Raw genomic sequence first — 56,789 nt, forward strand, 5'->3', positions numbered from 1 at the left:
GGCGGTCGTATCCGGTATTAGACCCAGTTTCCCGGGCTTATCCCAGAGTCAGGGGCAGGTTGCTCACGTGTTACTCACCCGTTCGCCGCTCGAGTACCCCGAAGGGCCTTTCCGCTCGACTTGCATGTGTTAAGCACGCCGCCAGCGTTCGTCCTGAGCCAGGATCAAACTCTCCAAAAAATGCCTGGAAAAAATGTCCCAGCCAGCACCCATCCCAAAGATGAATGCCAACCAAAGGAATCCGTCAATCAATATGACGGGGTTGTGCATCATGCACTGGCTTTTAACACACTGTTGAGTTCTCAAGAAACGGACGCGTACTTCCTTCACCAGAACCACTCTCGTGATCCCCGCTCGGAGGCGTTCACTTTCCGTTCGTTATGCCTTAATTCTTTCAGCCGTTCAAGTCCCTGTCAAATTGACCCGACTTGCTCGACCTGCGGTAATTAAGTGCTGTCCCTTTCGGCGACAACCCCTCTAACTTACCAGCCGATTCGAGTGGACGCGCACGTCCCACCGAAGTGGAGGTGTCAGGAGGTGGTCTCCGAGTGAGGCCGGCGATCAAGCCGTCCTCGCGGGACTGGTGAACTCTATGTACGGTCCTGGGAACCGTCAAATCGATGATTCGCCCGTGTGCCAGGGGTAGGTACGGGGCGTGCGAGATCAACCCGTACCCAGGACACTCGTCATCCTGGTGGGCGTCGCCGCGGCGGTGATCGCCCTCTTCGGCATCCGTGAGGTCGCCTCGATCGCCGGCCCCGTGGTGCTGGCCCTCGTGCTCGTCATCGCCGTATCCCCGGTGCGCGGCTGGCTCGCTGTCAAGAACGCCCCGGTCTGGCTGCAGGTCGCGGTGCCGTTCCTCATCGTCGTCCTCGTCCTGCTGGGAATGGTCGGCATCCTCACCATTTCGGCCACCCAGCTCGCGTCGCTGCTACCCGCGTACACAACGGAGTTCCAGCAGCTCCTCGTCGACGCGCAGCAGTGGGCGGCGGCGCACGGCGTCAGTGACGAGATGCTCGGCAAGGGGATGCAGGCGTTCGACCCGGGCAAGATCCTGGGTTTGGTGCAGAGCCTGCTGGGGAGTTTGATCGGCGTTCTGTCCGCGCTGTTCCTCATTGTCGTGCTGTTGCTCGCCATGTGTCTTGACGCGCCGGTGACCGCGAAGATTCTCACCAGCGGCGAGCACAGCCGGCCGCAACTGGTGAAAGCGCTGGCCACATTCGCGCACAAGACGCGGCGTTATTTGATCGTCTCGACCGTTTTCGGGTTGATCAACGCGGTACTCGACATGGTCGCGCTTTCTTTGCTGGACGTGCCGCTGCCGCTGTTGTGGGGTGTGCTGGCGCTCATCGCCAATTACATTCCCAACATCGGCTTCGTCATCGCGCTGTCGCCGCCTGCCATGCTCGCCCTGCTGGACGGGGGTGTGCAGACCATGGTGCTCGTCATCGCCGCGTACATCGTCATCAATGTCGTCACCCAGTCGTTCATTCTGCCGAAGTTCCTGGGGGACGCCGTCGGGCTGTCCACGACGATGACGTTCATTTCATTGATCGTGTGGACTTTTGTGCTGGGGCCGCTGGGGGCGATTCTCGCCATTCCGCTGAGCCTGCTGACGCGGGCCTTGCTGATCGACAGTGATCCGAACGCGAAGTGGGTGCAGGCGCTCGTGTCGGGGAAACGGCCGCGCGGGGAGCGTCAGATCAGCTGACTCATGGGTACGCCGCTCAGGCGCTTGACGTCGTTGGCCAGATGCGCCTGGTCGGTGTAGCCGGCCGTGACGGCCACCTCCGCCAGCGGAACGCCCTCGCGGGCCAGCCGCAGCGCCCGCTGGAACCTGACGATGCGCTGCAGGGTCTTGGGCGCGTAGCCGAACGAGGTCAGGCTGCGGCGCTGGAGCTGGCGTTCGCTGAAGCCGAGGGTCCAGGCGACCTGCGCCACCGTCTGGCCCTTGCGCAGGGCGGAGGCGATGGCGGGGGCGGCCGGGTCGGTGGGGGTGGCGCCGGTCAGACCGGCCTTGACGGCGGCCCGCATGGCCGCGAGCGCCCCTTCGGCGTCAACCGCGGGGTCCGCCAGCACGCCGTCGACATCGGCGCTCAGGTGCGTGAGCGCGCCCTGGGCATCGGCCGCCGGCCCCGCCAACGCGCCCCGGACATCGCCTGCCCGGCCCTTGAGCGCGCTCCGGACATCGGCCATCTCGCCCATGAGCGCTCCCTCGGCATCGGCCCCCGAACCCGCCGGCACGCCCTGGGCATCGGCCGCCCGGCCCGTGAACGCGCGGTCGGCCGCTGTGTTCAGGGCCTTTGCCAGGACGGCGGGGCCGCCGGGGAGGTCGGACAGGGAGATGCGGGCGTCGCGGATGTCCGCCAGAGGGACGCCGAAGAAGTCGCCCACCGCGCCCGGCCTGAAGCGGATGCCCACCAGCGCGGTGCCCGCCCGCATGGTGACGGGCATGGGCCCCGTGTCGGGGCCGGCCACGAACAGGCCGCCGGGGCCCCAGATGAGGTCGACGCAGGCGTCGGGCACCACGAGCTCCGTGCGGTCGTGCTCGCTGGTCCGGTGCCACTCACAGGCGACCCGGCCGGCGAGCTCCGCTGAGGGAGGTCGTTCGACGTACATGACTCCAACGTACGCGACGCCTCCGACAGAAGGACTTCAGCCGGGCAGCCGCCCGTACGCGCGCAGCGTCCTGAGCCGGTGCATCACGATGTAGCCGCCCCACTCGTGCGTGATCACCGGCGTCCAGGCCTGCCAGTTGATGCCCCATCCGCTCTCCTCCTCGAACCGCGTCTCCAGGTACGCGTCGAGGTGCGGGTCCAGGACCTCCTGGGAGAACAGCGGCAGCCGCAGCGGCGCGGGCGCGAAGTCCAGGGGGTAGTGGACGTGGCCGGGCGCGTGCGGTTCAAGGGTTACCGTGGCCAGGATGGCCTCCCGCAGCCGGTCGAACTCCGCCTCCGCCCGCTCCCGGTCGGGCGCCAGGTTCAGGAACGTCGTCACCGCCAGCGCCTCGTACGCCTCCGGCTCCTTCAGCGCGGCGATCCGCGACCAGCAGAACTCCGTGGCAGGAGCCAGCCACGGATGGGTGACACCGTGCTTGTGCAGCAGCCCGGCGATCGACGCGGTCGGGATGAGGTGCCCGGGAGGGTCGTCGTCCGTCTGCCACCAGGGGGCCGCCGGCTGGTCTCTGACGGAGGGCAGCACGAACGGCACGCCACCGTCGGGAGCGGTAATGGAGGCCAGGTAGTCGCAGGCGGCGGCCACCATCGGCGAGTCGAAGGCGTCGAGCTCGTCCAGGATCCAGAACGCCACCTCGACCGGCTCGGGCTGGCTGCCCGCGCCGCGCAGGTCGGGTTCGAGCGCGTTGCCGAACCCGCCGTCGGCGTTCTGGTAGCAGCGCAGCACGTCGAGCACCCGGTCGCGGGAGCCGCCCCGGAACAGCGCCTCGAAACGCAGCCTGTCGATGAGCCTGCCGTGGAGCTGCAGGTAGGTCTCCGCTCGGGTGAGCACGTCCATGTCGGTGGATCCTCCAGGGGAGAGCGGGTTCTGGCGCGACACTATCGCCGGCGGGGCGCGGGGCTCTTGTAAGAATCGGACACGGGTCACGGTGTGGCCAGGGCCTCCGTGGGCGACATCCGCGCCGCGCGTACGGCCGGATAGAAGCCGGCGATGCCGCCGATCACGAGCGTGGCGACGACGCCGCCGAGCATGGCCCAGACGGGCACGATGGCGGGCCAGCCCTGGAGCCCCGCGTACGCGGCCGTGACGCCGATCCCGAGCAGCACTCCCCCGACGCCGCCGATGGCCGACAGCAGCAGCGACTCGGCCAGGAACTGCACGCGGATCTGCCCGCGCGTGGCGCCCAGAGAGCGGCGCAGGCCGATCTCGGCGCGCCGTTCCAGGACCGAGATGACCATCGTGTTGGCCACGCCCACCCCGCCGACCAGCAGCGCGACCCCGCCGAGGCCGAGCAGGAGCGCGTTCAGCGTGGCGTCGGTGGCCTGCTTGGCGGCCAGGACGTCGGACGGCCTGGACACCTCGACCTCGTTGGGCTTGGCCGGGTTCGCGGTGGCGGCGAGCACGTCACGTACCTGGACGACGTACGCCTCCTGGGCCCTGGCGTAGATCGTCGTCGCGTAGCCGTCGAAGCCCAGCCGGGCCTCCGCGACCGGCCAGCCGACGAGCGCGGCCGTGTCCAGCTCGGGGGCGAGCGGCGCGGGTGCGAGCACGCCGACGACGGTGAACCACTGCCCGCCGAGCCAGACGCGCTGGTCGGGGCCGGCCTGGACGACGCCGAGCCGGTCGGCGGCCTTCGCGCCGAGGACGGTGGCGGGGTGGCCGTGGGTGGCCGCGTTCAGCCAGGTGCCGCTGACGACGGTGGCGCCGACGTCCTTGAGCAGGTCGAGGCGGGCGGCGGTGACGGAGATGCTGCCCGTCTCGGCCGCCGGGACGTGGTCGTTGCGGTAGACCTTGGCGGGCGTGCCGGCGGTCGCGGTGACCGCGGTGACGGGGGCGATCTGGCCGATCATGCCCTCCGACTCGGCGGGGAGGTGGGACGCCTCGCCGAACAGGCTCTGGCCGGGTGAGACGGTGAGCAGGTTCGTACCGAGTGCTTCGAGTTGACGGTTGAGGTCCTCCTGGCTGGAGGCGGAGATGCCGACGACGCCGAGCATGGCGGCGATGCCGATGGCGATCCCGAGCGCCGACAGGAACACGCGCAGCGGCCTGGCCCGCAGGCCGGCCCCGCCGACCCGGACGACGTCGCGTGGCCGCATGCGAGCAGGTGCGAGAACGGTCACGTGAGCACCGCTCCCTTCACGATCTGGCCGTCGAGCATTTCGACCTGCCGGGGTAGCGAGGCGGCGATGTCGCGGTCGTGGGTGATGACGACCACGGTGGTGCCGGCCGCGTTGAGCTCGCGCAGCAGCCCCATCACGCCGGCCCCCGAACGGGAGTCCAGGTTGCCGGTCGGCTCGTCGGCCAGCAGCAGCCGCGGGTCGCCGACGACGGCGCGGGCGATGGCCACGCGCTGCCGTTCGCCGCCGGACAGCTCGTGCGGGCGGTGGCCGAGCCGGTGCCCGAGCCCGACGCGTTCGAGGGCGTCGTACGCCCGCAGCCGCCGCTCCCGCAGGGCCAGGCCCGCGTACAGCAGCCCGTCGGCCACGTCGTCCAGCGCCGGCACCCCGGCGGCCAGGTGGAACTGCTGGAAGACGAAGCCGATGACGTTCGCGCGCAGGGCGGACAACTGCCGGTCGGTGAGGGAGAGCACGTCGTGCCCGGCGATGCGGACGGTCCCGCCGGAGGGCCGGTCGAGGGTGCCGATCATGTTGAGCATGGTCGATTTGCCCGAGCCGGAAGGCCCGACGATGCCGACGAGCTCGCCCTGCCCGATGTCCAAGGTGACGCCGCGGAGCGCCGCGACGTCACCGTACACCTTGCTGACGCCGTGCAGTTCGGCGATCACTTGGGCACCACCACGGTCACGCCCTCCTCGACGCCGGTGACCTCGACCTTGCCGTCGGCGAACATGCCGGTCTCGACGGCGGCGTAACGAGTGGCCGCGCCCTCCACGACCTGGACGCCGTAGCCGCCCTCGGCCAGCGCGACCAGCGCTCCGACAGGTACGGCCAGGACGTTCTCGCGGCGGCCCGCGACGATCGTCACGTCCACGGGCGCGGCGTCGAACGACTTCTTCAGCCCGCTCACCGACACCACGACCTCGACCGTGGTGGCGGTGTCGGCGCCGCTGCCGCTCTCGGTGGCGACCTTGCCCACCCTGGCCACCTCGCCGTTGACGGTGCTGCCGTCCGGCAGCTCGACGGTGGCCTTCATGCCCTTCCTGACCAGGTGCTCGTCGGCCACGTCGAGGTTGACGAGAACCTCGCGGGTGGTGCCGGTCGCGGTGAGCACGGGGCCGCTCGCGCTGTCGCCGAGGGTCTTCTTGAGGTCGGCGACGCGGATGCGCCCGTCGGCCACCACGACGTCGCCGGGCTGGACCTTGCCGGTGACGTCGAGCCCGAGGTCCTCCTGCCAGTCCTCGACCGCCTCCCTGGTGACCCAGGTGAACTCATCGTCCACGTCGAAGCCGGTGTAGCCGAGTTTGTCCAGGTTGCGTTCGAGCAGTTCGACGTCCTTGCCCTCGACGCCGTCTTCGAGGGTGCGGTAGAGGGGCATGGTGCCGTACAGGAGGGGGCGGCGGTCGGCGTCCGCGCTGTAGACGCCGTGGCCCCTGGTGATGGTGGTGCCCTCGCCGGGCAGCCAGGTGATCGTGCCCTGGGACTTGCCGGTGATGGTGAGGGGTTCGCCGTAGCCGAGGGTGCCGTCCACGGCCTTGGTCTCGGTGAGGGTGGTGCGGGTGACCTTGGCGGTGGCGGGGGGTGTGCGGCCGGCGACGGCCGTACCGGTGCCGTCACCGCCGAAGCCGATCGCGGCGGCCGCGACGGCGGCGGCGAGTAACGCGGCGCCACCCGTCCAGGCCAGGGTTCGCAGTGGGCGGCGCCGTCGCGGTGGCAGGGCCCGCGTGACCGGGCCGGTCTCCTTGAGCTGCGTCACTTGGCCGCCCCCATCCGGGGGAACTTCTTGCCGCAGACCTCGAACGCCTTCTTGAACTGGGGGTCGTCGCGCTTGAAGTTGCGTCCGGCGCCGGCGGAGAAGCCGCCGTCGGGGTCGGGATCGGGCATGTCGACGCCGTTGTCCCGCATGCACTGGGCGAACTCGCGCAGCCTGTCGACGTCCTCGGGCTTGAGCGTGGCGCGGTCCTTGAAGGGCGCCACGGCGCGGCAGGCGTCGAGGGCCGCGTCGACCTTCTTCTTGTCGATGTCCTGGCCCATCGCCTGGAAGCCGCCGCCTCCGTCGGGGTCGGGGTCCTCCATGGGGATGCCGTGCTCGCGCATGCACTGGGCGAACTTCCTGCCCTGTTCCTGCGGGTCGGCCGTCCCGGTGGGGCTGGCGCTCGGCGAGGGCTTGGCGCTGACGGCGGTCACGGAGGCCACTCCGGTGGCGGCCTGCTGGGAGCCGCAGCCGGTGGCCAGGGCGGCGAGGAGAGCCGTGAGAGCAAGTGTTCTTCTCATGCCCCGAATGTGCCGAGCGCGCTTCAACGCGGGCTGGGAACCGCCTCGGAGCCAGGTAGGAGCACGCGGAAGGTGGTGCCGCGGCCGGGCGCGGTGTCCAGCTCGACGCGGCCGCCGTGGGCGCGGACGATGGCGGAGACGATGGCCAGGCCGAGCCCGGCGCCGCCGTCGGCCCTGGATCTGCCCTGGCCGACGCGGTAGAGACGGTCGAACAGGCGCGGTACGTGCTCGGCCGGCACTCCAGGCCCGGTGTCGGCGACCTCCAGCACGGCCGAGCCGCCCCACCTGCCGACCCTGACGGTGACGGAGGCGTCGGGGGGCGTGTGGCAGAGCGCGTTGGCGACCAGGTTGGCGGCCACCTGACGCAGCCGGGCCTCGTCGCCGACGACCGAGACCGGGGCGAGCCGGTCGCTCAGCCCGGCCAGCTTGACCTGCCGGTCGGGCAGGCGGACCCGGGCGTCGCGAATCGTGTCGGCCGCGACTTCGAGCAGGTCGACGGGACCCCGGTCGAGCGGGCGCTCCTCGTCCAGCTGGGCCAGCGTGAGCAGGTCGTTGACCAGCACGCCCATTCTGGCGGCCTCGTCCTCGATCCGGCGCATCGCCTCGTCGGTGTCGCCGCCGCCCCTGCGGTGCAGTTCGGCGAAGCCGCGCACGGAGGTGAGCGGGGTGCGCAGCTCGTGGGAGGCGTCGGCGAGGAAGCGTCGCATGCGGGTCTCGGAGTCGGTCCTGGCGGCGATCTCGGACTGGAGGCGGTCGAGCATGACGTTCATGGCCGCGCCCAGGCGGCCCGGCTCGGTGTGCGGGTCGGGGGCGTGGACGCGGCGGGCGAAGTCGCCGCGGGCGATGTGCCCGGCCGTGCTCTCCATCCTGGTCAGGGGGCGCAGGCCGAGGCGTACGAGGGCGTCGGCGGCCAGGCCGAGCAGGAGCAGCACGAACGCGCTGACGGCGATGGCGATGGCGACGACCGAGGTCTGGGTCTCCTCCAGCTCGGCCAGGGACTGGGCGAACACCCAGGTGGCGCCGCCCGGCATCTCGATGGCGCGGACCCGCCAGGCGGCGCCCGTGGTGCCCGGCACGGTGGTGGCGACGCCGGGCTCCAGCTCCTCGATGACGGGGGCCGGCTGGTCGCCGGAGGTGGCGCTCCTGAACTGGAGCGTGCCGTCGGGGCTGTAGACCATGACCTGCTGGATGGCGGCGATCCGCTTGGTGAGCACGTCGTAGAAGTCGTTGGCCATGGGCGGCTTGGGGGTGAACGTCTGGAGGCCCTTCCCGTTGGCGATCTTGGAGATCGTCTCCAGTTGCGCGTCCACGCGGCCCATCAGGTTGTCGCGCAGCAGCATGACGCCGACGACGTTGGACAGGACGAGCCCGAGTGTGGCCAGGGCGAGCACGGCCATGACGAGGCGGGTGCGCAGGGTCCAGGTGGCGGGCCTCATCGGGGGGTCCTCAACGTATAACCGACGCCGCGTACGGTGTGGATGAGCTGCGGTTCGACCTTGTCGATCTTCTTGCGTAAGTAGTAGACGTACGACTCGACGATGCTGGAGTCGCCGTCGAAGTCGTAGCGCCACACGCTGTCGAGGATCTGCGCCTTGCTCACCACCCGCCCGGCGTTGGTCAGCAGGTATTCGAGCAGGTTGAACTCGGTCGGCGACAGGTCCACCGGCACTCCGGCCCGGCGTACCTCGTGGGCCTGCGGGTCCAGCTCCAGGTCGGCGTAGCGCAGGACGTGGTCCGCGGGCACGGTGCGGCTGCGGCGCAGGATGGCGCGGATGCGCAGGACGACCTCCTCCAGGCTGAACGGCTTCGCCACGTAGTCGTCGGCGCCCAGCGTCAGCCCCTGTACGCGGTCCTCGACGCGATCACGGGCGGTCAGGAACAGCACGGGAATGCGCTCACCGAGCCGCCGGGCCACCTCGAACCCGTCGAAGTCCTCCAGCATCACGTCGAGCACCACGATGTCGGGCTGGAACTCCCTGGCGGCCGTCACCGCCTCGGCGCCCGTCTCGGCCGTCCTGACCTCGAACGAGACGAGTCGCAGGGTCTGGGAGAGCAGGGCGCGGATGTTCGGCTCGTCGTCGACGACGAGCACCCTGGCCGGTCGGTCCATGTCTCATGGTCTACCCGAGCCACCTCAATGCCGGCTCAAAGCGTTTATTGCGTTGCCCGCCCGGAAGATCACCGCCTACAGTGACCGCCATGTCATGCATGTTCACCTGCCAGGTTTTCATTCGGATCCGCGCCGGCCGGGCTCTGGCCCGCTAGCGGACGCGATCACCTGAGGTAGAGCGTCCGCGGGCGCGGCCCAGGGCCCTTCGAGACCTTGTTCACTCTCGAAGACCCTGAGGGGCAGTGCTGTGGCGCAGAATTTCGCACACGGAAACTATTCACACACCCAGAAGAAGGCCAGGAACGGCGGTGGCGGTCGCACGCCCGTGGATCGGGCGCGGCGCGAGCTGTCGCAGAACTTCCTGGTCGACCGGCACGCCATCGACCTGATGGTCAAGGCCGCCTCTCCCGAGGGGCTCGTGCTGGAGCCCGGTCCCGGCGAGGGCGCGCTGACGCTGGCGCTGGCCGCGGCGGGCGCGCGGGTCGTCGGTTATGAGGTCGATCCGCGGCTGGCCGGTCGGCTGTCCTCGCGGACGCGCGACGACTCCCGGATCGAGATTGTCAGGGCCGACTTCACCACCGTACGGGCGCCGCGCGAGCCGTTCGCGGTCGTGGGGAACATCCCGTACTCGATCACGTCGAAGATCGTGGACTGGTGCCTGCGGGCGCCCGCTCTGACCTCGGCGACGCTGCTCACGCAGCGGGAGTACGCCCGCAAGCGGGCCGGCGACTTCGGCCGCTGGACCCTGGTCACGGTGGAGTCGTGGCCGTGGTTCGACTGGCGGCTCGGTGACACGATCGGCAGGAACGGCTTCCGTCCGGTCCCGTCGGTGGACTCGGCGATCCTGCGCGTCGAGCGCAGGCCAGAGCCGCTCGTGGACGACCGCCGGTCCTACCAGCGGCTGGTCGAGATCGGCTTCGGCGGGCTCGGCGGCTCGGTGCGGGCCTCGCTGAAGCCCCACTATCCGGGCGTCGACGAGGCGCTGGCCGCGGCGGGCGTCGCCCGCGACACGGTCGTGGGCTACGTCCACCCCGGTCAGTGGATCGTCCTGTGGGAGTGCCTATGCCGGTGAGGTGACCTTGACGTGGTCGGCGGACTTGAGTGAGGCCACGGCCGGGGCCGTCGCGAGGCGGCGGCCCCACGGCATGGCCAGCGCCAGGATCGGCAGCAGCACGATCGAGGCCCGCGACCAGTACGAGTGCAGCATCCACCACGTGTTGGTGTCGAACTGCGTCATGTAGAGGTAGCCGTAGCCCGCCCAGATCGACACGCCCAGGATGGCCGGCCAGGCGAACTTCGTGGGCCGGGCGATCAGGAACGGCATGAACCAGAGCAGGTACTGGGCGCCGAGCCGGGGCGTCACGACCATGAAGACGAGCAGGATGGCCAGGGTCATGTCGATCGGGTCGGCGCGGCGCCAGTAGAGGACGCACCCGATGACGCAGAGGTAGATGAGGTTGGTGCCGAACGAGGCCAGTTCGGGACGCAGATCCCAGTCGCCATCGGTGAACCACGGCGTCCAGCCGTATTCGCCTACGATCGGCCGGATGTCCTGGATCGTGCGGATGACGTCGGGGATCTGGTCGAGCCTGGTGCCCGCGAAGATCGGCAGCGTCACCAGGAAGAAGATCGGCACCATGCCGGTCATGAACGTGGCGACGACGCGGGAGCGCAGGTTGGGCAGGAGCAGCAGCATGCCGGGGATCAGCCAGATCGGCCAGCTCTTCGCGCACAGCGCCAGGCCCATGAGCAGCCCAGCCAGCGCGCCGCGCCTGAGGTCGGCCCGGTCGTTGTCGCCGGGCAGCAGGGCGCGGTGCAGCATGCCGCCGCGGCCGATCACGCGCGGGATCGAGGCGCGCACGCCGTAGGCCGCGACGCCGTTGCGCACCTTGCCGACCACGTCGGTGACCATGCCGGCCCGGTGGGGGTCGCCGGGGCCGCGCGCGACCACGAACGCGGCCACGCCGAACACCAGGGCGACCGGCTCCACCTGGCCGTGGACGGAGGCGATGAGGATGGCGAGCGGGCTGAGCGCGTACTGGAGGGCGCGCAGCGTCGCCTTGGGACCGCCGGCCAGCTTGGCGACCAGCGGGATGAGCACGATGTCGGCGACCACGGTGACCAGCCGGCCGGCGTATTCCCACGGGATGCCGAGCCACAGCAGGATGCCGTAGACGTAGGGGATGGTCGGCAGGAAGTGCCAGCCACCCTCGCTCGCCAGCACGGGGTCCTTGCCTTCGAGCACGGCCACGCCCGCGGGCTTGAAGCTCTTCACGAAGTCGACGGGCTGCCATGAATCGATGGCCGAGGTGTACATGATGAGCACCCGGACGAAGATGCCCACGGCAATGGCGACGACGAGCGGGGGCCGCCAGTCGCGCCATTGGGCGATGAGAGCGAGTGCGACACCGGAGACGAGGACGATCCCCGTGAGAAGTGCGTAATCCATGGCGTCATCTAGCCTGCCGCAACATGAGCACTGCTGCCACCAGGGCTTCCAATTCTTATCCCCGACATGCCGAGACGTATCCCCATACGACATCCCGGTCTGTGTTGAACTTTTTCCATGGGGGGATCGCAGGTCAACCAGGCACTGGTCAGGCGCTATTTCGAGGTGAGGGAGGGGTTGCGCGACCCGGTCGCGGCCTGGGCGAAACTCACAGGGAACTCACAGCAATATCGTCCCGCCCGAGGCGAGCGCCGGGTGCCGCTGGACGACGGCACGGCGGCGGAGCTCGCGGCGGCCGCGATCGTGCACACCGTCGCGCTGCACGGGGCCGAGCAGGTGGCGGCGCTGGCCACCTCGCCGCTGGCGCGGCTCGTCGGCGGGCTCGGGGGCGCGGTGCTGACCGAGCACCCCTGCGCGCCCGAGCAGGTGCTGGGAGCGCGGTTCGCCGGCCCCAGGGCCGATGACTGGGCGCGCGGGGCCTACGTCCTGCTGTGGGGGGAGAACAACCGGCTCGTACGCACCGCGGACACGCCCTGGGTGATCGCCGGGCGCTACAAGGGCCAGAAGGTGGTCGCGATCGGCACCCACCCGACCCGGCTGTCCGACGAGACGCTGGTGGTCCGCCCCGGCACCGACGGCGCGCTGGCCATGGCCATGGGGCACGTGCTGCTCAAGGAGTTCTTCCTGGACCGGACGCCGTTCGACGGGCACGCCATGGAGTGGACGGACCTGCCGTTCCTGGTGCGGCTGCGCGAGCGCGAGGAGGCGTACGTGCCGGGCGGGCTGACGGGCGGGGCCTTCGGGCGGCTCAGCGTGTACGGCGGTGAGGCGGTGGAGGTGCTCCTGCCGCGCTTCGACGACGGCCCCGGGGTGCTGCGGCGCGGCGTGCCGGTGCTGCGGGACGGCGACGACCTGGTGACGACCGTGTTCGACCTGCTGCTGGCCGCCTACGGGGTGGCGCGGCCGGGGCTGCCGGGCCTGTGGCCGAGCGGCTACGACGACCGGCACGAGCCGTACACGCCGGCCTGGCAGGAGACCTACACCGGCGTGGCCGGTTCGCGGGCGCTGAAGACGGCCAGGGAGCTGGGGGTGACGGCCGAGAAGACCGGCGGGCGGTGCGTGATCGTGCCGGGGCGGCTGGAGACGCCGCACGCCGACACCGCCTACCGGGCGATGCTGGCCCTGCTGGTGCTGACGGGATGCGGCGGCGGGTGGGCGCAGGTGGGCGGGGCGGGGATTCCGCTGGTGCCGTACCTGTGCCTGCACGCCTGCGGCGAGGACCGCTCCGACGTGGGCGCGCTGAGCTGGGCCCTGGCGGAGGGCCTGTTCGCGCGGCGGACGGCGCGCTCGGTGCTGCTGGAGGCGGTCCGCGACGGCTGGCCGATGGCGCCGCCGCCGCGCGTGCTGGCCCTGCCGCGGCCGATCTACCCGCTGCCGCCCGAGGTGGACCTGCTCATCGGGCCCGACGACCACTGCGACCTGTCCCCGCCCGACCCCGACCTGCTGACCGCGGCCGTGGCCAGGCTGGCCGGGGGGACGGTCCCGGCCGAGCCGGGCGGGGTGCGGGAGGCCGGGCGGATGCGGCTGCTGGTGGACCACGCCTGGATGCACGAGTACGGCGAGGCGCTGCCCACCTACCGTCCGCCGGGCCTGGGCCTGCCGGTCAAGCCCACTCAGCTCGTCCGGTTCATGTGAGGGCGTCGAGGTAGGCCCGGTGGCTCCGGGAGAACTCGTACCCGTTGAACGTGTCCCAGTTGATCGACCACGCCATCAGGCCGCGCAGCCCCGGATAGACGCCCCGCGGCCGGTACGTCCCGCAGTTGCTCCCCTTGGCCAGGCAGTCGAACGCCTTCTGCACCTCCGAGGCGGTCGTGAAGCCGTTGCCCGCGTTCACCGAGGCGGGCAGCCCGATGGCCACCTGGTCCTGGCGCAGCGGCGGGAACACGTTCGCCGGATTGCCCATGATCGGGAAACCGGCCAGCAGCATGTCGGTCATGGCGACGTGGAAGTCGTGCCCGCCCATCGTGTGGTACTGGTCGTCGAGGCGAGCAGGACCGCCGGGCCTCGAAGGTTCATGGGGGGTCCCTCAAAAGGAGGGCCCGCCTCTTTGTGGGAGGCGGGCCGCTCAGTGGGTCAGAAACCGGCGGTGATGCGGGTGAACTCCCAGTCGGCCTGGGCGATGCCGCTGCAGTTCGCGACCACGCCGCCGCCCGGGCAGGGGCGGTCCCGGTTGACGGCCCAGTAGGCGAACCTGGTCAGGCCCTTGGACCTGGCCCAGTCGCGGATCTGGGTCCAGGTGCCGGGCGAGGTCATCTCCTGCTGGTCGGACAGGCCGTTCATGCCGGAGATGCCCATGCGGGCGTACGCCTGCGCGTCGGTCCAGCCGAAGGCGCTCTTGAGCGCGTTCTTCAGTCCCTCGGAGGCGTTGACGGTGTCCTGGTAGATGTTGGAGCTGCCGAAGTCGAACGGCATGATCGTGTAGTTGTCGATCGGCACGCCGAGCGCCCTGGACTGGTTGATGAGCCGGATGCCGTGGCTGTTCGGGCCCGAGGTCGTGGTGCCGAAGGTGACGACGACCTTGACGTTCGGGTTGTTCTGCTTGACGATCTTGAGGCCGTTCAGGATGCGGTCCTGGACGGTGTAGTTCTCGAACTCGTCGGTGTTCTCGATGTCGAAGTCCACGACGGCCGGGCCGACGGCGTTGATGACCTGCTGCACCGCGCCCGCGAACGCCTGCGGGGTGGAGCAGTTGGGGCCGAGCTTGTTGCCCTGCCAGCCGCCGAAGGAGATCTGGACGTTGCCGCCCTTGGACTTGATCGTGTTGATCGCCTGCTGGTCGGCGCCGCCGGTCAGCGGGCGGTTGCCGTCCCAGGCCGGGTTGCAGCCGCCGCTGGACAGGATGAACGCCATCGTGAACGACCTGACGCCGGTCGCGTCCATGACCGTGCCCGGGTTGGGCGGGTTGCCCCAGCCCATGTAGAGGTACGGCGCGCCGGCCATCTTGCCGGGGTTGCTGCAACCGGAGGTGGTCGCGGTGGCGTCCCGGCCGGCCGACTCGCCCGCCGAGTTGTAGGCCCGCACCGTGTACGTGTGCGTCGTGCACGCGCCGAGCCCCGAGATCGTGGCGCTCGTGCCGGTGACCTGGGCGCGCTGGGCCGAGCCCTCGTACACGCGGTAGCCCGTCACCGTGCCGCTGGAGGCGCCCCAGCTCAGCGCGATGCTGGAGTTCGTGACCGAGGTGGTCACCGTGCCGGGCTGTCCTGGCGCGCCGGTGCCGCCCGAGGTGGTGGCCGTGACGGAGTTGCTGACGCCCGACAGGTTGCCGGCCGCGTCGCGGGCGCGGACGGTGTAGGTGTAGGCGGTGTTCGCCGCGCGGCCGGTGTCGTTGTAGCCGGTGCCCGTCACCGTCGTGACGAGGGTGCCGCCACGGTAGACGTTGTAGCCGGTGACGCCCACGTTGTCGGTGGAGGCGTTCCAGGCCAGGGCGACGCTGCTGGCGGTGACGCCGGTCGAGCGGAGGTTGCCGGGCACGGACGGGGCCATGGTGTCGGTGCCGCCGCCGGTGCCGGGCTTCCACAGCGCGGGCACGTTCGGCGGCTCCCAGCCGGGCTGGGAGGTGTGCCCCTGCAGGCACACGTAGTCGACGCCGTTGTAGGTGACGACCGCGCCGGTGGCGTACGCGGTCCACGGCGCCCAGGCGGCCGCCATCTGCTGGACCGAGCCGTACGCCGCGGGCGCGCCGGTGGTGAGCCCCGCGCCGGTCAGGGCGAGGACCAGGCCGGCCGCCAAGGCGGTGAGTCTGCTGCGTAATCTCATGGCATTCCCTGGAGGTGGGGCTTGACGGTCTTGGAGAACGACCAGTTGGTGCTGGCGTCCCAGTTGATGGACCAGGTCATCGCGCCCCTGATGTCCGGGTAGGCGCGCGGTGGCACGAAGGTCCCGCAACCGGTCCGCTTGGCGAGGCAGTCGAGCGCCTGGTTGACGAGCGAGGGCGCGACGATGCCCCCGCCCGCGGCGCCCGGTCCCGCCGGCAGGCCCAGCGCCACCTGGTCGGGGCGCAGGCCGTTTTCGAGCTGGATGCAGGCCAGCGCGGTCATGAAGTTGACCGAGCCCTGGGCGTACGCCTGGGCCTGGTCGCAGCCGAGCATCGAGCCGGAGTTGTAGAACTGCGTGTGGACGACCGTGAGGATGTCCTTGATCGACAGGGCGAGCTTGAAGTACTCCATCCCGGTCGACTGCATGTCGATGGTCTGCGGGGCCATGGTGATGATCAGCCCGGAGCCGGCCTTGGCGCGCAGAGACCTGAGCGCCTGGGCCATGTAGGTGGCGTTGAGGCCGTTCTCCAGGTCGATGTCGACGCCGTCGAAGCCGTAGCTCCGCATGAGCGCGTACACCGAGTCGGCGAACCTCGTCGCCGCCGCGGCGTCGGCCACCTGGACGCGGCCCGCCTCGCCGCCGACCGACAGGATGACCTTCTTGCCGCGCTGGTGCAGGGCCTGGACGTCGGCCCTGAACTGGGCGTCGGTGTAGCCGCCGACCGCGGCGGCCAGGCCGGGGTCGAGGGCGAAGACGACCTCGCCCGCCGTGGCCGTGGCCTCGCCGAACGCGATCGCGACGAGGTCGTACTCGGCGGGCACGGCCGACAGCTTGAGCTCGGTGGCGGGGTTGACGAAGTTGTGCCAGTAGCCGGTGAGGAAGTGCTTGGGCAGCGACCCGCCGCCGCCCGTGCAGCCGGTGGTGGTCGCGATGGCGTCCTGGCCGGGTGACTCGCCCTGGGCGTTGTACGCCTTGACGGTGTAGGTGTGGGTCTCGCAGGCGGCCAGGCCGCTGATCGTGGCCGAGGTGCCCGTGACCGTGGCCTTGACAGCGGTGCCCTCGTAGACGCGGTAGCCGGTCACCGTGCCGGTGGCGGCGCCCCAGCTCAGCGCGATGCTGGAGTTGGTGACCGAGGTGGTCACCGCGCCCGGCCGGCCCGGGACGCCCGGGTTCGTGGTGCCACCGCCGCAGGAGGCGCCGTTCAGGGTGCAGCCGCTGATGCCCGGGAAGTTGCCGGGGCTGCCGTTGAAGCCGAAGCTCGCGCTGGCTCCGGGCGCCAGCGGGGACGCCCAGCCCGGGTTGGTGAACGTGTAGTGCTGCCCGCTTCTCGACATGACCGCGTCCCACGCGGACGGGATCGAGAACCCGGCCGGCACGTCGAACTGGACGTTCCAGCCGGTCATGGCGGTGGTGGTGCCGTTGGTGACGGTGACCTTGCCCTCGAAGCCCGAGCCCCAGTCGGAGACCTTGGCGAAGGTCGCGGTGGCCGCGGCGGCCTGCGCGGGGAGGGCGTACAGGCTGAGTGCGAGAGTGACGAGGGCCAGGAGGATCGCGCGAAGCTTCACGGGCTCTTCCTTTGGGGGGTGACGTGCCGTACGACTCGCACCGGGGGGTGAGAGCACGGGTCGTACGGCACGGGCCCGCGGAGGTGAGACGCGGGCTTGGTGGTGGATCTATCTTTTAGGAAACTTTCCTAAGGATTGCCGCGATCGTAGCCTTGACACCCGTTCCTTACAAGACCCAAAAAGACTCCGCCGTACGGGGCCGAAATCCCGTACGGCGGAGTCGTGGTGGCGCTCTACGGTTGCTGGGTGATCCTGACGTCGTCGACGCCCGCCTCGACCAGGGAAGCCCCCGAAGCGTCGGCCGCGTCGATGAGGATGCGGACCGTCTGACCGGCGAACGCGTTCAGGCTCGCGGTCGCGGTGGCCCAGGAGCCGTTGCGGTTCGAGGCCGCGCCCGCCTGGTTGAGCACGGTGGTCGTCGTGTTGCCGACCACGCGGACCCGGAAGTAGTCCGCGGTCGAGGAGTTCGAGCCGTGGGCCAGGTACCAGGAGAACGACAGGTTCAGCGCGCCCGTCGAGGGGAGCGTGATGGCCGGCGACTGGATCGAGGTGATCCCGCCGTCGATGTCGAAGTCACCGGCGGCCGCGCCCGCCGCCGCCCCCGTCACCAGGTCGTTCGAGCCGCTGACCGTGGTGCCGAGCTGCTTGGCGCCGCTGGAGGTGGTGTCCGCGGGGTTACCGCGCTCCCACGTGCCGGTGGTGGCGGTGTCGGTGGTGGCCGGGTTGGTGGTCCAGCCCGTGGCCGTCTCGAAGGTGTCGGAGTAGACGGTCAGCGGCGGGTTGCCGGTGCCGCAGTACTGGGCCTCCTTGCCGATGACCCGGTAGACGCAGTCCGCGTTCTCCAGGAAGAGCAGCGTCGCCTCCCTGTTCCTGGTGGTCTGGGGGACGATCTGCTCGTCCGGCGGATAGAAGCCGGGGTTCGAGCCCGTCGGGAACATCTCGAACGTGTAGCTGAAGATCTTGTAGACGCCCCACATCCAGTCGTTGATGGTGCCGTCGGTGATGTAGAGGTCGCTGGCCTGCTCGGGCGTGTAGTTGTTGGTCGCGGCCATGTTCTGGCCGAGGGTGGCGTGCGCGTTACGGTCGTCCAGGGTCAGGCCCGGGGCCGTGTCGTTGAAGGTGTAGCCGTAGGGCCACAGGATCAGCTCGCTGTAGGTGTGCCAGTCGATGTGGGCCTTGATCTGCTGGGTGCCGCCGATGACGCGGCCGCGTACCCAGTTGGCCGCCGCCGCGACCTCGGGCGCCGACTCCGCGTTCGCGCCACGGTAGGTCTCACTGGAGGTCGTTCCTGACGAACCGCCGCAGCAGCCCCAGTTGTAGGCCCAGTTGCGGTTCATGTCGGTGCCGACCGCCGAGGAGCCGGCGTTCGTCTGGCGGTTCTTGCGCCAGGAGCGGTAGCTGCCGGTGGCGATGTCGTACTCGCCGCCGTCCGGGTTCATGTCCGGCATGATCCAGATCTCCCGGGTGTTCACCAGGTTGGTGATCCTGGAGTCGGTGCCGTAGCCGTCGGCGAGCAGGTGCATGATGTACAGCGCCATCTCGACCGTCAGGTGCTCGCGGGCGTGCTGGTGCGCGGTGAACAGCACTTCGGGCTCGTTCTCGTCCGTGCCCACGTTGTCGCTGATCTTGATCAGGCGCAGGTTACGGCCCTGGAACGACGTGCCGTAGTTGCTCTGGCTGACGATGTTCGGATGGGCCGCGACGATGCTGTTGATCTCCGTGTTCATCTCGGCGTAGTTGTGGTACCCGGAGTCCGCCGGCGGGAAGTCAAACGCGCCGACGGACGGGGGTGTCGGGCGCGGCACCTCCGACACCCGGTAGCCGAGCCGCCTGATGGCGCCGACCTCGGCTTCCGTGGCCGTGATCAGGACCGAGTCCGTGGCCACCTCCTCGATGGCGGCTCCGGTGGCCGCCACGGCGCTACGCTGCTGCGCCGTCGCCGGGCCCGCCACGCGGTACTGCTTGTTCGCCGGCGGTTCGGCGGTGGCGCCCGCCCCGGTCATGCCGGTCAGGCTGATCAGGCTGAGGGCTGCCAGCAGGATGACAAAACGGCGTTTCACCTCGTCCTCCTCAGGCGCTCGGGATCGGGTGGTGACCGGCGCCTGAACCGAGAGTGATGAGGTTGTATGCCCTAGGAAAGGCCCAAATTTCCGGACATGTGGCTCAGGGGTTCCTGCCGGTCTGAACACCGGCTGACAGGTCGCTGCCAGAGCGGCCCGGCACCGTCGAGAACATGAAAGACGCGATCGAAGCCGAAGGGCTCGTCAAGAGGTACGGCGACAAGGTGGCGCTCGACGGCATCGACCTGGCCGTCAGCCTGGTCGGCCGGCCGCGGATCCTGTTCCTCGACGAGCCGACCACCGGCCTGGACCCGCACGCCCGCGGCGAGCTGTGGACGGTGGTCAGGGAGCTGACCGCCGACGGGGTGACCGTGCTGCTGACCACCCAGTATCTGGAGGAGGCCGACCAGCACATGTCACATCCTGCCCTGCCGCCTTTCGAGGAGGGCCAAGCCGGTGGCCCTCCTCGAAACGCAGGGTCAGAAGTCGTCCGGCGTGCGGATGCGGTCGCGGATCCAGACGCCCGCCGGCTTGAGGCGTGAGGTGCCGGCGAAGGGGCCGTTCGGGCAGGTGCCCTGGGTGAAGACGGCGCCCGAGCGCATGTCGTCCGAGTAGTTCCAGTTGACCCAGCTGATCTTCTTCTGCGCCATCAGGTCCAGGTACTGCTGGGACCGGGTGAAGTTGTTCGACCCGTCGCCCGTGTACGTCTGGGTGCCGAACTCGGTGACGAAGACCGGGATCCTGTCGGCGGCCCTGGACAGGGCGTTCAGGTAGGAGGTGCCGTGCGAGGCGGCGTAGAAGTGGAACGTGTACATGATGTTGGACGCGTTCACCGGGTTGTTGATCACCTCGGTCTCCGTGGCGCCGTCCGAGACGCCGAGGGAGGACCAGGCGCGGGTGCCGACCAGGATCGGGGTCTCGGGGTCGCGCTGCCTGATGACGGGGATCAACTGCTCGGCGTAGCTCTTGATGGTGGACCAGGAGACGCCGCTGGGCTCGTTGGCGATCTCGTACAGCAGGTTGTTCTTGCCGTTGTGCCGCTGGGCGATCTCGCTGAAGAAGGTCTTGGCCCGCGACAGGTTGTACATCGGGTCGCCGGGGTCGAGCATGTGCCAGTCGATGATGGCGTACATGCCTCGCGCCGTGGCCTGTTCGATGAGGTTGTGGACCCGATCGGTGAACAGGCGCGGGTTGGTCTCGTAGCCGTCTTCCTGGATGTACATGGAGATGCGCAGGACGTCGGCCTGCCAGTCGTTCGCCAGCGCGTCGAGGGAGGCGGTGTTGAGGCACTGGGGGTACCACTGGATGCCGTGCGAGCTCATGCCGCGCAGTTGGATCTGCTTACCCTGCGCGTTGCAGAGCCGGATGCCGCACACCTTGAGCTGCCCGTTGGCCTGGACGGGGGTGACGGCCGCCTCGGCGGAGGTGGCGGGCAGGAGGGCCGCGGCGAGCGCGCCGATGACGGCGAGTCGCTTGAGTCGGTGCATGGGGGATGAGCTCCTAACTCGTTCATTAGGAAACCTTACTAACGAGCAAATGGGAGCCTAGATCGGATCTCTGCCTGATAACAAGACCCAATTTGACCGCGGCGGTCAAGCCTGGAGAAGAGTGATCGTCCCCGCCGTCACAAGGGCCACCGCCCACATGCGGTCCACGTTGAACCAGGCCCGCCTCAGCACGGTCAGCCCGGCCACCTTGTAGACGACCACCGCGATCGTCCCGGCCACGAAGAACATCGCCAGCGTGTGGTAAATGGCCACCGCCAGCCCGCCGGACACGGCATGACCGGCGTGCCCCTCCGCTTGCAGGCCGGTGAGCACCGGCAGCAGCATCAGCCCGGCCCCGTGCGCCGACGACATCAGGAACGACCAACCGGCCAGTTGCCACAGCGACAGGCGCATGCCCACCCACCGGAAATGCCGGCTCGACAACAACCGCCACAATCCGAACGCCACCAGCACCACCCCGCCGGCCACCGAGAGCACGGTCCCGGTGACCAGGGAGCCGGTGGCGGAGACCACGAGCGCCACCAGGGCCACCGAGGCGAGGTGGCCCAGGGCGATCATGGGGATCGACTGGAGAAGCCGATCGATGCTGCGCTCCTGCAGGCCGCGGGCCACGGCGAAGAGCCAGCCCATGGCGGGGTTCAGGCCGTGGAAGGCGCCCAGCAGGAGCACCGCCGTCAGGGTCACGGGTAGCAGTAGGAGTCGGAGGAGGCGTCGCCGCCCTGCAGGCGCACCTGGTGGGGGCGCAGGCCGCGGAAGGCGTCCCCGTGCGGGAAGAAGCGGGTGTCGAAGGTGAACGAGTCCGTGTCGATCTTGGCCATCCAGGCGCCCACGCCGTCGGGGAAGAACTGGTCGTCCCAGGAGCCGTACAGGGAGTTGGTGATGTAGACGCGGCGGCCGTCGCGGCTGACCTCGACCATCTGCGGGCCGCCGCGCAGCGGGAGCGCGGGCTGCGCCGGGTGCGGGGCCTCCTGGGCGATGCCGCCCGCCCGGAGCGAGGCCAGCTCCACCGGCTTGTACGGGTCCGAGACGTCATACTGCTTGATCTCCCCGATGCCCCAGCACGAGACGTACAGGCGCTGGTCGTCCACCGACAGGGCGATGTCGGTCACCAGCGGCGGCACCGCGCCGAACGGCTTCAGGACCGGCGGGAGGCGGTCGGCGGGGGTCGGCCGCGCGGGGATGGAGATGACCTTGCGCACCTGCCAGCTCCCGTTCTCGTGGAACCAGAGCCACACCGACGCCGACAGGTCCTCGACGCTGGTGACCACGCCGACGAAGCCGTACAGGCGGGTGGGATCGTGGGCGGGGCGCAGCTCCAGCGGCATCTGGTACTCGTCGCCGAAGTCGACCTCCTGGACGTGGGTGCGCTTGCGCAGATCCCAGAAGTGCAGTTTGTGGCCGTATTTGCGGCCGAGCAGCAGCTCGCCGACGACCCCGTCCTCGACCATCGACGGCGTGCCCCACTCGGAGGAGATCAGCACGTCCTGGTTGATGTGCCACCAGAAGTCGTAGGCCAGGTACTGCGGCCCCCGGTCCAGTTCCCACTGGCCGAGCACCTCGAACGAGGTGTGGTCGAGCACCGCGATGCCGCCCGGACCGTCCTTGCCGTCGGCGCCGCCGATCGCGGAGACGTACAGGCCCTCGGGGCCGCAGTGGACGGTGTGCGGGCGGGAGTAGCCGGCCCGCCTGGCGAGGGCCTCCGGCTCGATGACCTTGACCAGTTCCGGGCTGATCCGGTCCTTGGTGTCGTAGATGTGGATGCGGGACGAGCGCAGCCCCGGCACGACGAGGTAGCGGCGCTCGACGTGCGGGTGCGGCGCGTTGGGGCACAGGGCGCTGCTGCAGGCGTTCCAGCCGAAGTGGTGGAGTTCGTCGCCCGTGTTGGGCAGATCTGTCCAGCCGGCCACGGTGCCGTAACCGGGAGAGGACGGATCCGTGTCGATGACGGCCAGGGCGTCGGGGCGCTCGGCGGCGCGGTCGAACGCGGCGACGTAGGCCAGCCGCTCAGCGGGGGCGTCGGCGGCGTCGCGTGGTGAGGGATAGAAGGTGGGATCTGGAGTCCAGAGAGTCATCTTTCCACATATAGACCGATTCCCTATACGGTCAATAGGTAATTGGTTTACAGGCGCGTCCTTTCGTGATGCATTCGGGAAATGACCGTGCACGGCACTTGTGATCCCCGGTTCTCCCAGGTCGCGGAGGAGTTCGAGGCCAACCTGACGCTTCGCGGCGAGGTGGGCGCGTCGGTGTGTGTGATGGTCGGCGGCGAGGTGCTCGTCGATCTGTGGGGCGGCGAGGCCGCTCCTGGCGTCCCCTGGGCGAGCGACACGATCGGGCACGTCTGGTCGTGCACCAAGGGCGCCACCGCGCTCTGCGCGCACCTGCTCGCCGTCCGCGGCGACCTCGACCTCGACGCGCCCGTCATCCGCTACTGGCCCGAGTACGGCACCCGCGGCAAGGGCGCCACGCTCGTCCGCCACCTGCTCACCCACCAGGCCGGCCTGCCGACGCTGCGCGAGCCGCCCCCGCCCGGCGCCTTCTACGACTGGAAGCTGATGGCCGACCGGCTCGCGAACGAGGAGCCGTTCTGGGAGCCGGGCACCCGCCACGGCTACCACGCGCTGACGTTCGGCTACCTGATCGGCGAGGTGGTCCGCCGGGTGAGCGGGCGCTCGCTGGGCACGTTCTTCCGCGAGGAGGTGGCCGAGCCGCTCGGGCTGGAGTTCTGGATGGGCCTGCCGAAAAACCAGGAGGGCAGGGTCGCGCCGACGATCCCCGCCGACCCGCCCGAGGAGCCGCCCGCCTTCTACGTCAAGGCGTTCACCGACCCGGCCTCGCTGCCCGCGCTGGTGCTGGCGCACGAGGGCGGCTACATGGCGCTCGGCGAGTCCGACAGCCGGGCGGCGCACTCCGCCGAGATCGGGGCCGTCGGCGCGATCACGAACGCCAGGGGGCTGGCGGGCCTGTACCGTCCGCTGTCGCTGGGCGGCGGCGACCTGGTCACGCGGGAGCACCTGGCGTACATGGCGGTGACCGCCTCGGCCGGGATCGACGCGGTGCTGCTCGCGCCCACGCGGTTCTCGCTCGGGTTCATGAAGGCGACGGACAACCGGCACCTGCCGCCCGCGGACAGCGAGGGGGCGCTGCTGTCGGCGACCGCGTTCGGGCACGCGGGGATGGGCGGATCGGTCGGGTTCTGCGATCCGGCGGCGCGGCTGGCGTTCGGGTACACGATGAACAAGCAGGGCGCCGGGCTCGGCGTCAATCCGCGGGGGCAGGCGCTGGTGGACGCGACGTACCGAGCGCTCGGCTACCAGCAGGTTTATGGGGGGATGTGGTACGCACCAGGCGATTAATCACGCGATACCGTGACATGTCACCAGTACTCCCCCAGGAGCCAGCGGCATGTTCTTCGGCATCATCGACATCTGGGCCTACGTGATCGGCGCCTTCCTGATCATCCTGCTGCCCGGCCCGAACTCCCTGTACGTCCTCAGCCTCGCCGCCACGCACGGAGTCCGCCAGGGCTACCGCGCGGCGGCCGGCGTCTTCGTCGGCGACACCGTGCTCATGGTCCTGGCCGCCGCCGGCGCCTCGTCCCTGCTGCGCTCCAGCGCGCTGCTGTTCACCATCGTCAAGTACGCGGGCGCCGCCTACCTGGCCTGGATCGGCTTCCAGATGATCCGCGGCGCCTGGCGGGCCTGGCGCCAGGGGCCGGCCGCCGCCGAGGAGGCCGAGCCGGAACGCCGGCCCCGCCCGTTCCGCAAGGCCCTGACGATCAGCCTGCTGAACCCGAAGGCGATCCTCTTCTTCGTCTCGTTCTTCGTCCAGTTCGTGGACCCGGGCTACGCCACCCCCGCGCTGTCGTTCCTGATCCTGGGCGCGGTCATCCAGATCTTCAGCCTGCTCTACCTGACGGCGCTCATCTTCGGCGGCACTTTCCTGGCGGGACAGTTCGGCCGCCACCGCCGGCTCAGCGCCGGTCTGACCTCCGGCGTCGGCGCCGTCTTCCTGGGGTTCGGCGCGAAGCTCGCCACGACTTCACTGGGATGAAAGCGGCATTCAACCTCGAACTGTTTTCGTGGATACAGATGGAACGAGTCAAAAGAGGCAGTCGCACCACCCCGCCTCGGGTACGGTAGGCCACCGGCGTGCTTCCCGGGACAACCGTGATTGCGTTGCGGTTACGACTAGCAATCCATCTGGAAAAGCCTGGTCCCTCGAAGCCCGGGTAGACGCTGAACGTCGGCCTATCTGCGGAGCAGCCTTGAACCATCCCCCGGTCACCCTCCCCCGCCTCACCGCACTCGCGCGGCAGGCGGCCCCGCGGCTGCTCGAAGCGGTCGTCGCGCCTCTGGCACTCTTCTACCTCGCCATGGTCGTCCTCGACTTCAAATGGGCGCTCGCCCTGACCGTCGGCTGGGTCTACCTCGGAGTGGCGTGGCGGCTGTTCAGGCGGATCAAGGTGCCCGCCACGATGTACCTGGCCGCGTTCGCGATCACCATCAGGGCCATCGTGGCGTTCTGGACCGGCACCTGGATGTGGTTCTTCATCCAGCCCGAGATGGGCACCATCTGCATCAGCATGGCCTTCCTCGCCTCCGTCCGGCTGAACAAGCCGCTCGTGCAGAAGCTGACGCTCGACTACATCCACCTGCCGTCGGCGGTGCTCAAGCACGAGCGGGTGCGCCGGTTCTTCGCCCGGATCACCCTGCTGTGGGCGTTCGTGCTGCTGATGAACTCGACGCTGAGCATCTTCCTGGCCGTCTACGAGTCGCTGGCGGGCTCGCTGGGCACGTTCATGATCCTGCGGACCTCAGCGGTGGCCGTGATAAGCGGCACGGCGATCACGGTCTCGGTCATCGCCTTCAAGCGGCTCCTGCACCGGCTGCACGTCGCGCACGCCTGACCTCTCCACCAGCAGGAACGCCCCGCACATCCCCATGACCAGCCCGGTCAGCACGCCGAAGAGCTCCACGAGATCGGCCCCGCCGCCCCAGGTGAGCGGCCCGCCCACCAACGTGACGATCATCGCGTAGAGGCCCCACCCGAACAGCGAGCCCGAGCCCAGCCAGGCCACCACCAGCGGCCTCCAGAAGGGGCCCCGCCCCCAGCGCCTGACCAGCGCGGCGAGGGCGACGGCCCCGGCGATCGCGAGCAGGCCCTTGACGCCCTCCATCACGCCCGTGACGGTCTCCGCGCCGAACACCCGCGAGAGCCGCACCCCGCCGACCGCCGTGGCCACCAGCAGCGCGCCCCAGGCCACGACCGTCTGGAACGACCTGGTCGGGCTCGGGAAGTCCAGGCCGGCCGGCGTGGTGAAGACGGCCGGCCAGCGGTCGCGGGAGTAGAGGACGAAGGCCGCCATGAGGCCGATGCCCTGCCCCATGAACCCGCCGTAGACCATCATGTAGACCCACGGTTCGACGGCCGTGCCGCCGAACACCTCCAGCCCGGCCACCGCCACCACGACCGGCGCCGTGACGACCACCACCGACAGCAGGCCGGTGCCCACCCACAGCGGCGGCAGCACGAGCCAGGCCGGCAGCCGCAGGCCCTTCCGGGTGGTGAAGGCCAGCGCCAGCGCCAGGGCCACGGCCTCCATGCCGAAGGTCATCGCGTTCAGCGCGACCGTGGCCGGGTCGTTCATCAGGGCGGGATCCGTGACGCCGACGGAGCTGCCGGTCAGCCAGAGGATCTTCAGTGTGAGGTAGGGCAGCATGGCCGCGACCGCGACGATCGCGGCGGTGATCCGGCCTATCCCGGCTCTTTGCTCAGTCATGCTCCGAGCGTCGCCGGTCCGGCGCGGGGTTTCCTCCCGAGCAGTGGGGATCCGCCTCCCCCTTACGGGGGAAGGGTCACGGTCAGCTCGAAGCCGTCGCCCACCGGGCCGGCGGACAGGACGCCACCGGCCAGCCGCACTCGCTCGCGCAGGCCCGCCAGCCCCATCCCGCCGGAGCGCACCGTGGAGCGGGAGCGCGGCGGCCCGTTGCGCACGCTGATCCGCTCGGGCGCGACCACGACCTCGACCAGGGCCCCGGGGGCGTGCTTGGCGGCGTTGGTGAGCCCCTCCTGGACGACGGCGTGGGCCAGCTCCGGCACCGGCCCGGGGGCCAGGTCCAGGGTGACCTCCATGCCCGAGGCGGCGGCCCGCCGGACGAGCTCCGCCAGGTTCTCGTTCACGGGGACGAGCGGGGCGGCGTCGGCGTCCTCGCGCAGGAGCCCGATGATCTGGCGCAGCCGCTCGGTGGCGTCCGCCGCCGCGATCCGCAGCTCCCCCGCCGCACCGACCTGCTCCGGCGCGAGTCCAGGGGCCATTTCGAGCCCGGCCGCCCTGACCGCGATCAGGGCCAGGTCGTGGCCGAGGGAGTCGTGCATGTCCCGGGCGATCCTGGCCCGTTCGCGCAGCCTGGCCTGCTCCTCGGCCGACCTCCTGGCCTGTAGCCGCTGCTGCAGCAGCCGGCGCCGCAGCAGCCCGAACAGGTAGGGCACCAGGTAGGTGCCGATGACCCCGGTGACCATGGAGACCCACAGCCCCAGGTCGCCGCCCTGGGCGAGCACCACGGCCACGCCGACGACGCCGATCAGGCAGAACACCAGCAGCGCGGGCCACACCCTGGCCAGGCGCCGCCCGGTCAGGTAGGCGTACCAGACGATGAACGGCGACGTGGCCAGCAGCGGGACGATCTTCACGTTCCGCTGCGGCGCCAGCCGGCTCAGGTCCACGGTCGCGAACCCGTCGGTGAACCGCCACGGCCCCAGCGGCAGCACCAGCACCAGGGCGAGCAGCGGATAGGGCCGGCCGACGAGCACGGCCAGACCGCCGAGCACGATCCTGGGCACGGTCACGAGGGCGAACGCCGCGGGGTCCTTGACCGGGTCGGGCCCCATGGCGGCGATGAAGACGCCGAGCACGACCCAGAGCAGTAGGTCGTAGACCACCTGCCGGCGGCTGTCTCGGCGGAGTCGGTGAAGGTGCTGCACCGCACCGACGTTAGCGTCCGCGCCCGCCCGAGGGTCCCGTCCGAAGTCAGGCGGCGACCCTGACGAAAGTAAGGGTGGGGAGCGGCCTACCACGGTGGTGGGGCTAACCCCACCACGAAAGCGCCTACCCGCACTGCTGATTCCGCCTGCCGAAACCGCTTTGATCGATGGTGTCACCCGGAGGTCGCAGCGGCGCCCCTGACGAAAGTAGGGGGTACTGCGTGCCGATCGTCCGATGTGCCGTGACCTGCGGGGTTTCTACCTTCATGGGGTACGGCCCCTGACCCTCCTAGGGGAAAGGGCCGCGTTCGACCCGGGGCATCCCCGATGTTCCCGGACGATCCACACCGAGACGCTGTGTTGGTGCCCTAACGATCGGAGTTCACGCTAATGTCGCACGCCATCCTCGACCTGGTCGAACAGGTGATGTCGTCGCCGTGGTTGTACGTGGCGCTGTTCGGCCTGGCGCTGCTCGACGGGTTCTTCCCGGTCGTGCCGGCCGAGACCTCAGTGATCACCGCGGCGGTGTTCGCCGCGTCCGGCGAGACGAACCTGGCTCTGATCATCGTGGTCGCGGCGCTCGGCGCCTTCGCGGGTGACCACATCTCCTACCTGATCGGCAAGAAGTCGGCGGGCAGGCTGCGGGACAAGAAGGCGTTCGTCTGGGCGCGCGGCGCCCTGGAGGAGCGGGGCGGGCTCGTCCTCGTCGTGGCCAGGTACATCCCGGGTGGGCGTACCGCGACCACGCTGACCATGGGAGCGGTGCGCTATCCGCTGCGCTCCTTCACGTTCTTCGACGCGATCGCGGCCTCCTCGTGGGCGGTCTACTCCGCGCTGATCGGCTTCTTCGGCGGGATGGCCTTCGAGAACGACCCCATCAAGGGTCTGCTGCTCGGGCTGGGCATCGCGCTGTCGGTCACCGCCGTCGTCGAGATCGTGCGCTGGGTCAGGAAGCGACGCGCCATCCAGGCTTCCCCGGAACGACTTCCCATGGACACGTCCGTTTGACCCCGCCCGGTAACCATCCGTGTGAAAGGAGTGCGACATGACTGTGCTGGCCGCGGTGATAGCGCTGGTCGGTTCGCTGTTCTTCGCGCTCGGTGCCGCCCTGCAGCAGTTCGAGGCGGTCGGCACCGCGAAGCCGGGGCTGCTGGCCCTGCTGCGGCGGCCGCGCTGGCTGCTCGGCGGCGCGTCCATTCTGGCGGGTGGTGGGCTGCACATCGTCGCTCTCGGTCTCGGCCCGCTGACCATCGTCCAGCCGATGGGCGTGGCCAGCCTGCTGTTCGCGCTGCCGCTCGCCGCCACGCTGCACGGCCGCCGGCCGTCGCGCAAGGAACTGGCGGCGGCGGGGGTGGTGGCGGCCGGGCTCATCGGCCTGGTGCTGCTGGTCCCCGAGTCCACCGGCCCCACCGTCCTGGCTCCCGACGGCGTGCTCATGCTGCTCGGAGTGTCCGGGGTCGCCGCGGTGCTGCTGTTCGCCGGCTCGAAGGCGGCCTCGCCCGCGGGCCGGGCGGCACTGCTCGCCACCAGTTCCGGCGTGCTGTACGGCGCGACCGCGACCCTCATGCGCGTTCTCGTCGACGGCGCCTGGAACTGGTGGTATCTCCTCGCCCTGCCGATCCCCGCCCTGCTGGCGCTGATGATGCTCCAGCGGGCCTACGCCGTCGGGCACTTCGGTGTCTCCTTCGCCTCGCTGCAGATCGCCGACCCGCTCACCGCGGTGGCGTTCGGCGCGCTGCTGCTGGGCGAACCCCTGCCGACCGGCATCCTGCCGATCGCCGCCGCCCTGTTGACCGCCGCGGGCACCGTGGCCCTGGCCCGGACCAGCCCGCTGGAAGCCCACTGATGTCCCCATTTCCTGGCTCTCCCCAAGCCACCACCTAATCGGAGTTCACCGTCATGGCCATGCCCCTGCACGCCGTCCCCGACGTCGCCACCCTGGCTCCCGCCCCTGAGCGTCCACGCCGCGTCCTGATATCGAGCGATACCTATCCCCCAGATGTGAACGGCGCCGCCTACTTCACCCATCGCCTGGCCACGGGCCTGGCCGCGCGCGGCAACGAGGTGCACGTGGTCTGCCAGTCGGAGGCCGGCCCGGCCAGCGCCGACGTGGTCGACGGCGTGGTCGTGCACCGGCTGCGCTCGGCGCCGCTGCTGGTCCACCCCACCATGCGCGTCACCGTGCCGACCCGGCTGGACCGGCTGGTGGCGAGCGTCCGCCCCGACGTGCTGCACACCCAGGGCCACTTCGTGGTCGGCCGGGCCGCCATGGCCGCCGCCCGCCGCGCGGGGGTGCCGGTCGTGGCCACCAACCACTTCATGCCGGACAACCTCTTCCAGTTCGGCCACATCCCGGAGCGGCTGCGCACCAAGGCGGGCCAGTGGGCCTGGCGCGACTTCAGCCGGATCTTCAACCGGGCCGACCACATCACCACCCCGACGCCGCTGGCCGCCAAGCTGCTGTCCGACCAGGGCTTCGCCCGCGAGGTGGAGTCGGTCTCCTGCGGCATCGACCTGACCAGGTTCCACCCGCACGCCGAGCCCAAGGCGTGGTCGCGCAAGATGTTCGACCTGCCGGACCGGCCCACGATCCTGTTCGTCGGCCGCCTGGACGAGGAGAAGCACCTGGACGAGATCGTCCGCTCGCTGCCGATCATCCTCAACGACACCGACGCGCAGGTGGCGTTCGTCGGCAAGGGCAACCAGCGGGCCGAACTTGAGCGGCTGGCCAGGCGCATCGGCGTGGACGAGCGGGTCTTCTTCCTCGGTTTCGTGCCCGACGAGAACATGCCGCAGGCGTTCGCCGCCGCCGACGTGTTCGCCATGCCGGGCGTCGCCGAGCTGCAGAGCATCGCCACGCTGGAGGCCATGGCCTCGGGGCTGCCCGTGGTGGCCGCCGACGCGATGGCGCTGCCGCACCTGGTGTCCGGCAACGGCTACCTGTTCCAGCCCGGCGACGTGCGCTCCCTGGCCGGGCACCTGACGGACATCCTCACCGACGACCGGCTGCGCGCCCGGCTCGGCAAGGCCAGCAGGGACCTGGCGCTCACCCACGACGACCAGTTCTCCCTCGCCCGTTTCGAGCACATCTACGATGAGGTGGCCCGATGACCCTTCGGCGACGCGTCTGGGGCACCGTGATCGGCACGGTGGTGTCCCTTGGCGCGCTGGCGTACGCGGAGCTCTCGTTGCCCGCGCAACCGCTGATCAGCGACTACGCGCTGGTCTCCGGGGGGCTTGTGCCCATACTGATCGGGATGCTGGCGCTCGCGGGAGCGTGCCTGAGTCTCGCGTACGGACTGGTGGCGAGCGAGCCGTCGCGCACCGCCGCCGCCAGGGTGCTGCTGCTGGCCGCGGCGGCCGGTTTGATGATGAGCGCGATCTTCCCCACCGACCCGGGCACCTCGCAGATCGGCACCCTGTCCGGCGAGATCCACCGCTGGTCGGCGGCCGTGGTGTTCACCGCGCTGCCGGTCGCCGGCTGGAGCCTGGCCAGGCGGCGGGAGGCCGCGCCCCGGTGGAACGCGGTCCGGGCCATGAGCGTGCTCGCCGCACTGACGCTGGGGGTCTACCTGGCCGCCCACCCGGCCTCCATCACCTCGCCGCTGATCAACGGCGTGGAGTACTACGGGCTGCTGGAGCGCGGCGTGGTGCTGGCCGACATGGCGCTCCTCATGTTCATGGCGCTGGCCTCCTTCGCGGGGCGGCCGGTCGTCAGGACCGAGGTGGCACCGGTCGAGCGACCCGTGGAACGGCAGGAGCGACTCGCCGCCTGACACACTTCGACCGCCGTCGAAAGGACCTCGTCCTAGCGTGAACCCATGCTCATCACACGCCATGCAGAAGCCGGGGCGGTGCTCGCCGACACCAGGTACGTGCCGCCCCCCGTACGCCAGGACGGCGCGGAGGGAACGCTCGCCTGGCTGCGCGCCCAGGTGTCGCGGTTCAGCACCGGAGACTCGCACGCCGGGCGCCGCCGCCTGCTGGAGGAACGGCTGACCACGCTGGACCCCGCCGAGCTGCGCGCCGCGGCCAGGGCCGAGACCCGGCAGCGGGACGAAAACTGGCGGGGCGTGCCCACGGCCGTGCTCGGAGCCGCGCTGGGAGTCAAGGACACCACCGCCGTGCCCGCCGCAGCGGCCGGTTACCTGTTGGGTGAAGAGACCCCGGAGGCCGACGCCGCCGTCGCCGAACTGCTCGAACTGGCCGACCTGCCCGCGATCACCCTGCTCCTGCAGGGGTACGCCGCCACGGAGGGGCTCATCGAGGCGGCGCTGCGGCACGCGGAGCCCGGTGACGACATCGAGGCGCTGCTGCACGAGACGCTCCGGCAGGACCCGCCGCTCAAGGCCACCCGCAGGCTCGACACGCGGACCGGCGACGAGGTGACGATCGACCTGGTGGCCGCCAACCGCGACCCGGACGTCTTCCCGGATCCCGGGCGGTTCGACGCCTCACGCGGCCGGACCCCGCACCTGACCTTCGGGTACGGCGTGCGCCCCTGCCCCGCGCCCGCCCACGCCCTCGCGCTCGCCGCCGGTGTCCTGGAAGGACTTCTGCCATGAAATTTCGTGACCTGCACCGGCCCGGCGACCCGCTCCTCCTCCCGAACGCGTGGGACTACGGCTCCGCCGCCGCCCTGGCCGCCCAGGGTTTCAAGGCGATCGGCACCACGAGCCTCGGCGTGGCCGCCGTCTACGGCCGGCCGGACGCCGCCGGCGCCACCAAGGCCGAGACCATCGAGCTGGCGGAGGCGCTCAAGGACCTGGGCGCGCTGATCACCGTGGACATCGAGGGCGGTTTCAGCGACGACCCCGCCGAGGTGTCGGACCTGGTGGCGGGCCTGGCCGCGCTCGGCGTCGCGGGCGTCAACCTGGAGGACGGCCGTCCCGACGGCACGCTGCGCCCGATCGACCTGCACCAGCGCGTCATCGCGGCCGCCCTGGGCCACGGCGTGTTCGTCAACGCGCGCACGGACACGTGCTGGCTGCGTACCGGCGACACGCGCGAACGGGTGGACGCCTACGGCCACGCCGACGGGATCTTCGTGCCCGGCCTGAGCGACCTGGACGAGATCGCCAAGGTGGCCGCGAGCACGCCGCTGCCCCTCAACGTGCTCTACCAGCCGGGCGGTCCCACGCTGGCGCAGCTCGCCGCCGCCGGTGTGGCCAGGGTGAGCACCGGGTCGCTGCTCTATCGGGCCTCGCTGCAGGGAGCGCTCGCGACGGTGCTCGCCATTCAGGGCGAACCGGCGCCGCAGGTGCCGACATATGCGGAGATAACCGCAATGCTGCCGGGATAATCGACGTATGCGCTTCCAGATCCTCGGGCCCACCGACGCCCTGGGCGAGGACGGCGAGCCGATCGCGCTCGGCGGCCCCCGGGTACGGGCCCTGCTGACGCTGCTCGCCCTGCACGCGGGCCGCATCGTCGGCGCGGAGCAGCTCGTGGACGGCCTGTACGGCGCCGCCCCGCCGGAAGGCGTGGCCAACGCGCTGCAGTCGCAGGTGTCCCGGCTGCGCCGGGCGCTGGGCCGGGATCTGGTCGAGTTCCATCCGGCCGGCTACCGCCTGGTCGCCGACCCGCAGGACGTGGACGCGCGCAGGTTCGAGTCGCTGGCCCAGGCGGGCCGGCGGGCACTGGCGGCCGGCGACCCCGCACAGGCCGCCCTGCTGCTGCGCGAGGGGCTGGAGCTGTGGCGGGGCGCGCCGCTCGCCGACGCCCCCTACGCGGAGGCCGCCGCGTCGGCGCTGGCGGAGCTGCGGCTGGCCGCCACGGAGGACCGGGTGCAGGCGGACCTCGACCTGGGCCGGCACCGCGAGCTGGTCGCCGAGCTGCGCCAGCTCACCGCCGCCCACCCGCTGCGCGAGCGGCTGCGGGCCCAGCTCATGCGCGCCCTCTACGGCAGTGGCAGGCAGGCGGAGGCGCTGGCCGCGTACGACGAGGCCAGGAAGTCGCTGGACGAGGAGCTGGGCGTCGAGCCGGGCGCCGAACTGGCCGCCGCGCACCTGGCCGTGCTCAGGGCCGACCCCGCGCTCGGCGCCCCCGCCGACGGGCAGCGGTCCAGGCAGGGCATCCGCGCCCAGCTCACCAGCTTCGTGGGCCGGACCGAGGAGCTCGCGCAGGTGGGCGAGAGGTTGGGGGCGAACAGGCTCGTCACGCTGATCGGCCCCGGCGGCGCGGGCAAGACGCGGCTGGCCATCGAGGCGGCCGGGCAGACGCCGGGCGACGTGTGCTTCGTCCCGCTCGCGCCGGTGACCGACAGCGCGGGCGTGCCCCGGGCCGTACTGTCCGCGCTCGACATCCGCGACGCCCTGCTGCACGCCCCCGAGCGGCCCGCCGTCGACCCGCTGACCCGGCTCGTCACCGCCCTGGCCGACCGGCGGCTGCTGCTGATCCTGGACAACTGCGAGCACCTGGTCGAGGCCACGGCCGAGCTGACCGACCACCTGCTGGCCGCCTGCCCGGGGCTGCGCGTGCTGGTGACCGGGCGTGAGGCGCTCGGCATCACCGGCGAGTCGATCCTGCCCGTGTCGCCGCTGCCGCTGCCACCGCCCGAGGCGGGTGCGCCGCTGGACTATCCGGCCGTGCGGCTGTTCGCCGACCGCGCCGCCGCCGTCCGGCCGGGGTTCGCCGTGGACGCGGGCAACGCGGCCCAGGTCGTGCGGATCTGCAGGGCGCTCGACGGGCTGCCGCTGGCGATCGAGCTGGCGGCGGCGCGGCTGCGTACGCTGTCGCTGCCCGACGTCGCGGCGCGGCTGGACGACCGGTTCCGGCTGCTGACCCGTGGCAGCCGTACGGCGCTGCCCCGGCACCAGACCCTGCGCGCGGTCGTGGCCTGGAGCTGGGACCTGCTGGACGAGAGCGAGCAGCAGGTGGCCAGGAGGCTGACCGTGTTCGTGGGCGGCGCGCGGCCCGAGGCGGCCGAGCGGGTGTGCGGGCTGCCGGAGGAGGTGCTGTTCTCGCTGGCGGAGAAGTCGCTGGTCGAGTTCGTGGACGGCCGGTTCCGGATGCTGGAGACGATCAGGGCGTTCTGCGCGGAGCGGCTGGAGGAGTCCGGCGAGGCGGAGCCGGTCTTCGAGGCGCACGCCGCCTACTACCTCGACCTGCTCTTGATCGCCGACCCCAAGCTGCGCGCCCATGAGCAGTTGGAGTGGCTGGCCCGGCTGGACGAGGAGAGCGACGACGTCGACGCCGCCCTGCGCTGGGCGACCGAGGCGGGCCGGCTGGAGCTGGCGCTGCGGCTGCTGGCCATGAGCGCCTGCCACCGATGGATGCGCGGCCACCGGGGCACCAGCGCCGGCCTGTCCGCCGACCTGCTGGCCGCGCTCGGCGACGCGCGCTTGCCCGGCATGGAGGAGGAGTACGCCATGTGCGTGCTCGTCACGGCCTGGGCGGGAGGCGTGGACGACGCGCTGCGGATCCGGCTGGACGAGGTGCGCGAGATGCTGCCGGTGACCTTTGTGCCGATGCGCGTGGACTTCCTGATGATGCTGCGGTCGATGTTCACCGGGCCGCCGCGAGACTTCATCGAGGGGTACGCGCTGATCATGCAGAGCATCGAGGGGCTGCCGCCCTGGCAGCGGGCGTTGTCCAACGCCGGCGCGGCCTTCGTCCTGCAGGCGCTCGGCCGCGACGACGAGGCGGTGACCCAGTTCGAGCGGGGACTGAGCGCGTTCAAGGTCATCGGCGAGCGATGGGGCATAGTGCTGGGGCTGTCAGGGCTGGGCGCGCTCCGGCAGGCGCAGGGAGACTATCGGGCCGCGTACGAGCTCGCCGACGAGGCCATCGCACTGGCCAGGGAACTGGGCGCGAAGACGGAGATCGCCGAGGTGCTGTGCCGCCGGGCCGACGCGCTGCTCGCCCTGTCCGAGGGGGCCCGCGCGTGGGACGACTACGCGCTGGCCGCCGAGCTGTCGCGCAGGAACGGCTCCATGGAGAACCTGGCCTGGGCCTGCCTCGGCATGGCCGAGGTGGCGCTGGCCCGCGGCGACCTGGACGAGGGCCGCTCACTGCTGCTCCGGGCCCGCGAGGTGTGCCCCGGCGACTGGTACAGCGCCGAGGACACCCGCGAACGCATCGAGGCGCGGCTGGCCAAGCTCGGCGGGCAGGTCAGCGGGCCGGTCAGCGAGCGGTAGGCGGGCCGTCAGCCGTCCTGTGGACAGTGGCGGCATGAAGAACAAATGGGCCTGTCTGGCGATCGCCTGCCTGGCCACCCTGCTGCTCTCCCTCGATCTGACCGTGCTGCACCTGGCCCTGCCCCGGCTCGTGGCCGACCTGGGCGCGACCTCGACCCAGTTGCTCTGGATCGGCGACATGTACGGCTTCGCGCTGGCCGGCCTGCTCGTCACCATGGGCAACCTCGGCGACCGCATCGGCCGCAAGCGCCTGCTGCTGATCGGCGCGGCCGCGTTCGGCGCCGCCTCCGTGGTCACCGCGTACGCGCCCAGCCCCGAACTGCTGATCGCGGCCCGGGCGCTGCTGGGTGTGGCCGGCGCCACGATCATGCCGTCCACGCTGTCGATCGTCCGCAACGTGTTCACCGAACCGGGCGAGCGCACGATGGCCGTCGGCGTCTGGAGCGGGATGAGCGCCGCCGGCTTCGCGGTCGGGCCGGTCGTCGGCGGCCTGCTGCTCGACCACTTCTGGTGGGGCTCGGTCTTCCTGATCAACGTGCCCATCATGGCGCTGGTGCTGATCGGCGGCATGGCGGTGCTGCCGGAGTCGCGCAACCCGCACGCGGGCCGGCTCGACCTGGTCAGCGTGGTCCTGTCGTTCGCCGGCATCGTGACCGCCATCTACGCGATCAAGGAGGTCGCGCACAAGGGCGCCGGGCACGCCGACGTCGTGGTGGCGGGGATCGGCGGGATCCTGCTGCTGGCGTTGTTCGTGTGGCGGCAGACGCGGCTGGCCGAGCCGCTGATCGACGTGCGGCTGTTCCGGCGCAGGGCGTTCAGCGCGTCCATCGTGACGAACCTGCTGGCGATCTTCGGGATGTCGGCGATGATGCTGATGTTCGCCTGGTATCTCCAGCTCGTGCTCGGCTGGTCGCCCCTGCAGGCCGGGCTGGCCCAGCTTCCCGGCGGCCTGAGCGGCGCGGTGGGCGGGGTCCTGGCCGCCAAGCTCATCCAGCCGCTCGGCAGGAACGGCGTGGTCGCGCTCGGCCTGGCCATGAACGCGGGCTCGTTCTTCTTCTACAGCACGCTCGGCACCGAGCTGAACTACCTGACGCTGCTGCCCGCCATGATCATCGGTGGCGTCGGCGTCGGGTTCGCCTTCACCGTCAACAACGACAACGTGCTGGCCACCGCGCCCTCGCGGCGGGCGGGGGCGGCGGCCGCGGTGTCGGAGACGGCGTTCGAGCTGGGCGGGGCGCTCGGCATCGCGATCCTCGGCACGGTGCTGACCAGCGCCTACCGGGCCAACCTCGACCTGCCCGCCGGGGTGCCCGCCGAGGCCGCGCGGGAGTCGCTGGCCGGGGCGATGTACGCCGCCGAGACCCTGCCCCCCGACCAGGCCGGCGCACTGGTACGCGCCGCGCACGCGGCCTTCCTCGAAGGTGTGCACCTGACCTCATACGTCACGGCGGGCCTGCTGGCCGTGGTGGCGGTGCTGGCGCTGGTGGGGCTGCGCGGCGTGCCGAAGGTCATCCCGGAGGAGGTCCTGGCGGGCGCGGACCGGTAACGGCATGACTTAATTCACTCCATGTTGACTTCAATGGCGCGCCCGCGCCACCCGACCGTCCGAAGGGCACCCCACCCCAAGGACGCCCCTCCTCAAAGAGGCCCGCGCCATCCGGCGGACACCCCTCCCAGGGCGGCCGCGCCCCCTCCCCTCCTCCAAGGGACCCCAGCCGAAGTGCGGTCAGGCGACCGGGTTCGTGGGGCAGGGGCGGGTGGTCGTCGGGGAAAGGGAGTCAAGCCGAGCCCCGATCATCCGAGCGACCCCCTCGATCGTCTGGATCCCCGTCCCCTCCCCCGGCTGCCGATCCGTCTGCACCGACAACAACAGATCCCGCCCCGGCCCCACCACCCGCCCATAACTGGTCACGGCCCACGTGTGGTGGATGAACGGCCGGGGCGTCCACCCGTTCTTGAGCGCCACCCGATCCCCCGGCCGCGCCGCCGCGCTGACCCCCCACGCCTGGTCCTTCTGCACCCGCCCCATCAGCCCGAGCACCGTCGCCCGATCGGCGGAGGTCAGCCCCTTGCCCCCGTTGACCAGTACCTTCAACAGCCGGACACGATCGGCGGGGCTGGTGTTGGTGCCGCCCCAGAACCGGCTCGGCCCCGGCGTGGTCTCCCTCAGCCCGATCCGCCGGTAGAAGGCGCTCATGGCCCCACCGCCCCCGACCCGCGACCACAGGGCGTCGGCCGCGCCGTTGTCGCTCTCCCTGATCATGCGCGAGGCCAGGTCCCGCTCACCCTCACCCAGCCGGCCATCGCGCCGCGCCAGCAGGGCGGCGAGGATGTCCACCTTGGCCCCGCTGGCGGTGATCATGTCGTGCTCGTGCTCGCCGTACCCCAGTGAAACCCCCGTCACCAGGTCCAGCGCACTGTAGACGACCCGCCCAGGGCGGCGGCTCACGAATCGGGCGAGGTCCCGCTGGAGGCGGACGCGGGCGGCGGAGCCGGCCCGCGGGTCAGGAAATTTCAGGACACAGCGCGCCACCTTGACCGGCGCCTTCACCGCGACGGGCACCACCTGCACCCGCTCGACCCCACACCCGGCCGCAAGAACAAGCCCGGCGGCCAGAGCCAACCACTTCGCACGCACGCGCCAACCCCCGAGATCGAATCGGGGGTCGTACGCTTCCTGCCCAGCCCGCCCACCGGCCCCATCACACCCGGCGCTTTCGTGGCCAGACCTTCACCTCAGAGATGCTCGCCCAGGAAGGCGGCGGTGGCGTCGACGGCCTGGGTGACGTACGGCTCGCGGTCGTAGAGGTCGATGTGCTCCTTGGCGTCCAGCCAGACGATCCGCTTCGGCTGGTCGAGCCGCCGGTAGACCTCCTCGGCCCCCTCCGGCGAGCAGAACCGGTCGACCACACCGTGCACGATCAGGGCGGGTTTCGGCGACAGGAAGTCGGCGCCCATGATGTTGTCCATCGTGACCAGCTCACGCACACTCGCCCTGGTCACCTCGTTCGACCAGAAGAGCGAGGCCCCGCGCTCGGTCCCGTAGTAGGCGTACGGCTCGTCGCCCGGCATCGCCGCCTCCCCCGAGGCGGCCACGGCCGGCAGATATTCGACCGGCCCGCCGCGATCCTGCCGCTCCAGCACCTCGGCGAACGAGCCCAGCACGGCCGGATAGTCCATGCCCGACCGCATCGTGTAGGGGTTGTTGTAAGCCCCGGCGATGCCCGCGAACACCCCCACCCGAGGGTCGAAGGCGGCCGCCTTCAGCGCGTATCCGCCACCGAGGCAGATCCCGACCGCCCCGATCCGCTCCGCGTCCACCTCGGACCGCGACCGCAGGAAGGACACCGCCGCCCGCAGGTCGTGCAGCTTGCCCTGCGGGTCTTCGTGCCGCCGCGGTCGCCCGTCCGACTCGCCCCAGTTGCGGTGGTCGAAGGACAGCGTGACGTATCCGCGCTCCGCGAGGCGGGCCGCGTAGAGCCCGGTGACCTGGTCGCGCACCCCGGTGAACGGCCCCGTGAACACCAGCCCCGGCCACGGCCCCGCGCCGGCGGGCACCCGCAGGTCCCCGGCCAGCGTGAGGCCGTCCACGACGAACTCAACTCTCATACGCCCCAGTCTGCGCTAAGAATCGAACCCCAGCCCCATCCGGTCGAGCGCGCGCAACCACAGGTTGCGCCTGCCCTCGTGCTGGTCGGCCTGGGCGATCGACCACCGGGTGAACTGGATCACCCCGGAACGCACGGGTTCGGGCGGGAACGGGAGCGGCTTCTCGCGCACCATCCGCAGCTCGGTCCGCTCGGTCGGCTCACCCGACAGCAGGTCGAGCATGACGTTCGCGCCGAACCTGGTGGCCCCGACGCCCATGCCGGTGTAGCCGGCCGCGTAGACCAGCCGCCCGCCGTGCGCCTGGCCGTAGAAGGCGCTGAAGCGGGTGCAGGTGTCGATCACGCCGCCCCACCTGTGGGTGAAGCGAACGTCCGCGAGCTGCGGGAACGTGTCGTAGAAGTGCTCGGCGAGCTTGACGAACGTCTCGTCGCGCTGGTCGTACTCCGGCTTGACCAGGCCCCCGTTGTAGTAGACGGCGTCGTAGCCGCCCCACAGGATCCGGTTGTCGTCGGTCAGCCGGTAGTAGTGGAACTGGTTGCCGGAGTCGCCCACGCCCTGCCTGTTGCGCCAGCCCACGTCGGCGAGCTGGGCGTCGGACAGGGGCTCGGTCATGAGTACGTAGTCGTACACCGGGACGACGAAGTGCCGCAGGCGCCGCAGCAGCGGCGGGAACACCCCGGTGCCCAGCGCCACGTGACGCGCGGCGACCCTGCCGTGCGGGGTGCGCAGGGTGAGCGTGGTGCCGTCGTCGTCCATGGAGCGGACGGGGGTGCGCTCGTGGACGCGTACGCCGAGCCGCAGGCACGCCTCCCGCAGCCCCCAGGTCAGCCGGGCCGGGTCGAGCATGGCGCAGCCGCTGCGCTCCCAGAGGCCGCCCAGGTAGGTCGGCGAGTTCACCTCGGCCCGCACCTGCGCCTGGTCCATCGGCCGGTAGTCGAGCCCCAGGTCGGAGATCAGGTCCAGGTGCTCGTTGAGCCCTTCGAGCTGCCACGGCTCGGTGGCCACGTGCAGCTCGCCGGTGCGCTCGAAGGAGCAGTCGACGCTGTAGCGCTCCAGCGTGCGCTCGATCTCGTCGAGGTTCTCGACGCCCATGCGTTCGAGCCGGTCGATCTCCTCCGGCCACCGCTCCAGCCCGTTGGCCAGGCCATGGGTGAGGGTCGCCATGCAGAATCCGCCGTTGCGGCCGGTGGCCGCCCAGCCGATCCTGCGCCCCTCCAGCAGGACCACGTCCAGCGAGGGATCGCGTTCCTTGGCCATCAGGGCCGTCCACAGCCCCGAGAAGCCGCCGCCGATGACGACCAGGTCGGCGTCGGTGTGTCCGAAGAGCCGCGGTCGCGGCTCGGGTCTGGCCGGGCTGTCCAGCCAGTACGGCTTGCGCTCCGCATCAGCCAGCGCCTTCAGCGGATCCACAAATCCCACTTCCCCACGGGTGTCGGAGTGTTTCGATATTCAGTTCACGCGCGTCGCCGCGCCGCGACCGCGTTGGCGATCGCGATCAGCACCCCGATGCCGAAGATCAGCGTACCCATGACGTTGACCTGCGGCGGAATGCCGGTCTTCACCGCGCCGACGATCCACAGCGGGAACGTGACGGTCGAGCCGTTGACAAAGCTGGTGACCACGTAGTCGTCCACCGACAGCGCGAACGACAACATCGCCCCCGCCATCACGCCCGGCATGATCGACGGCAGCGTCACCTGACGGAACGTCCCCCAGGCCGTCGCCCCGAGATCCCTGGCCGCCTCCTCCAGCGACGGATCCAGGGTGACGATCCGCGCCCGCACCGTCACCACCACGAAGGACAACGAGAACAGCACGTGCGAGACGATGATCGTGTTCGCGTCGCGCGGCACGTTGCCGGAGACGAACAACGACAGCAGCGACGCCCCCATGACCAGCTCGGGCGTCGAGATGGCGGCGAAGACCAGGAAGTTCGTCGACCCCTTGCCGCGGAAGCGGTGCCGGCCCAGCGCCAGGGCCAGCATGGTGCCGACGACGACGGTGATCACGGTGCTGAACAGGGCGATCACCAGCGAGTTGCGCAGGGCCACGGTCAGGTCGGCGATCTCGAAGAGCTCGCCGTACCAGCGCAGGGTGAAGCCCTGCCAGGTGGTGTTCGACTTGCTCTGCTTGTCGTTGAACCCGAACAGGATCATCACCGCGATCGGCGACGACAGCCAGACGATGATGATCCACGTGTAGATGTGCAGCAGCCGGTCGCCGAGCCTGGTGCCTCTCATCGGGCCGCCGCCTCCAGCACGTTCTCGGTGCCGAGCGCCCGCGCGTAGATGAAGATCCCCACCAGCAGCACCGCCATCAGCGTGAACGACAGCGCCGAGGCGGTCGGGTAGTTGAGGTTCGTCAGGTACTCGGTCTGGATGATGTTGCCGATCATCGTGTTGCCCGTGCCGCCGAGGATCTGGGCGTTGATCGGGTCGGCCGTGGCGGGCACGAACGTCATCAGCACCCCGGCGAACACCCCGGGCAGCGACAGCGGCAGCACGATCCGGCGGAAGGCGGCGGCGCGGGTGGCGTACAGGTCCTGCGCGGCCTCGACCACCCGCGGGTCCACCCGCTCCAGCGCCACGTAGATCGGCAGGATCATGAACGGCAGGAAGTTGTACGTCAGCCCGCCCACCACCGCGAACGTCGTGGCCAGCACGTGGAAGTCGGCCGGCAGCAGCCCCCAGTCCTTCAGCGTGCCGAACAGGATGCCGTTGTCCGACAGCAGGAAGTTCCACGAGATCGTCCGCAGCACGAACGACACGAAGAACGGCAGCAGCAGCAGGAACAGGTACATCGACTTGCGCCGGCCGCCCTTGAAGGCGATCCAGTACGCCACCGGATACCCGATCACCAGCATGGCCACCGTCGCCAGCCCGCCGTAGACCAGGGAGCGCACGAGCTGGGTGCTGTACCTGCCGAGCGCGTCGCTGTAGTTGGAGAAGCTGAACGTCATCGCGAAGCCGTCGATCGCGTTGCCGGTCTGCAGCGACACCGACGCCATCGCGGCCATGGGCACGACCAGGAAGATCGCCAGCCACAACCAGGCGGGCAGCGCGAGCAGGTAGGGGGTGAGCCGCCGCATCGCTACGCCTGGGTGATCGACTGGAAGATCGGGTTGAAGACCTGCTGCTGCTTGTTGTTCAGCGGCGTGTAGTTGCGCAGCTTGGCGTAGTCGGCCTCGCCGGGGAACAGCAGCGGGCTCTCGGCCATGTCCTCCAGGGCCTTCTTGTCCTCGCCCTTGGCCGTCTTGGCCTTCTCCCGCAGCAGGTCCTGCACGGCCGGGACCGGCGTCACGAACTGGATGAACTCATCCAGCTCGGCGGCCACGGCCGGCTGGTAGAGGTAGTCCATCAGCATGATCGCGTCGACCGGGTTGGCGGCGTTCTTGGGAATGAGCATGTTGTCGGTCCAGATCGTGCCGCCCTCCTCGGGGACCACGAACTTGACCGGCTCGCCGGCGAGCTGCCGCTGGAACACGTCGCCCGACCAGGCCATGGTCAGCCAGACGTCGCCCGTGGACACGGCGTTGATATACCCTTGATCATAATATTTCCGCACAATTCCGGCGTCGCGCTGCGCCTTCAGCTTCTCGCCGGCCTTCTTCCAGTCGGCCTCCGTCGACTTCTCCGGATCGATGCCCAGCGCGATCATGCCGAAGTTCGCGATCTCCTGGGCGTCGGACATCATCCCGACCCGCCCCTTGTACTTCGGATCGAACAACGACTCGATGCTGGTGATGTCGTCCTTGACGTGGTCGGTGTTGTACGCGATGCCGGTCACCCCTGAGGTGAACGGAATCGTGTACTTGTTGCCGGGGTCGTAGCCCCGCTCCTTGTACTTCTGCCCGGCGTTGGCCTGGAAGTTCGGCAGCTTGGAGTGGTCGAGGGGCACCGCGTAGCCGAGCTCGATCATGTGCTGGAGCTGGATGCCGTTGGTCATGACGACGATGTCGTAGCCCAGCGACTGCCCGGCCCGCAGCACGGGGTCGGCCTTGCCGAAGAACTGGTCGTTCTCCTGGATGACCTCTTTGTACTCGTACGCGATGCCGGTGTCGCTCTTGAACTTCTCCAGCGGACCCTTGTCCTCCGGCATGTACTCGGGCCAGTTCGCGAAGACGACCTTGCCGTGCTTGGTCTGCTTGGACCAGAAGTCGGCGACGGCGTCGGCCTTGGGGGGCGCCGCCTTCTGTCCCTGAACGCCGCAGGCGGCGAGGGCGAGCCCGGCGGCGGAGAGGCCACCGAGCCTGAAAGCGTCACGACGGGTGAAGGGGTTCATAAGGCGGTGTCAACTTCCAATCACGTACGAATGCCGCGCCTGCCAGGACAGCCACACGGAGTCGCCCCGCTCCGCCGTCGCCGTCGCGTCCAGCGCGTTCTGCTGGAACACCGTGATCTCGGCCCCGTCAGCGAGACTCACGGCGTAACTGTTGTAGGTGCCCAGGTAGGCGACCTCGGACACGGTGCCGCGCACGGCGCTGCAGCCGGGGTCGGGTTCGTCGGTGCCAATGGTGATCTTCTCGGGCCGCACGGTGACCGTCACGTCGCCGCTCTGCCCGGGCACCAGCACCCGGCCGCCGCCGATCTTCAGCTCGCCACCGGTCGCGGCGCCGGCGAGCAGGTTGGAGGTGCCGATGAAGCCGGCCACGAACGCCGTCGCGGGCCGCTCGTAGATCTCGCGCGGCCCGGCGAGCTGCTCGACCAGGCCGTCGTTCATGACCGCGATCCGGTCGCTCATGGTCAGCGCCTCGTTCTGGTCGTGCGTCACGTACACGAACGTGATGCCGACCTCGCGCTGGATGCGCTTGAGCTCGATCTGCATGGCCTGGCGCAGCTTCAGGTCGAGCGCCCCGAGCGGCTCGTCGAGCAGCAGCGCGCGCGGCCGGTTGACCAGGGCTCTGGCCAGCGCCACCCGCTGCTGCTGGCCGCCGGACAGCTCGCGCGGCCGGCGCTTCTCCCTGCCGGTGAGATCGACGATCTCCAGCATCTCGCCGACCCTGCGGCCGATCTCCTCGTCGGGCGTCCTGCGCTGCTTCAGCCCGAAGGCCACGTTGTCCCACACGCTCATGTGCGGGAAGAGCGCGTAGGACTGGAAGACCATGTTGATGTCCCGCTTGTTCGGCGGGACGTTCGTGACGTCCTGGCCGTGCAGCTTCACCAGGCCCTTGGTGGGCGCCTCGAAGCCCGCGACCATCCGCATGGTGGTGGTCTTGCCGCAGCCGGACGGGCCGAGGAGGGAGAAGAACTCCCCCTCGGCGATGTCCAGCGTCACGCCCTTGACCGCCTGGACGACCTCGCCATGCGAGAGATACTCCTTGACGACGTCCTCAAGCTCGATCGCACTCAGCCCGGTCATTTCCAGGATTCGTCCTTGCTACTCGCCGATGTAGTGCATGACGTGCTTGACCCTGGTGTAGTCGTGCAGACCGAACACCGACAGGTCCTTGCCGTATCCCGAGTGCTTGAAGCCGCCGTGCGGCATCTCCGAGACGAACGGGATGTGCGTGTTGACCCAGACCACGCCGAAGTCGAGGCGGTTCGACATGCGCATCGCGCGGCCGTGGTCGGCGGTCCAGACCGAGCCGCTCAGGCCGTAGCGGACGTCGTTGGCCTTGGCCAGCGCGTCGGCCTCGTCGCTGAACGTCTGGACGGTGATCACGGGGCCGAAGACCTCGTTCTGCACCATCTCGTCGTCCTGCCTGAGCCCGTCCACGATGGTCGGCGCGAAGAAGTAGCCCTTGTCGCCGACGCGGTGGCCGCCGGTGAGCACCTTGGCGTGCGCGGGGACGCGGTCCATGAAGCCCTGCACCCGGGAGAGCTGGTTCTCGTTGTTGAGAGGGCCGTAGAGGGCCTCCTCGTTGTCCAGGTCGCCGGTGACCGTGCCCGCGGCGGCCTCGGTGAGCGCGGCCACGAACTCGTCGTGCACGCTCTCGTGCACGAGCACCCGGCAGGCGGCGGTGCAGTCCTGGCCGGCGTTGTAGAGGCCGGCGGTGGCGATGTCGGCGGCGGCCTTGCCCAGGTCCTTGACGTCCTCGAACACCACGACCGGCGCCTTGCCACCGAGCTCCAGGTGCACGCGCTTGAGGTCGTCGGCGGCGGTCTTGGCGACCGACATGCCCGCGCCGACCGAGCCGGTGATGGCGACCATGGCGGCCGTCGGGTGGCCGACGACCAGGGCGCCGCTCTCGCGGTCGCCGGTGACGACGTTGAAGACGCCCGGGGGCAGCACCTCACCGAGGATCTCGGCGAGCTTGAGCGTGGCGACCGGGGTCGTGTCGGACGGCTTCAGCACGACCGTGTTGCCGGCCGCGATCGCGGGGGCGATCTTCCAGACCGCCATCATCATCGGGTAGTTCCACGGCGTGACCTGGCCGATCACGCCGATGGGCTCGTGGCGGATGACGCTGGTGTGCTCGGCGAGAAACTCACCGGCCGTCGGGCCTTCGAGCGTGCGGGCGGCGCCGGCGAAGAAGCGGAAGTGGTCGGCGGCGACCGGCGTCTCGTCCTCGGCCATGCGGGCGCGCGGCTTACCGGTGTTGCGGCACTCGGCCTCGTTGATCTCGTCGGCCCTGGCGTCGATCGCGTCGGCGACCTTGAGCAGCAGGTTGGCGCGCTCACCCGGGGTGGTTCTGCCCCATGACTCGAAGGCGGCGGCCGCGGCGGCGAAGGCGGCGTCCACATCCTCGACGCCCGAGACGGGGGCCTGGACATAGGCCTCACCCGTACAGGGATCGATGATGTCGGAGAATCGGCCGCTCTTGGCGTCCACGAACTCACCGTTGATGAAGTTCTGCAGACGGGTCGTCAAGGTGACCTCCAGAGGAGTCTGAGATGCCGCGACTCTGACAGAGCAACCGCATCTGGACAAGGGATTTCGTGGCGAAGATATCAAATTGCTACGAATTCGCTTGACAGACCGCCGAGACCTGACAACATGTCGCACCAGGACGGCTACCCGGCGGGAACGCGCCCGTAATGCCGGACCGGTAGGAGGAATCCTGTCAATGACGACGCCGCCCCGCGTACGCAGAAACAGTTCGAGCGCCGGTCCGGTGGTGCTCGACGATCTGTCGAAGCAGATCATCGAGCAGCTCCAGAACGACGGGCGGATGCCGTACGCGTCGATCGGTAAGGCGGTCGGCCTGTCAGAGGCCGCGGTACGCCAGCGGGTGCAGCGGCTGCAGGACGCCGGCGTGATGCAGATCGTCGCCGTCACCGACCCGCTCACGCTCGGCTTCCCCCGCCAGGCCATGATCGGCGTCAACTGCGAGGGTGACCTGGAGTCGGTGGCCGACGAGCTGTCGGCCATCGAGGAGATCGACTACGTGGTGCTCACGGCGGGCTCCTTCGACGTGATCGTGGAGGTGGTCTGTGAGGGCGACGGGCACCTGCTGGAGATCCTCAGCAAGATCCGCGCCATCCCGGCCGTCCGGGCGACCGAGTCGTTCGTCTACCTGAAGCTGCGCAAGCAGACCTACTCCTGGGGCACCCGCTAGCCCGCCTCGGCGACGGCAGTGGTGGTGGCGGTGACGTCCACGATGGGCACGATCGGGGTGTCGGCCGAGCGGACCAGCCGCGGGCCCTCGGGGCCGTAGACCTCGCGCGGCTCGGGGAAGAGGACCAGCAGCGCCAGATAGAGCACGGCGGCGACGGCCAGCCCGATGGGCAGGGAGATGTCGACCTCGCCGGCCAGGTGACCGAACGGGCCGACGAACTGGCCGGGCAGGTTCACGAACAGCAGCGCCAGGCCGGCGGACAGCAGCCAGGCGCTCAGTCCACGCCAGTTCCAGCCGTGCGCGAACCAGTAGCGGCCGCCGCGCTGGCGGCGGTTGAACACCTGGAGCGCCTCGGGGTCGTACCAGCCGCGCCGGGTCACGTAGCCGAGCATCATGATCACCATCCAGGGCGCCGTGCACGTGATGATCAGGGTGGCGAACGTCGAGATGCTCTGCGTGAGGTTGGCCGCGAACCGGCCGGCGAAGATGAAGACGATCGACAGCGTGCCGATGAACACCGTGGCCCGCACTCGCGAGAAGCGGGGGAAGACGCTGGAGAAGTCGAGGCCGGTGCCGTAGAGCGCGGTGGTGCCGGTGGACATGCCGCCGATCAGGGCGATGAGGCAGACGGGCACGAAATACCAGCCGGGCGAGACGGCCAGCAGGCCGGCGACGTAGTTGGGGGCGGCGGGGTCGACGTATTCGGGGGCCTTGACGGCGATGATCGAGGCGGTGGCCATGCCGAAGAGGAACGGCAGGACGGTGGCGAGCTGCGACAGGAAGGCGGCGGCCATCACCCGCCCCTTCGACGCCGTGGCCGGGATGTAGCGGGACCAGTCGCCCAGGAAGGCGCCGAACGAGACCGGGCTCGACAGCACGATCAGGGCCGCGCCGATGAACGACGGCCAGAACAGCGGGTCGCCGGGGGCGAGGGTGCCGGGGTAGGACGGGTCGAAGTCGCCGGCGAAGGCGAACGCGCCGAGGACGAACAGCAGCGAGGCCGCGACGACCGCGATCTTGTTGACGAAGAGCATGAAGCGGAAGCCGTACACGCAGACGATGAGGACGAGGACGGCGAAGAAGGCGTAGGCGACGCCGTACGACAGGTCCGTGTCCGGCAGCCCGGCCAGCCGGTGCGCGCCGCCGATGAGCGCGTCGCCCGACGACCACACCGAGATCGAGAAGAACGCGATGGCGGTCAGCAGCGACAGGAAGGACCCCACGACCCGGCCGTGCACACCGAGGTGCGCCGAGGACGACACGGCGTTGTTGGTGCCGTTGAGCGGCCCGAACAACGCCAGGGGCGCCAGGATCAGCGAGCCCACCACGAGCCCGAGCACGGTGGCGGCCAGTCCCTGCCAGAACGACAGCCCGAACAGGATGGGGAAGGCGCCCAGCACGCTGGTGGCGAAGGTGTTGGCCCCGCCGAACGCCACCCGGAACAGATCGATGGGACGCGCGGTGCGATCGGCGTCCGGAATGCGCTCGACCCCGTAGGTCTCGATCTTCATGTCTTCTCCTGGATCGCCAGCAGGCTGACGAGGTCGTAGGCCACGTGGGAGGCGGCGATCGAGGTGATCTCCGCGTGGTCATAGGCCGGGGCCACTTCGACCACGTCGGCCCCGATCAGGTTCGTGCCGGCCAGCCCGCGCAGGATTTCGAGCAGTTCCCGGCTGGTGAGCCCGCCGGCCTCCGGCGTACCGGTGCCGGGGGCGTGGGCGGGGTCGAGCACGTCGATGTCGACGGACAGGTAGAGAGGCCGGTCGCCGACCCGCTGCCGCAGCAGGTCGATCACCTCGTCGAGACCGCGCCGCAGCACGTCGGCGGCGGTCACGATGCCGAAGCCGAGCCGCCGGTCCTCCTCCAGGTCCTTCTTGCCGTAGAGGGAGCCCCGGATGCCGACGTGGCTGAGCGCCTCGGTGTCGAGAAGCCCCTCCTCGACGGCCCGGCGGAACGGGGTGCCGTGGGTGTACTCGGCCCCGAAGTAGGTGTCCCAGGTGTCGAGGTGCGCGTCGAAATGCACGAGCGCCACGGGCCCGTGCTTCCTGGCGGCCGCCCGGAGCAGCGGCAGCGCGATCGTGTGGTCGCCGCCGATGGTGACGAGCCGCGCGTCCAGCTCGTCGGCCGCGGCCTCGATGGTCTCGATGGCCTGCCCGATGTCGAAGGGATTGACCGCGATGTCGCCGGCGTCGGCGACCTGCGCGCGTTCGAACGGCGAGACGTCCAGCCCCGGATGGTACGGCCGCAACAACCGCGACGCCTCCCTGACCGCGGCGGGCCCGAACCTGGCGCCCGGCCGGTAGGAGACGCCGGTGTCGAAGGGCACGCCCACGACCGCGACGTCGGCCCGTCCTACCTGATCGAGCCGGGGTAGGCGGGCGAAGGTGGCCGGTCCGGCGAACCGGGGGATCTTGGTGGAGTCGACGGGGCCCGTGTTCATGCGGCCCAGTGTTCGTCATGCCTCTGACCTGCGACAATTGTCGGCATCACGAAGTATTACGGTGTGTGTTGTGGCTGACCACAAGCTCACGGTCGAAGACCTGACCCGCTCCCCCGCCCTCCAGCTCCGTGTCCTGGCCGGTGAGTCCGGCCTGTCCCGCTCGGTCTCGTGGGCGCACGTGAGCGAACTGGACGATCCGACGCCCTGGCTGCTGGGGGCGGAGGTCATCATGACGACCGGCCTCGGCGTGCCCCGCTCGGCCGCCAGGCAGCGCGCCTACCTGCGCCGTCTCGACGACGCCGGCGTCTCGGCCCTCGCGCTCTCGGCGCAGCTCCACGTGCCGCCCCTGCATCCGGCGTTCTTCGAGACCGCCGAGGAGCGCGGCATGCCGATCGTGGAGGTCCCGCTCGCGGTCCCCTTCATCGCGATCGCCCAGGAGGTGGCCGCGGCGCTGCGGGAGGACGCCGGGCATCGCCTGGCGGCCCAGTTGCAGGTGTTCGGCGCCCTGCGCTGGCTGGCCACGGAGGATCTGGACACGCCGACCCTCTTCAAGCGCCTGGAACGCCTGTCCGGCTACGACGTCTACCTGTCCACCCGCCACGGCCGTCCGCTGCTGCCCGGCGTCCCGGTGCCGCCCCTGGACGTCCTGCCCGCCCAGCCCGACGCCCCGCCGACGATCCCGGGCGGCTTCGTCCTGCCGGTGTCGGCGCCCGGCGGCCCCGCGGGCCATCTGGTGGCCTTCGCCCGCGAGGGCGCCCGCCCGGCCGGGCTGGCGGTGGTCCAGCACATCGCCACGGTGGCGGCCCTCCAGGTCGCCATGGCCCGCCACGAGCGCGAAACCCTGCGCAGGGAGGGCGCGGAGACCCTGGCCGAGCTCCTCCAGGACATTCTGGACCCGCCGGCCGCCCGGCGCCGGCTGGCCCGGCTCGGCCTGCCGATGGACGCGGACACGGTTTTGCTGGTGGTGCGCGGCGTGCCGGACGACGCCCTCCGCAGGGCCCTGGACGACCTGCCGCACCTCATGCTGAGACGCGGCGACGACCACTACGTCCTGGGCCCGCCGGACCTCGGGCCGGCCGTGGCCGGCGTGCCGGGCGCGGCCGCCGGAATGTCGCGCCCTTTCCCGCCCGGGGAGTCACTGACGGTGGCCCAGCGCGAGGCCGTCTGGGCGGCCGCGCACGCGGGAGAGTCCGGCAGGCCGCTGGTCCACTACGGCGAGGACACCGTGGGCCGCTGGCTGCCCGACGATCCGGCGGCCCTGACCGCCCTGGTGGATCACGTGCTGGGCGAGGTCCTGGCCTACGACGAGGCGCACGGCTCCCAGTTGCTGACCTCCGTGCGCGTGTGGATGGAGCGCGACCGGCATGTGGAGAGCGCCGCGGCCGCCCTCCACATCCATCCCAACACCCTGGCCTACCGGCTGCGCCGCTTCACCGCGCTGACCGGCCGCGACCTATCGTCGAGCGCCGGTTTCGCCGAGGTCTGGCTGGCCATCCGCGCGACCCGCCCACGGGTCTAGTGCTCGCGGAACTGGATGGTCGCGATCTCCCACGGACCCAGCGGCAGGCGCACCACCCCATCGGTGACCGGCACCGGCTCACCCGGACGGCCGCGCAGGTCGGCGTGCCGGGCCTCCACGAGGTCGCCCGAGATGACGGCCTCCGTGGCGTCGGGGGTGAGGGCGACGACGCGGAGTTCGCGCCAGCCGTCGCGGTCCCGCAGGGAGGTCATCGTCACGCCCTCGCCCGCCACCGACAATCCCGGCTCGGGGGTGGGCAGCGGCAGGAAACGATCTCCCGTGCCGGGGACCACCAGCAGGTCGTGCCGGAAGGACTCCGCCTGCGGGACGACCTCCTGCCACGACTCCTGGTAGGGCATCAGCGCCAGGCCCACTTTGCGCACCCCGCGCGACTGCGCCGCCGGAGTGGGCAGCTGGGGGCCGGCCGGTTCGGGGCGCAGGCCGTTGCGGTTGCGCGACAGGTAGCCGACCGAGCGGAGCAGCGTCAGGGCCAGCTCGCCCTCGGTCACCTCGTACTCGGTCACGTGCTCCAGCAGCGCGGCCACGCCACCGGCGGCCACCCACGACGACGCCGGGAACGTCGGCAGCGGGGTCTCACCGCAGCCGCCCTCCGCGGTCAGCCCCCGGGTGACCACCGCGAACTGGCCCTCCGCGTACGACTCCGTCGCCTCCGGCGAAGGCAGCGGCACGTGCAGGCGCACCCGGTGGTCGGCGCACCGGTTGTCGAACTCGACGTTCAGGCGGACGAACGGCTCACCGGCCCGCAGCTCGACGCGCGTGGTGACCATGGCCCGCTCCATGCGGTGCCCCCTGGTCCCGGCGGGCACCTCGGGGGCGCCGTCGATCGACTCGGCCGAGGCCGGCCACCGGTATGTGCGCCGCACGTCGACGATCGCCACCAGCGGCCCCATGCAGACCAGCTCGACCGACACCGACTCAGGCTCGGACACCGTCACGTTCACCGGCGGCGGCGCGTGGTTGTAGGTGTCGCCCACGTCGCCGCCGTCCACGATGCGGCCCGCGCCGGTGACCGTGGTGCCGTCCTGGCCGACCAGCGTCAGCGTGCCGTCCGATCCGATGGTGACCCGCAGCAGCCCGTTGTCCAGCACCTCCTCGTCGCCGCGCACCGGCAGGGTCGCCGAGTCGGAGCTGAGCCAGCACGACGGGTGGTGCTCGCCGGGCAGGCGGGCCTGGGGGCCGGTGCCGTAGAGAGTCTCGCGCGGCGCAGGGCGGACGCTCGCGTGGCCCAGCGGCGGCACGTCCACCAGGGCCGCGACCGTGCGCCTGGGCTCGGCGAGGATGCGGAGGCGGGTCACATCGTCGAGCGCGCCGCGCAGGTCGTCGACGTCGAAGGCCAGCGAGGTCTCCCGCGCCACCGTGAATGTCAGCGTGCCGTCCTCGACCGCCCAGGACGTGATGTGCTGGCCGTAGAGCTCGGTGCCGTGGATGAAGGTCAGGGCGGTGGCGGGGTCGAGCTCGTCGTCGAACAGCAGCGTGGCCGCGTACTCCAGCGGCTGGGTGGGCACCGGCTCGCCCGCCGCGTTGGTCAGCGGGTCCGCGCCGGCCACGTCCACGACCACGACGCCGCGCCGGGTGGCGGGCGTGGGGTTGACGATCAGCACCCCGTCGGAGGGCACCGACGCGGACAGGCGGGCCGTCACCATGTCGCGGACGGCCTGGCCGAGGTGCTCGGCCTCGGCGATGCGCGCGGCCACCTGCTGGGCGGTGTCGTCGACGCCGCAGCCGGTCACCGAGTCGTGTCCGCTGGCGTCCACCAGCCGCCACCACGCCATGTCGAGGAAGCGTCCCGGCCACTCGCCGCCCCACAGGGTGGCCAGCGGCTCGGCGTAGCGCTCGACCATCCGCTCGGCGCGGCCCATGGCCTGCTTGACGTGGGCGCGGACCGAGATGACGCCGGGCAGGATGTTGGCGCGCGCGTGGGAGCGCAGCTCGCCGTGGGTGCGGGGCAGGCCCTCGACGTCACCCGAATAGGCCCCGATATATCCGGACAAGGTGTCCATGCGGGCGCCGATCGCCGCCACCATCTCGGGCAGCCCGCGCACGGGCGCGGAGTGGTCGGTGCCGTACATGGCCAGCAGCGCCCCCTCGGGACCGTGCCATTCGCGCATGGTCGCCACGAACGTCTCGGCCCGCCCGGCGAGCCCCTCGGTGTCGGAGAACAGGTGCGCGCCGTTGCCGTAGCCGCCCGCCGGAAGGTATTGGGTGCGCAGCGCCGTGCCGTCGGGCGCGACCCAGGCGAAGGCGTCGGTGGTGACGGACGACGGCACGCCGCGATAGACGCAGGCGTGCAGCAGCCCCGCCTTGCGCAGGATCTGCGGCATCTGAGCCGTGTGCCCGAACATGTCCGGCAGGTAGCCCACCGGCATCGACCCGCCGAGCTTGTCCGCACGGTCCATGCCCAGTTCGAGGTTGCGGACGATGTTCTCGCCCGAGCACAGGAACTCGTCGAGCAGGATCTGCCACGGGCCCACCGCCAGCCGCCCGGCCTCGACCAGCGCCGCGATGCGGTCGCGGTTCTCCGGCCGCACCTCCAGGTAGTCGTCCACGCAGGCGAGCTGCCCGTCCAGGGTGAAGTGATAGGCCGACTCGCGTTCCATGGTGTCGAGCACCTCGTCGAGCAGCGCCACCAGGCGCAGCCTGAAGCGCTGGAACGGCTCGTACCACTCCCGGTCCCAGTGCGTGTGCGGTACGACGACGATCTCCATGCTCACGCTGCCTCCCCTCCAATGGGCAGTTCATGCTGTACGGCGTAGCGGGCCGCGATCCGCTGAGCCGTCACGATGTCCTCCAGTCCGCCGCCCACATCGGTGAGCGGCGGCTTGCCATCGTTCACGAAAGCATGGAAGGCGGCGAGTTGTACCTCGAACGCCTCAGTCACATCACGCCACTTCGTCCGGCTCTCGCCGCCGGACACCACGGTGAGCGTGGTCGGGGCGTTCATCAGGTAGGGCGAGGGGAAGACGAGCTCGATCGAGCCCTGGTCGTGGTGGATGACCACGGTCTCCCGGTAGGCGGGATAGTCCTCCAGGTAGTGCCAGCGCAGGCTGAACCGGCCCTGGGCAGGCAGCGGCCCTGAGATCTCGATGGAGCCGGGCGCGGCGCCCCAGGTCTCGACGTACGAAATTTCCGCCGGAGAGCCGGTGAAGCGCCTCAAGAGCGACAGGTCATGGCAGATCGACCCCAGCGCCACCCCGTACAGGTGCCTGACCGGCTCCGGCGCCGACTCCCCCAGCGCCCGCGACACCAGCTCGTTCTCGGCGGCCCGCAGCGTCGCCAGCAGCCCGGCGTCCACGTCCCGTGCCTGCTCCAGGTTGGCGAAGGCGAGCTGCGACTCCCCGCTCGGGTGCAGCACGGTCACCTCGACCGCCCTGATGATCCCGGGCCCGCCCAGCCCGGCCAGCACCTCCTCGGCCCGGCGCACGGCGGGGTCGTACTGCTTCATGTAGCCCACCATCAACCGCCCCTCGGGCAGCGCCGCCACCTCGGCCCTGGTGAGCGCGAGCGGCTTCTCGCACAGCACGGCGTAGCCGGCCTGGAGCGCCTGCCGCACGGTCTCGCCGTGGGAGCCGGAGGCCAGCACGACGACGGCCTCGTAGCCGCCGTCGGCGAGCATCCGCTCCAGCGAGGTGTAGCGCCGCGCGGCCCCCAGCCGGTCGCCCACGGCGTCGGCCAGGGTCTGTGACAGGTCGCAGACGGCGCTCACCTCGAACAGGTCACGCCGCCTGGACAGCAGCGGCACGTAGACCGCCTGGGTGACGGCCCCGCACCCCACGAGCGCGATTCTCAAAGTCCCAAGTCCTTCAGCATCCGTCGGTTGGCCGCCTGGTCGGCGATGTTCTGGGCGACAGAGCGCCGTCCTGGCAGGGTGTCCTGCTCGATGACGATCCAGCCCTCGTAACCGATCTCGTCCAGCGTCGCGACCACGCCGGGCAGGTCCAGCTCGCCCTCGCCGAGCAGCGCGAACCCGCCGCGTCCCATCAGCTCCCGCAGGTCCACGCCCTCGGCCAGGGCCTGGGCGAGGATCTTCGTGTCGCCGTCCTTGATGTGCACGTGCCCGACCCGCTCGGCCCACGAGCGCAGCGCCGTCACCGGGTCGCCCCCGGCCAGCAGCAGGTGCCCCGTGTCCAGGCAGAGCTGCACGTCGGTCAGCTCCAGCAGCCGCTCCACGTCGTCGGGCGTCTCGACGTAGGTGCCGAGATGGTGGTGGAAGACGGGCTCGAAGCCGCGCGCGCGGCAGCGGTCGACGGCGTCCTGGACGCGGGCGGCGTAGGCGGGCCACTCAGGCGACGGCAATCCCGGAGCGCTGCCGCCCGGGCGGGCGAACCGCTCGGGCGTGCCCGAGCAGGCCAGCGTGGGCCTGGGCGCCAGGTCGCCCGGGGGCGCGGCGGCGAACACGTCCAGCGCGGCCTCAAGCGCGGGCAGCCCCCGCGTGTACGCCTCCGCGTCGGCGTAGCGCAGATCGACCCAGCCGCCCGCGAGCAGCAGGTCGTGCGCGGCCAGCCGCTCGGTCAGCTCGGCGCCGGTGCCCAGGTATCCGATCGGACCCGAGTCGATGCCCGCGTAGCCCGCCTCGGACAGCGCGGCGACCATCTCGTCGGCGGTCAGCGGCGGCGGGCCGTCGCTCAGCTCGAAGACGCCGAAGCTCACCGGGGCGTTGGCGACTTTCCTCACGCGCATAGGGCGATCACCTCGTTCTCATAGGTTTCCAACCGGTGCGGCCCGTCGATCGCCGGCAGCAGCACGCGCTCGCCGCGCACCACCTGCCGCGTGCCGTCGGGGCGTACCAGCACCAGGCCGCCGGCGTCCAGCGCGAGCAGCTCGTCGCCCAGCCTGACCAGCAGCGGCCCGCCGGGTCCCGTGGAGACGGCGGTACGCCCGGCGCGCACGCCGTCGAGCACCGCCGACACGTCCTCGGCCAGCACCCAGGTCGTGGGCGCGCCGGGCAGGCCGTCGGAGTCGTGGCGGTGGAAGTCGCTGCCGCCGATCGCGATCACGTCGTCGCGCCAGGCGTCCGCCCAGGCCAGCGGCGCGCCCCAGCGGCGGTCCCACCAGCCAGAGCTCCACACCTCGGCGACCCGGGGGCGGCGCGAGATCGGCAGCAGCCAGGCGCAGTCGCCGCCGAGCGGATGGTTGATCGACATCAGGCCGCCCGCGCGCTCGGCGTGCTCCGCCCAGGAGTCGGCCGGCCGCCGGAAGTCCACCCAGCCGACGTCGCCGAAGACGTTGGCGTGGCCGCGGTCGGTGGTGACCTCCTGGCCGGGGATGAGCGTGATGTCCCGGCCGATCTTGTCCAGCCAGGGGTGGTGGCTGACGGTGTTGTGGTCGGTGACGGCCAGGAAGTCGAGGCCGCGCCCGTGGGCCAGCTCGGCCAGCTCGGCGATGGTCAGGCCGCCGTCGCTGTGCACGGTGTGCGCGTGGAAGTCGCCCGCGAACCACCGCAGGCCGTCGATGTCGGGAATGTCGCGGCGGGGCGGGCGCTCGCCGTGCGGCGGCTCCTCGGTCACCGGCTCGGGCGGGGCGACGCTCTCCAGCGAGATGTCCAGCTTGTAGTCGAGGCCCTGCGGAGGAATCCGGTGCAGGCGCAGCCACACGTGCCAGGTGCCCTGCTCCGGCTCGCCCGGCAGGTAGCCGGGGGTGGCCCAGGACGGGGTGATCGTGTACTCGTCACGCGCGCCTCCCGACCAGCCGCGGAAGCCGTCCGGCGAGCCGCAGCCCAGGTCGATGACGCCCTGCGACCGGTCGTAGGACAGCCGCACGGTGACGGCGGCGGTCCCGGCGGGCACCTCGAACGGCACCTCCCGCAGGATCCGCTCCAGCCGGTCGTCCAGCGTCCAGCGGCCTTTCATACCAGCTCACCGTCCCGGTAGACGAGAGCACGGTCACGGCGGGGCAGGGCGTAGCCGTCGTCGCCGATGGCGGGCTCGCTGCCCTCAGGGACGACGACCTGCACGGTCACGTCGTTGACGTCGAGGGTCACCAGGTGGGAGGCGCCGAGGTTCTCCACG

Annotated in this window: 49 protein-coding genes, 1 rRNA gene and 1 pseudogene (1 of these 51 running past the window's edge); 17 read left to right on the forward strand and 34 right to left on the reverse strand. The window is 70.7% G+C overall.

Going from position 1 to position 56,789, the window contains the following annotated elements:
* A 16S ribosomal RNA gene (locus C4V41_RS11040) occupies window positions 1-180 on the reverse strand; the annotation flags it as partial.
* A gap of 514 nt (window positions 181-694) precedes the next feature.
* Between C4V41_RS11040 and C4V41_RS11045 the strand changes: the two genes are divergently transcribed.
* Window positions 695-1,711: an AI-2E family transporter gene (locus C4V41_RS11045; RefSeq protein ID WP_103955752.1), complete on the forward strand. Its 1,017-nt coding sequence runs from the start codon at window positions 695-697 to the stop codon at window positions 1,709-1,711.
* On the opposite strand, the gene C4V41_RS64135 is transcribed toward C4V41_RS11045, so the two are convergent.
* The 8 genes from C4V41_RS64135 to C4V41_RS11085 form a co-directional block, all read right to left on the reverse strand.
* Entirely contained in the window at window positions 1,699-2,619 is a 921-nt protein-coding gene (locus tag C4V41_RS64135; protein ID WP_235030053.1) for a helix-turn-helix transcriptional regulator, read from the reverse strand. The two genes, C4V41_RS11045 and C4V41_RS64135, sit on opposite strands and share 13 nt — an antisense overlap.
* Window positions 2,620-2,655: 36 nt before the next feature.
* Window positions 2,656-3,513: a hypothetical protein gene (locus C4V41_RS11055; protein WP_103955753.1), complete on the reverse strand. Its 858-nt coding sequence runs from the start codon at window positions 3,511-3,513 to the stop codon at window positions 2,656-2,658.
* 86 nt (window positions 3,514-3,599) lie between these two features.
* A complete protein-coding gene (locus C4V41_RS11060; RefSeq protein ID WP_407669956.1) occupies window positions 3,600-4,796 on the reverse strand; it encodes an ABC transporter permease in 1,197 nt (398 codons plus the stop codon).
* Window positions 4,793-5,461, reverse strand: coding sequence for an ABC transporter ATP-binding protein (locus C4V41_RS11065; RefSeq protein WP_200823903.1), 669 nt, complete (start codon window positions 5,459-5,461; stop codon window positions 4,793-4,795). The genes C4V41_RS11060 and C4V41_RS11065 overlap by 4 nt, the downstream gene beginning before the upstream one ends.
* Window positions 5,458-6,549, reverse strand: a complete 1,092-nt coding sequence (locus C4V41_RS11070; RefSeq protein WP_235030054.1) for a peptidoglycan-binding domain-containing protein — start codon at window positions 6,547-6,549, stop codon at window positions 5,458-5,460. The genes C4V41_RS11065 and C4V41_RS11070 overlap by 4 nt, the downstream gene beginning before the upstream one ends.
* Window positions 6,546-7,067: a hypothetical protein gene (locus C4V41_RS64140; protein WP_146103623.1), complete on the reverse strand. Its 522-nt coding sequence runs from the start codon at window positions 7,065-7,067 to the stop codon at window positions 6,546-6,548. The genes C4V41_RS11070 and C4V41_RS64140 overlap by 4 nt, the downstream gene beginning before the upstream one ends.
* Before the next feature lie 23 nt (window positions 7,068-7,090).
* Window positions 7,091-8,503: a sensor histidine kinase gene (locus tag C4V41_RS11080; RefSeq protein ID WP_200823905.1), complete on the reverse strand. Its 1,413-nt coding sequence runs from the start codon at window positions 8,501-8,503 to the stop codon at window positions 7,091-7,093.
* Window positions 8,500-9,177, reverse strand: coding sequence for a response regulator transcription factor (locus C4V41_RS11085; RefSeq protein WP_103955756.1), 678 nt, complete (start codon window positions 9,175-9,177; stop codon window positions 8,500-8,502). Before C4V41_RS11085 ends, C4V41_RS11080 begins: the two co-directional genes overlap by 4 nt.
* A gap of 325 nt (window positions 9,178-9,502) precedes the next feature.
* Here C4V41_RS11085 and erm point away from each other — a divergent pair, with 325 nt between their 5' ends.
* Entirely contained in the window at window positions 9,503-10,249 is a 747-nt protein-coding gene (gene erm / locus C4V41_RS11090; protein ID WP_407669992.1) for an ErmE/ErmH/ErmO/ErmR family 23S rRNA (adenine(2058)-N(6))-methyltransferase, read from the forward strand.
* Here erm and C4V41_RS11095 read toward each other — a convergent pair.
* Window positions 10,238-11,626, reverse strand: a complete 1,389-nt coding sequence (locus tag C4V41_RS11095) for a hypothetical protein (RefSeq protein WP_103955758.1) — start codon at window positions 11,624-11,626, stop codon at window positions 10,238-10,240. The genes erm and C4V41_RS11095 overlap by 12 nt on opposite strands.
* Window positions 11,627-11,743: 117 nt before the next feature.
* On the opposite strand from C4V41_RS11095, the gene C4V41_RS11100 reads away from it, so the two are divergent.
* On the forward strand, window positions 11,744-13,321 hold the full coding sequence (locus C4V41_RS11100) for a molybdopterin-dependent oxidoreductase (protein ID WP_103955759.1): 1,578 nt from the start codon (window positions 11,744-11,746) through the stop codon (window positions 13,319-13,321).
* Here the strand turns inward: C4V41_RS11100 and C4V41_RS11105 are convergent.
* The 4 genes from C4V41_RS11105 to C4V41_RS11120 all read right to left on the reverse strand — a co-directional run bounded on the left by C4V41_RS11105 (window position 13,314) and on the right by C4V41_RS11120 (window position 19,067).
* Entirely contained in the window at window positions 13,314-13,649 is a 336-nt protein-coding gene (locus C4V41_RS11105; protein ID WP_200823906.1) for a glycoside hydrolase family 18 protein, read from the reverse strand. The two genes, C4V41_RS11100 and C4V41_RS11105, sit on opposite strands and share 8 nt — an antisense overlap.
* A 110-nt stretch (window positions 13,650-13,759) precedes the next feature.
* On the reverse strand, window positions 13,760-15,442 hold the full coding sequence (locus C4V41_RS11110) for a carbohydrate-binding protein (protein WP_103955760.1): 1,683 nt from the start codon (window positions 15,440-15,442) through the stop codon (window positions 13,760-13,762).
* Window positions 15,439-17,007: a chitinase gene (locus C4V41_RS11115; RefSeq protein WP_103955761.1), complete on the reverse strand. Its 1,569-nt coding sequence runs from the start codon at window positions 17,005-17,007 to the stop codon at window positions 15,439-15,441. Before C4V41_RS11115 ends, C4V41_RS11110 begins: the two co-directional genes overlap by 4 nt.
* Before the next feature lie 233 nt (window positions 17,008-17,240).
* Window positions 17,241-19,067, reverse strand: a complete 1,827-nt coding sequence (locus C4V41_RS11120; protein ID WP_200823907.1) for a M14 family zinc carboxypeptidase — start codon at window positions 19,065-19,067, stop codon at window positions 17,241-17,243.
* Between the two features lie 239 nt (window positions 19,068-19,306).
* Between C4V41_RS11120 and C4V41_RS11125 the strand changes: the two are divergent.
* Window positions 19,307-19,477, forward strand: a pseudogene (locus tag C4V41_RS11125) (AAA family ATPase); the annotation flags it as partial.
* Window positions 19,478-19,546: 69 nt separating this feature from the next.
* On the opposite strand, the gene C4V41_RS11130 reads toward C4V41_RS11125, so the two are convergent.
* The 3 genes from C4V41_RS11130 to C4V41_RS11140 form a co-directional block, all read right to left on the reverse strand.
* Window positions 19,547-20,554, reverse strand: a complete 1,008-nt coding sequence (locus tag C4V41_RS11130; RefSeq protein WP_103955762.1) for a glycoside hydrolase family 5 protein — start codon at window positions 20,552-20,554, stop codon at window positions 19,547-19,549.
* 105 nt (window positions 20,555-20,659) lie between these two features.
* The gene (locus tag C4V41_RS11135) at window positions 20,660-21,259 is read right to left on the reverse strand and encodes a Rossmann-fold NAD(P)-binding domain-containing protein (RefSeq protein ID WP_103955763.1); all 600 of its coding nucleotides are present in this window, start codon (window positions 21,257-21,259) and stop codon (window positions 20,660-20,662) included.
* Window positions 21,256-22,647 carry a selenium-binding protein SBP56-related protein gene (locus C4V41_RS11140; protein ID WP_103955764.1) on the reverse strand — a complete coding sequence of 464 codons (1,392 nt, stop codon included), beginning with the start codon at window positions 22,645-22,647 and terminating at the stop codon, window positions 21,256-21,258. The genes C4V41_RS11135 and C4V41_RS11140 overlap by 4 nt, the downstream gene beginning before the upstream one ends.
* An 81-nt stretch (window positions 22,648-22,728) precedes the next feature.
* Here C4V41_RS11140 and C4V41_RS11145 point away from each other — a divergent pair, with 81 nt between their 5' ends.
* The 3 genes from C4V41_RS11145 (at window position 22,729) to C4V41_RS11155 (ending at window position 25,484) form a co-directional block, all read left to right on the forward strand.
* Window positions 22,729-23,931 carry a serine hydrolase domain-containing protein gene (locus C4V41_RS11145; RefSeq protein WP_103955765.1) on the forward strand — a complete coding sequence of 401 codons (1,203 nt, stop codon included), beginning with the start codon at window positions 22,729-22,731 and terminating at the stop codon, window positions 23,929-23,931.
* Window positions 23,932-23,980: 49 nt separating this feature from the next.
* Window positions 23,981-24,628, forward strand: a complete 648-nt coding sequence (leuE, locus tag C4V41_RS11150) for a leucine efflux protein LeuE (protein WP_103955766.1) — start codon at window positions 23,981-23,983, stop codon at window positions 24,626-24,628.
* Between the two features lie 214 nt (window positions 24,629-24,842).
* The gene (locus tag C4V41_RS11155) at window positions 24,843-25,484 is read left to right on the forward strand and encodes a VC0807 family protein (protein ID WP_103955767.1); all 642 of its coding nucleotides are present in this window, start codon (window positions 24,843-24,845) and stop codon (window positions 25,482-25,484) included.
* Here C4V41_RS11155 and C4V41_RS60660 read toward each other — a convergent pair.
* Both C4V41_RS60660 and C4V41_RS11170 read right to left on the reverse strand, forming a co-directional pair.
* Window positions 25,392-26,357, reverse strand: coding sequence for a hypothetical protein (locus tag C4V41_RS60660; protein WP_146103624.1), 966 nt, complete (start codon window positions 26,355-26,357; stop codon window positions 25,392-25,394). The genes C4V41_RS11155 and C4V41_RS60660 overlap by 93 nt on opposite strands.
* Before the next feature lie 62 nt (window positions 26,358-26,419).
* Complete coding sequence (locus C4V41_RS11170) at window positions 26,420-27,559, reverse strand: sensor histidine kinase (RefSeq protein ID WP_146103625.1); 1,140 nt, start codon at window positions 27,557-27,559, stop codon at window positions 26,420-26,422.
* Between the two features lie 390 nt (window positions 27,560-27,949).
* Between C4V41_RS11170 and C4V41_RS11175 the strand changes: the two genes are divergently transcribed.
* The 8 genes from C4V41_RS11175 to C4V41_RS11210 are packed head-to-tail and all read left to right on the forward strand — an operon-like array spanning window position 27,950 to window position 37,243.
* A complete protein-coding gene (locus C4V41_RS11175; protein ID WP_103955771.1) occupies window positions 27,950-28,567 on the forward strand; it encodes a DedA family protein in 618 nt (205 codons plus the stop codon).
* 37 nt (window positions 28,568-28,604) lie between these two features.
* Window positions 28,605-29,405, forward strand: coding sequence for a DMT family transporter (locus C4V41_RS11180; RefSeq protein ID WP_235030055.1), 801 nt, complete (start codon window positions 28,605-28,607; stop codon window positions 29,403-29,405).
* A 53-nt stretch (window positions 29,406-29,458) separates the two neighbouring features.
* On the forward strand, window positions 29,459-30,670 hold the full coding sequence (locus tag C4V41_RS11185) for a glycosyltransferase (protein WP_103955772.1): 1,212 nt from the start codon (window positions 29,459-29,461) through the stop codon (window positions 30,668-30,670).
* Complete coding sequence (locus C4V41_RS11190; protein WP_103955773.1) at window positions 30,667-31,335, forward strand: DUF998 domain-containing protein; 669 nt, start codon at window positions 30,667-30,669, stop codon at window positions 31,333-31,335. Before C4V41_RS11185 ends, C4V41_RS11190 begins: the two co-directional genes overlap by 4 nt.
* Before the next feature lie 45 nt (window positions 31,336-31,380).
* On the forward strand, window positions 31,381-32,124 hold the full coding sequence (locus C4V41_RS11195) for a cytochrome P450 family protein (protein WP_103955774.1): 744 nt from the start codon (window positions 31,381-31,383) through the stop codon (window positions 32,122-32,124).
* Window positions 32,121-32,861: an isocitrate lyase/PEP mutase family protein gene (locus tag C4V41_RS11200; protein WP_103955775.1), complete on the forward strand. Its 741-nt coding sequence runs from the start codon at window positions 32,121-32,123 to the stop codon at window positions 32,859-32,861. The genes C4V41_RS11195 and C4V41_RS11200 overlap by 4 nt, the downstream gene beginning before the upstream one ends.
* Window positions 32,862-32,868: 7 nt before the next feature.
* Window positions 32,869-35,697: a BTAD domain-containing putative transcriptional regulator gene (locus tag C4V41_RS11205; RefSeq protein WP_103955776.1), complete on the forward strand. Its 2,829-nt coding sequence runs from the start codon at window positions 32,869-32,871 to the stop codon at window positions 35,695-35,697.
* Between the two features lie 34 nt (window positions 35,698-35,731).
* Window positions 35,732-37,243, forward strand: coding sequence for a DHA2 family efflux MFS transporter permease subunit (locus C4V41_RS11210; RefSeq protein ID WP_103955777.1), 1,512 nt, complete (start codon window positions 35,732-35,734; stop codon window positions 37,241-37,243).
* 180 nt (window positions 37,244-37,423) lie between these two features.
* On the opposite strand, the gene C4V41_RS11215 is transcribed toward C4V41_RS11210, so the two are convergent.
* The 8 genes from C4V41_RS11215 to C4V41_RS11250 all read right to left on the reverse strand — a co-directional run bounded on the left by C4V41_RS11215 (window position 37,424) and on the right by C4V41_RS11250 (window position 46,116).
* A complete protein-coding gene (locus C4V41_RS11215) occupies window positions 37,424-38,335 on the reverse strand; it encodes a serine hydrolase (protein WP_103955778.1) in 912 nt (303 codons plus the stop codon).
* Between the two features lie 98 nt (window positions 38,336-38,433).
* The gene (locus tag C4V41_RS11220) at window positions 38,434-39,306 is read right to left on the reverse strand and encodes an alpha/beta hydrolase (protein ID WP_103955779.1); all 873 of its coding nucleotides are present in this window, start codon (window positions 39,304-39,306) and stop codon (window positions 38,434-38,436) included.
* 15 nt (window positions 39,307-39,321) lie between these two features.
* Window positions 39,322-40,716: an NAD(P)/FAD-dependent oxidoreductase gene (locus C4V41_RS11225; RefSeq protein ID WP_103955780.1), complete on the reverse strand. Its 1,395-nt coding sequence runs from the start codon at window positions 40,714-40,716 to the stop codon at window positions 39,322-39,324.
* Window positions 40,717-40,760: 44 nt separating this feature from the next.
* Window positions 40,761-41,546, reverse strand: a complete 786-nt coding sequence (locus C4V41_RS11230; protein ID WP_103955781.1) for an ABC transporter permease — start codon at window positions 41,544-41,546, stop codon at window positions 40,761-40,763.
* The gene (locus C4V41_RS11235; RefSeq protein ID WP_103955782.1) at window positions 41,543-42,394 is read right to left on the reverse strand and encodes an ABC transporter permease; all 852 of its coding nucleotides are present in this window, start codon (window positions 42,392-42,394) and stop codon (window positions 41,543-41,545) included. Before C4V41_RS11235 ends, C4V41_RS11230 begins: the two co-directional genes overlap by 4 nt.
* A gap of 2 nt (window positions 42,395-42,396) precedes the next feature.
* On the reverse strand, window positions 42,397-43,587 hold the full coding sequence (locus tag C4V41_RS11240) for an ABC transporter substrate-binding protein (RefSeq protein ID WP_103955783.1): 1,191 nt from the start codon (window positions 43,585-43,587) through the stop codon (window positions 42,397-42,399).
* 9 nt (window positions 43,588-43,596) lie between these two features.
* Window positions 43,597-44,664 (reverse strand): ABC transporter ATP-binding protein, encoded by a 1,068-nt coding sequence (locus C4V41_RS11245; RefSeq protein ID WP_103955784.1) that lies wholly within the window; start codon window positions 44,662-44,664, stop codon window positions 43,597-43,599.
* Window positions 44,665-44,682: 18 nt separating this feature from the next.
* On the reverse strand, window positions 44,683-46,116 hold the full coding sequence (locus C4V41_RS11250; protein WP_103955785.1) for a gamma-aminobutyraldehyde dehydrogenase: 1,434 nt from the start codon (window positions 46,114-46,116) through the stop codon (window positions 44,683-44,685).
* A 196-nt stretch (window positions 46,117-46,312) separates the two neighbouring features.
* Here C4V41_RS11250 and C4V41_RS11255 point away from each other — a divergent pair, with 196 nt between their 5' ends.
* Entirely contained in the window at window positions 46,313-46,804 is a 492-nt protein-coding gene (locus C4V41_RS11255) for an Lrp/AsnC family transcriptional regulator (protein ID WP_103955786.1), read from the forward strand.
* Here the strand turns inward: C4V41_RS11255 and C4V41_RS11260 are convergent.
* The gene (locus C4V41_RS11260; protein WP_103955787.1) at window positions 46,801-48,315 is read right to left on the reverse strand and encodes a purine-cytosine permease family protein; all 1,515 of its coding nucleotides are present in this window, start codon (window positions 48,313-48,315) and stop codon (window positions 46,801-46,803) included. The genes C4V41_RS11255 and C4V41_RS11260 overlap by 4 nt on opposite strands.
* Window positions 48,312-49,244 carry an agmatinase gene (gene speB / locus C4V41_RS11265; RefSeq protein WP_103955788.1) on the reverse strand — a complete coding sequence of 311 codons (933 nt, stop codon included), beginning with the start codon at window positions 49,242-49,244 and terminating at the stop codon, window positions 48,312-48,314. The genes C4V41_RS11260 and speB overlap by 4 nt, the downstream gene beginning before the upstream one ends.
* A 70-nt stretch (window positions 49,245-49,314) precedes the next feature.
* On the opposite strand from speB, the gene C4V41_RS11270 reads away from it, so the two are divergent.
* Window positions 49,315-50,763 (forward strand): PucR family transcriptional regulator, encoded by a 1,449-nt coding sequence (locus C4V41_RS11270; protein ID WP_235030056.1) that lies wholly within the window; start codon window positions 49,315-49,317, stop codon window positions 50,761-50,763.
* On the opposite strand, the gene C4V41_RS11275 is transcribed toward C4V41_RS11270, so the two are convergent.
* The 5 genes in view from C4V41_RS11275 to C4V41_RS11295 are tightly spaced (at most 2 nt apart) and all read right to left on the reverse strand, a layout consistent with a single transcriptional unit that may run on beyond the window.
* Window positions 50,760-53,489: a glycoside hydrolase family 38 N-terminal domain-containing protein gene (locus C4V41_RS11275; RefSeq protein ID WP_103955789.1), complete on the reverse strand. Its 2,730-nt coding sequence runs from the start codon at window positions 53,487-53,489 to the stop codon at window positions 50,760-50,762. The genes C4V41_RS11270 and C4V41_RS11275 overlap by 4 nt on opposite strands.
* Before the next feature lie 2 nt (window positions 53,490-53,491).
* Window positions 53,492-54,571 (reverse strand): Gfo/Idh/MocA family protein, encoded by a 1,080-nt coding sequence (locus C4V41_RS11280; RefSeq protein ID WP_103955790.1) that lies wholly within the window; start codon window positions 54,569-54,571, stop codon window positions 53,492-53,494.
* Window positions 54,568-55,461: a TIM barrel protein gene (locus tag C4V41_RS11285; RefSeq protein ID WP_103955791.1), complete on the reverse strand. Its 894-nt coding sequence runs from the start codon at window positions 55,459-55,461 to the stop codon at window positions 54,568-54,570. The genes C4V41_RS11280 and C4V41_RS11285 overlap by 4 nt, the downstream gene beginning before the upstream one ends.
* Complete coding sequence (locus C4V41_RS11290; RefSeq protein WP_103955792.1) at window positions 55,452-56,630, reverse strand: CehA/McbA family metallohydrolase; 1,179 nt, start codon at window positions 56,628-56,630, stop codon at window positions 55,452-55,454. Before C4V41_RS11290 ends, C4V41_RS11285 begins: the two co-directional genes overlap by 10 nt.
* Window positions 56,627-56,789: the end of an ABC transporter ATP-binding protein gene (locus C4V41_RS11295; RefSeq protein WP_103955793.1), read on the reverse strand. It continues 893 nt past the right edge of the window; only the last 163 of its 1,056 coding nucleotides appear in the window; its start codon lies off the right edge, out of view; its stop codon occupies window positions 56,627-56,629. Before C4V41_RS11295 ends, C4V41_RS11290 begins: the two co-directional genes overlap by 4 nt.

Origin of the sequence: Nonomuraea solani, assembly GCF_900108335.1 — a bacterium.
GTDB lineage: Bacteria > Actinomycetota > Actinomycetes > Streptosporangiales > Streptosporangiaceae > Nonomuraea > Nonomuraea solani.

Bases quoted from the DNA above. Each gene is read 5' to 3' on its own strand.
- C4V41_RS64135 (WP_235030053.1), bottom strand. From the start codon at position 2,619: ATGTACGTCGAACGACCTCCCTCAGCGGAGCTCGCCGGCCGGGTCGCC.
- C4V41_RS11055 (WP_103955753.1), bottom strand. From the start codon at position 3,513: ATGGACGTGCTCACCCGAGCGGAGACCTACCTGCAGCTCCACGGCAGG.
- C4V41_RS64140 (WP_146103623.1), bottom strand. From the start codon at position 7,067: ATGAGAAGAACACTTGCTCTCACGGCTCTCCTCGCCGCCCTGGCCACC.
- C4V41_RS11080 (WP_200823905.1), bottom strand. From the start codon at position 8,503: ATGAGGCCCGCCACCTGGACCCTGCGCACCCGCCTCGTCATGGCCGTG.
- C4V41_RS11085 (WP_103955756.1), bottom strand. From the start codon at position 9,177: ATGGACCGACCGGCCAGGGTGCTCGTCGTCGACGACGAGCCGAACATC.
- C4V41_RS11095 (WP_103955758.1), bottom strand. From the start codon at position 11,626: ATGGATTACGCACTTCTCACGGGGATCGTCCTCGTCTCCGGTGTCGCA.
- C4V41_RS11100 (WP_103955759.1), top strand. From the start codon at position 11,744: ATGGGGGGATCGCAGGTCAACCAGGCACTGGTCAGGCGCTATTTCGAG.
- C4V41_RS11105 (WP_200823906.1), bottom strand. From the start codon at position 13,649: ATGGGCGGGCACGACTTCCACGTCGCCATGACCGACATGCTGCTGGCC.
- C4V41_RS11110 (WP_103955760.1), bottom strand. From the start codon at position 15,442: ATGAGATTACGCAGCAGACTCACCGCCTTGGCGGCCGGCCTGGTCCTC.
- C4V41_RS11130 (WP_103955762.1), bottom strand. From the start codon at position 20,554: ATGCACCGACTCAAGCGACTCGCCGTCATCGGCGCGCTCGCCGCGGCC.
- C4V41_RS11140 (WP_103955764.1), bottom strand. From the start codon at position 22,647: ATGACTCTCTGGACTCCAGATCCCACCTTCTATCCCTCACCACGCGAC.
- C4V41_RS11145 (WP_103955765.1), top strand. From the start codon at position 22,729: ATGACCGTGCACGGCACTTGTGATCCCCGGTTCTCCCAGGTCGCGGAG.
- leuE (WP_103955766.1), top strand. From the start codon at position 23,981: ATGTTCTTCGGCATCATCGACATCTGGGCCTACGTGATCGGCGCCTTC.
- C4V41_RS60660 (WP_146103624.1), bottom strand. From the start codon at position 26,357: ATGACTGAGCAAAGAGCCGGGATAGGCCGGATCACCGCCGCGATCGTC.
- C4V41_RS11175 (WP_103955771.1), top strand. From the start codon at position 27,950: ATGTCGCACGCCATCCTCGACCTGGTCGAACAGGTGATGTCGTCGCCG.
- C4V41_RS11180 (WP_235030055.1), top strand. From the start codon at position 28,605: ATGACTGTGCTGGCCGCGGTGATAGCGCTGGTCGGTTCGCTGTTCTTC.
- C4V41_RS11185 (WP_103955772.1), top strand. From the start codon at position 29,459: ATGGCCATGCCCCTGCACGCCGTCCCCGACGTCGCCACCCTGGCTCCC.
- C4V41_RS11190 (WP_103955773.1), top strand. From the start codon at position 30,667: ATGACCCTTCGGCGACGCGTCTGGGGCACCGTGATCGGCACGGTGGTG.
- C4V41_RS11195 (WP_103955774.1), top strand. From the start codon at position 31,381: ATGCTCATCACACGCCATGCAGAAGCCGGGGCGGTGCTCGCCGACACC.
- C4V41_RS11200 (WP_103955775.1), top strand. From the start codon at position 32,121: ATGAAATTTCGTGACCTGCACCGGCCCGGCGACCCGCTCCTCCTCCCG.
- C4V41_RS11205 (WP_103955776.1), top strand. From the start codon at position 32,869: ATGCGCTTCCAGATCCTCGGGCCCACCGACGCCCTGGGCGAGGACGGC.
- C4V41_RS11210 (WP_103955777.1), top strand. From the start codon at position 35,732: ATGAAGAACAAATGGGCCTGTCTGGCGATCGCCTGCCTGGCCACCCTG.
- C4V41_RS11220 (WP_103955779.1), bottom strand. From the start codon at position 39,306: ATGAGAGTTGAGTTCGTCGTGGACGGCCTCACGCTGGCCGGGGACCTG.
- C4V41_RS11230 (WP_103955781.1), bottom strand. From the start codon at position 41,546: ATGAGAGGCACCAGGCTCGGCGACCGGCTGCTGCACATCTACACGTGG.
- C4V41_RS11235 (WP_103955782.1), bottom strand. From the start codon at position 42,394: ATGCGGCGGCTCACCCCCTACCTGCTCGCGCTGCCCGCCTGGTTGTGG.
- C4V41_RS11240 (WP_103955783.1), bottom strand. From the start codon at position 43,587: ATGAACCCCTTCACCCGTCGTGACGCTTTCAGGCTCGGTGGCCTCTCC.
- C4V41_RS11245 (WP_103955784.1), bottom strand. From the start codon at position 44,664: ATGACCGGGCTGAGTGCGATCGAGCTTGAGGACGTCGTCAAGGAGTAT.
- C4V41_RS11255 (WP_103955786.1), top strand. From the start codon at position 46,313: ATGACGACGCCGCCCCGCGTACGCAGAAACAGTTCGAGCGCCGGTCCG.
- C4V41_RS11260 (WP_103955787.1), bottom strand. From the start codon at position 48,315: ATGAAGATCGAGACCTACGGGGTCGAGCGCATTCCGGACGCCGATCGC.
- speB (WP_103955788.1), bottom strand. From the start codon at position 49,244: ATGAACACGGGCCCCGTCGACTCCACCAAGATCCCCCGGTTCGCCGGA.
- C4V41_RS11275 (WP_103955789.1), bottom strand. From the start codon at position 53,489: ATGGAGATCGTCGTCGTACCGCACACGCACTGGGACCGGGAGTGGTAC.
- C4V41_RS11285 (WP_103955791.1), bottom strand. From the start codon at position 55,461: ATGCGCGTGAGGAAAGTCGCCAACGCCCCGGTGAGCTTCGGCGTCTTC.
- C4V41_RS11290 (WP_103955792.1), bottom strand. From the start codon at position 56,630: ATGAAAGGCCGCTGGACGCTGGACGACCGGCTGGAGCGGATCCTGCGG.